A 54,829-nucleotide genomic window follows, 5' to 3' on the forward strand; every position below is an offset into this window, starting at 1 on the left:
CGCGCCGGGGCCTGCAGGCCCTCCTCGACGAGGCGGTCACCGAGGTGAAGCTGGCGCGCGCCCATGAGGTTTGGGACCGCCGGACCGGACAGCTGGCGCCCGAGTCCGAGGAGGCGAAGGCCACGGCGTGGGCCAACTGGTGCGAGGCTGCGCGGACCCTGGACCTCTTCAACGTGCTCCATCCGGAGCCCGTCGCCGTATGAGCGCCCCCGCCACCGCGCCGGCCCGGGCCCGCCAGGCCGTAGCCCGCTACCTGCCGGAGGCCTCCGAGGGGTCTCGTTTCGCCCGAGGGATGGCTGCCTACCAGGCCTGCCAGGACGCCTGCCAGGAGCGGGCGGTCGGCGAGCCGGAGTGCCGGGATTCCTGCGCGAGGGCGCAGGCTGCCTTGAGGAGGAAGGGATGATGATCCTCGAAGCGATGAAGGCCATGCGGGAGGGGGCGACGACGCGCTGCCCCGAGTGTTGCACGAAAAAGTTGTATCAGACCGCTGAGGGCAACCTCATCGAGATCGCGACCGTGTCCGACATCTGGCACCGCGCCGGCGACGTCATAGACAACCCGGTTCTCGGGCAGGCCTGGATCGAGAGCGACAGCTGGGAGATCGTGCGGTGACCCTGCCCGCCCCCTCGGCCGCCCTACTCGATCGGCTCGCCCGGCGCTTTGGGCAGTCCCCCGGGCACGCCGCATGGCGCGCCCGGATCGAGGGCGGCCAGAAGCGCCTTGCCGGCGTTCGTGAGGATGTGGCCGTCCCACACGAGATCGGTCAGCCCCGCGGCGCGGACCTCCTCCACCGCGGGGATCAGGCTGTGATCGGCGATCCTCCCGGCGGGCACGCACACGTCGTGGATCACGTGGAGCACTGCGTCGGGGCGGCCCTTCCACTGGGCGATCACGAGCCGGGCGTCGGCGGAGATCTCGGTCGTCATGTGCGCGATTCTGGGTCCGCCCAGGCGCGGAGGCAAGCCCGTCAGAGTGCGGGGCTGCCTGCGTGCGGGTCATCCTACAGCTGATGGGAGGACGCCGGTCAAAGGATGGCCTCGGGCACGTACGGGATGCCGAAGGCGTCGCAGAGATAGGGGATCGTGTGCGGCCGGCGCAGGTCGCCGCATCGTGTCCCGGCCGCCCACACATCCACAAGGGAGCCCCCGCATTCTCCTCCGCGTAGATGACGCCTGGCAGCGTTCGGAGGATCGCAACGATCCCCTCGAAGTCGCCGCACCGGTCGGCGGCGAGGAGCGCCTGGGCGACGTGCGCAGGCGCGATGTAGGGCTCGCGCATCCGTGGTGTCCCAAGGGAAAGGCAGCATCCTGCCGCGCGCGGTGAGGGCAGGTAATTCCCCTCGCGTCAGCTTCGGCGACTATGGCCTCCTCGGATCCCGTAAGCATCATGCACTGAGGTGAACGCGGCGATGCCTCGCACCTTGGCCGAGATGAGGCTCAGTGTGAGAGCTGCGGCGTCCAGCGAGTGTACGAAGTTCGGCGCGATCCCACGGAGCTGCGAGGCTGCGTCGAGGTCCGGCGTCTGCTCGTTGAGGCGCTCGGCGGCCGACGCCGCGATCCTCGCGTCGCCGGGATCGTCACGGTGGGGCGGCAGGTCCTCGCAGCCGCCGAAGCTGACGGCACGCGGTCGGGCCTTGCGGCCTCAGGCGTCGAGATGATCCCCGACCTCTGCTGGTGCTCGATCTCGCGGCCCGTGTTCCCGGCCCATGCCAGGACGGTGATCACGACCTCGGGCAAATATGCCCATTACGGTCCCGGCCTTTCGGGCTGCGCGGTGCGCCTCGGTACGCTGACCGACTGTGCCGATGCACTCGTCTCGGGCCGGGCACCGGTCACTGTGCCGGAGTGGCTGGCCTGATGCGTGCGGCCCGGCCGGATCGCTTGGGCGCATCGATGTTGTGAACTGCTGCCTATGACCCAATCCACGCTGCTGACCCAAAGCGACCCCTGCCGGCTGCTGTAGGGAGTGTCCGATCGTGAGGGTTTTCCGGACATTCGATTCTATGGCGCAGTTTCCTGGCATTCGTTGCGTGGCGGGCTCTCGCGTCAAGCACATCAGCGCCGGCGGTCCTTCTGGGTATCTGGAAAGGTTCGTTTCCCATACAGACAAGCCTGAAAGGCCGTATGAGAACTGAGTGCGGCGAGCCGCCGATTTGAACCCGACGCTGCTCTCACCGTTGGCCCTTCGCTGCCTCCTCATACCCATGTGCGCGCATGAAGCCCCAGATCCCGTTCGACAACAGCTACGCCCGCCTCCCTGACCGCTTCTTCGCACGCACCCGACCGACGCCCGTTGCCGGGCCGCAGCTGATCCACCTGAACCGCGCGCTCGCGATGAAACTCGGCCTCGATCCAGACTGGCTTGCGAGCCCGGAGGGCACCGAGATCCTGGCTGGAAACCGCATCGCCGAGGGATCCGAGCCGATCGCCACCGCCTATGCTGGCCACCAATTCGGGAATTTTGTGCCGCAGCTCGGCGACGGGCGTGCCCTCCTGCTTGGTGAGATCCTCGACCGTGACGGCCAGCGCCGTGACATCCAACTAAAGGGCTCTGGTCCGACGCCGTTCTCCCGCCGGGGAGACGGGCGAGCAGCCCTCGGGCCGGTGCTGCGCGAGTACTTGATCAGCGAGGCCATGGCGGCTCTCGGCATACCAACCACTCGCGCATTGGCTGCCGTTGCGACGGGCGAACGCGTCGTCCGCGAGACCCTGCTCCCGGGCGCGGTGCTCACCCGCGTCGCGGCCAGTCACATCCGTGTCGGTACCTTCCAGTTCTTCGCCGCGCGCGATGACATCGCGGGCCTACGCGCGCTGGCCGACTACGTACTGGAGCGGCACTACCCGGAGGCCAGCGCGGCCGAGAAGCCGTATCGTGCCCTCCTCGCCGAGGTCGCCGCGCGCCAAGCCGATCTCGTCGCCCGATGGCTGCTCGTTGGCTTCATCCACGGCGTGATGAACACCGACAACATGTCAGTCGCCGGTGAGACCATCGATTACGGCCCCTGCGCCTTCATGGACGCCTACCATCCTCGAACCGTCTTCAGCTCCATCGACCAGCATGCACGCTACGCCTACGGTGCGCAGCCGCAGATCGCGTTGTGGAACCTGAGCCGCCTGGCGGAGACCCTGCTGCCGCTCCTGGACACGGACGAATCCCGAGCCGTGACCGAGGCCGAAGAGGCCCTCGGCAGTTTCGGGCCGCGGTTCGAAGCCACCTTCCACCGCGGCCTCAATCGCAAGCTCGGTCTTGCGACCATGCAGGATGGAGATCCAGTTCTGGCCGGAGACCTCCTCAAGCTGATGGCCGAGAACCAAGCCGATTTCACACTCATGTTCCGAAACCTGAGCCGAGCCTGCGAGGCGGCCGAGGCTGATGAGGCGGTACGCAGCCTGTTCGTCGATCCGACCGCGTATGACCGCTGGGCCGTTCGTTGGCGACAGCGGCAGGCCGAGGAGCCGGGCGACGCGGCCTCCAAGGCGGCCGCCATGCGCGCGGTCAATCCGGCCTTCATCCCGCGCAATCACCGCGTGGAGGAGATGATCGAAGCTGCAATCGAGCGAGCGGATTTCGCCCCTTTCGAGGATCTTCTGGCAGTCATCTCAAGACCATACGACGATCAGCCGATACATGCACGCTACGCCGAGGCCCCGAAAGGTGGCGGCATTGGGTATCGGACGTTCTGCGGAACTTGATCGAGGCGACCATTAAGCAGACAGTAACCAAAATGATCGGATTAACGACTTTCGCGAGCACCTCATCTCAGATAGTGCCGAAGAAATATGGGGATATGCCCGAGAAACTGTTGTAAAATGAATGATTACGAGAAACATATTCATAATTACGACTTAGAAGTAGTCGCTGATAGTTTAATATATTTTGAGAAAAATCGTATTGCAAATTTCCAAACAAGTAGTCGTTTTGAGGCCCGTGAGCCCCGACCGCTACCCTGGATCCAAGTTGGGAAATTTGGCGCGCCATATTTCGCCACCGAGACAGGCGCTGCTTGGACGCCAGTCGGTCAGAACGACGCAATCAGCTGGGTCGAACTCGCCGGCCTCTTTCGCCGTCGCGACCTCCCTGCCGTTGAAGCTTACCTCTACTATTTGGCCGATCACGGTGTCACCTGTCTACGCTTGATGCTCGAATATGCTCAGGTCCGTCACCGCTACATCGAGCAACCTGTTGGCCGGTTTGTGCCAGCGATGGTTCGGCTATGGGACGACCTCTTCGCGCTGTGCGAGAAGGTGGGGCTCCGCATTTTGCTCACGCCCTTCGACACGTTCTGGATGTGGCTGCATTGGCGCCACCATCCCTACAATCGTCATAACGGCGGACCACTTGCTCATCCTTCCCGCTTTCTCCTCGACGAGGCGGTGCGTGCCGCGATCAAGAACAGGCTTGCCTTTGCGGTCGAGCGCTGGGGCGGGTCCGGCGTGCTGTTCGGGTGGGATCTCTGGAACGAGATTCACCCGGCGCATGCGGAGGACAGTGCCGATGGCTTCGCTCCCTTCATCGCCGATTTGAGCCAGCATGTCCGCGCGCTCGAGATGAGGCTATACGGACGTAGTCATCCGCAAACGGTGTCACTATTCGGGCCTGAACTTCTGTGGCGACCACATTTGCCGATGGCGGAGCCGATCTTCCGTCATCCCGATCTCGACTTTGCGACGATCCATATCTACGCCGAAGGGACCATCGACGACCCGCGAAACACCGTCGATCCCGCGATCGCCATGGGACGGATCGTTCGCGAGAGTTTGGCCCAAATTCATGACGGCCGGCCCTTTCTCGACACGGAGCACGGCCCGATCCACAGCTTCAAGGATCGGCACATCACGCTGCACGCCAGCTTCGATGACGAGTACTTTCGCCATCTGCAGTGGGTCCATCTCGCGAGTGGCGGGGTTGGCGGTGGGATGCGCTGGCCGAACCGACATCCACACCGCCTCACGGCAGGGATGCGGGCGGCTCAGCGTAGCCTCTCCGGTTTTCTGCGATTGATCGACTGGAACCGCTTCCGGCGGCGCAACCTGAGCCAGGAGGTCGACATTTCAGAGCAAGAGGTGGCGGTTTTCGCCTGTGGAGACACAGAACAGGCAATTGTCTGGTGCCTGCGGACGAACACAATCGCAGAAAATGGCCAGTTGTGTCGGGATGTGCGATCCGTCTCAGCTCGCCTCTCGCTCCCTGGCCTGCGATCCGGCCGCTACTCCGTTATAGCTTGGGACACAGAGGCTGGACTCCTGCGCAGAACATGCGAGGTGACTGCCAACGGCTCGATGCTGACCGAAGTGGAAACAGGACCATTCATCACGGACATCGCACTGGCGGTGAAGCGAGTTTAAGCCTCATTTCGACGTCTTGCCACTCGCCGGTCGACGGACTTATTCTTTACGGTTGAGTGACCCAGGGGATTTCTGTGTGCTCCGTCACGGCCTTCTGGTCGTAATTCTAGGAACTGATCTAGGTAGCGCTCGTTGGCTGGGCGTCTGTCCAGGATAGCTCATGACGAATACCTGTCGCGTGATCATCATCGGAGGCGGATTTGCAGGTTTGGAGGCCGCCAAGGCTCTGAGCCGCGCACCCGTCGAGATCACGCTCCTCGACCGGCAGAACCACCACTGCTTCCAGCCGCTTCTGTACCAAGTCGCGACGGCCGCTTTGACGCCGGCGGACGTCGCGTGGCCAATTCGTGGGATCCTCTCAGGGCAACAAAATGCCCGCGTGTTGATGGCGAACGTCGAGGGGATCGACACAAAGCGGCGTAGGGTGAGGACAGGCGGCGGCACGTTCCCCTACGATCAGCTGATCATCGCAACCGGGGCCACACACGCCTATTTTGGGCACGATGAGTGGGCTCCTCATGCTCCGGGATTGAAGCGGATTGAGGACGCGACGGAAATCAGGCGCCGCATCCTGCTCGCGTTCGAGCGCGCCGAGCTTGAGGACGACGCCGAGCGGAGGCAGGCGCTCACCACGTTCGTGGTGGTCGGTGGTGGTCCGACCGGGGTCGAGATGGCCGGTGCGATCGCCGACATGGCGCATGACGCGCTGCCCCGTGACTTCCGGAATGTCGACCCGACGCGAGCACGCGTGCTTCTCGTCGAAGCTGGTCCACGCCCCCTGGCCGCGTTCCCGGAGCCACTGAGCCAGTACGCCAGGCGTGCCTTGGAGCGGCGCGGCGTCGAGGTTCTGACCGGGGAGACGGTGACCTCCATCGGCCCTGAAACCGTCTCGATCGGAGATCGCTCGATCAGGGCCGGTGCGATCGTGTGGGCGGCCGGCGTCGCGGCATCCGCGGCCGCCGACTGGCTTGGAGCCGACCGCGACCGCGCCGGACGGGTCAAGGTGTCTCCCGACCTCACCGTTCCCGGCTTGCCTGAGATCCTCGTGGTCGGTGATACCGCCGCCGTGACGGATGAGAACGGGAAACCGGTGCCTGGGATCGCGCCAGCGGCCAAACAGATGGGCCGCTACGCGGCGTCCGTGATCGCGGCTCGCGTCATGGGTCAGCCTCTCCCGGGACCGTTCCGCTACCGCCATCAAGGGGATCTCGCGACCATCGGGCGGAAGGCAGCGGTGGTCCGGCTGCGCCGCTTGACGCTCAAAGGGTCCCTCGGATGGGCCTTCTGGGGCGTGGCGCACGTCTATTTCCTGATCGGGCTGCGCAATCGCATCGCAGTCGCATTCAGCTGGTTGTGGGACTACGTCACGTTCGGGCGCCGCTCCCGCTTGATCACGCAGCCTGCCAACGCGCACCCGGCCGAGGCCGAGGCCGAGCCAGCCGGCTCGTCTGGACAGCCATCGGCTGCCACGCCTGCCGAGAACGCCGGAATCACGCCCCAGGCAGGCCGGGTCTGGGGCTGACGATCACGCACATCCCGGCATCAGCCTGTATCGATGGCGGGTTGCCGCCATTTCGGGGCAAGACGATACGTCGCTCACGCGGACCGCATCATCGAAGCCTGGAACAAGGCCGACGTGCTGATGAAGCCGAGCGCACGCGCTTGATCAACCTCGGCATCAAGGACGGCGAGAGCGGCCGCCACGATCGCGACAGGGCAGCACCGGTCGTGGTCGAGCCGCGATCCCAGACGGTCTGTCGTGAGGCCCTGCGGGCTCATCTCGGCCTGCCCGAGTTCGGCGGCTACGTCGACGAGGCTCGGAAGCCGTCAGTGAGCGAACAGATTGCGGCTCCGCTGAAACCGCCGTACCCGCCGCTGATTGACCCATCGATCATCCGGAGGGTTGCCGATGAACGACCGAAAGCCCGAAAGCCCGAACAAAGGGTTCTCCTCCGCCGATCCACCGAAGGCCCCGAGCGGCCTCGCGACCCCGCTTCAGCCCGGCGGCACGCGTCCTGGTGGCTCACCGGCTGCGAGTGTCGGTTCGATCGGCACCGGCGGTGGCCAGACCAAGGGCGAGCCGAGCGGCTCTCTGAAGAACGACGGGCGCTGACGATGGCCGAGCAGAAAGGCGAAGATCGCGTGGAGGGGTTCGCGAAGCGGAGTGTCGGCGCGAGCCCCGGCACCCCGAGCCAGAGCGATCCCGACCACATTGAGCAGGGCGATCGCTCCTTGAGCAACCGGCGGCTCACCGAGGTGCAGGGTCCTGCGAGCGATCCGGATCGACCCTCGCCGGCAGACCGCTACAAACCGTAGCTCCGTCCGTCGACAAGTCGCCCATCATGTCCTGAGAAGGACAGGTGGGTGACTCCTTCACCGGCTCATGGGGCGATGACGTTCCCGTCCGCTATGTGATCGGTCACCGCGAAATGACCCATATACAAGCCGCTATCAGCCTCTTGTCGCAATCGTCGAGGATGATGTCGGACACGGCGTCTTGAAACCAGCAAGCGCGACGACTGATTAGATCGAGACGGGTGCCGACAGTGCAAACCGTCCCGACGCTCCTCAAGCCAGTTGAAGAGGCCAGTGCTGCCCATCGGATTGATGTAAACGGTGCTCTTCGCCCGAGAGGGCCACGGCGATGTCGCCCAGCGGCCCTGCCTCTTGGAAAACAAGACGCTCAAACCAAGCGAGGACATCACAGCCTCCGGCGGAACCGACCTCCTCCATCCGATGCCTCCCGGCCACACGAATTTCGTGCCCCGGGTCGGCGCGCGGTTCGCCGCAATCCCGCACGCTCTCCTCCGCAAAATCGACATCGCCCTCCCCGAGCAGACGGCCCGCGCCCCGCATGGGCGTGCGGAACCCTTCTCATGTTCTCCCTCGATATCTCGTCCCTCTGGCTCGCCGCCGGAGCCCATCTCGACGTGTTCGGCACGGCCGGCCTCGCGCTTGGCGCGACGGCCGGCCTGATGCCCCGGCGGGGGTTGATCCTCATGGTCTCGGCGGCGGCCGCGACCTGCTTCGGCATCCACTATCTCTTCCTCGGCTCGCCCACCGCGACCGCGATGAATGCGATCGCCGTCGGCCAGAATCTGCTCGCGGCGCGCTTCGTGCGCGAGGATGGCGTGCCGCGCTGTCTCGCCGGCCTCTTCGGCGCCGTGTTCCTCCTCGTCATCGGGATCATGCTGGCGACCTGGACGGGATGGCCCTCCGTCTTCGCCGGCATCGGCACGCTGCTCTCGACCGCGGGACGGCTGCGGCGTACCGCGCAGGGGCTGCGTGGCCTGTTCCTCGGGGCGAGCCTGTGCTGGCTGTGCCACAACATCGTGGTCGGGTCGGTCTGCGGCCTCGTCTGCGACCTGCTCTCGATCACGACCTTGACCGTCGCGCTCTGGCGCGGCGGAGTTGGCCGAGGGGTCCTGCAGGCGACGACAGGTGGAAGGGCGGTGCCGGCGTGAGGACGTCGGTCCCGAGCCGGCGCGATCCGCTCCTCACGTCGCCGTCGCGGCCTCGGGGCGGGCGGCGGGTTCGGCCGCGAAGTGGCGCGGGGTGAACCGTCTCTCCTGCAAGGCCGCCTCGACCTCCTCGAGGGTGCGCCCCTTCAACTCGGGCAGGAAGCTCAGCACGAACAGGAACGCGAGGGCGTTGAGGCCGGCATAGACCAGCATCGCCCCGCCCGCCCCGAGGGCATGGATCAGGGACAGGGCCGTGCCGGTCAGGAGGAGGTTCGAGCCCCAGACCGTGGCCGCCTGCGCGCTGGTCCCGGCGGCCCTGACGCCGAGGGGATAGATTTCCGCGCCGGTGAGCCAGCCGATCACCTGCAGGCCGCCGGCCTGGAACACCATGAACAGGAACAGGCAGCCGATGATGAAGGGCGCGTCGTCCGGCCCGGTCCGCCCGAGCGCGAACAGCCCGCCGAGGGCGGCGAGCGACAGGGCCGCGCCAGGCAGGGTGAGCAGCGAGAGCCGCCGCCGCCCGACCCGGTCGACGATGGCGAGGCCGAGACCCGTCATCACGAGGTAGATCGCCGCGATGCCAACATTGGTCAGGAGCGCGCCGCTCTCCCCGAAGCCGACGCCCTTCAGCAGCGTCGGCGTGTAGTAGATCATCATCTCGATCCCGACGAGCTGCGTGAAGGCGGCGGTGCCGCAACCCGCGATGAGGGCAGGCCGGACCCAGGACCGGGTGAGGCCGCGCCAGCCGCGGGTCCGCGCTTCCGCGCTCCGGGACACCGCCTCGGCCACCGCCGCGATCTCGGCATCGAGATCGGCGCCCTCGGGCCGGACCCGGGCGAGGGCCCGGCGCGCCTCGTCGCGGCGGTCGTGAGCGACGAGCCAGCGCGGGCTCTCCGGCAGGGCGAACATCGCGCAGAACAGCACGGCCGCAGGGACGGCGCCGACCGCGATCATGATGCGCCAGGAGAGGACGCCGTGCAGCCCGTAGCCGACGAGGCTGGCGCTCAGGATGCCGAGGCCGATCGCGACGCTGAACGCCACCACGAGCCGGCCCCGTTGCGCCGCGGGGGCGAGCTCCGCCACGTAGGCCGGGATCGATTGCGACGACGCCCCGATGGCGAGGCCGAGCACGACGCGGGCGAGCACCAGGAGCGAAGGATTCGGGGCTAGACTCGCTGCCGTCGCCCCCAGTGTGAAGACCGCCGCGATGGCGATGATGGTGCGCCGGCGCCCGAACCGGTCGGAGACCGCGCCGGTGCACAACCCCCCGATGGTCGCCCCGAGCAGGATCGCGGCGGCCACGACCTCCTGCATGGCGTGGGAAAGCTGGTACTCGGCGCTGATCGACAGAAGGGCGCCGGAGATGATGCCGGTGTCGTACCCGTAGAGGAAGCCGCCGATCGCCGCGGTGACCGCGACGAGCCACATGAAGCTGGTCATGCTGCGTCCCCTCAGGCCGCCAGGGTGGTCGCGAAGGCGCCGGGCACGAGGCGTTCGAGATCCGCCATGGCGCCGAACACCGCCTCGGCTCCGGCCGAGGTGAGCCGCGCGGCGAGGTCCGGCGGGCAGTGGCTGCCGCCCGTGAAGCCGAAGACGCGCAGGCCCGCGGCCCGCGCCGCAGTCACGCCCGGCACGCTGTCCTCGATGACGACGCAGTCGCGGATCGGAGCCCTCATCCAGCCCGCCGCGTACAGGAAGACGTCCGGTGCCGGCTTGCCGCGGGCGACCCGGGCCGCGCTGACGACGTTCTCGCCGAAATGCGCGAGGAGCCCGGTCGCCTCCAGGCCGCGCCGCAGCTTCGCCGGGGCGCTGCTCGACGCCACGCAGGCCGGCCCACGCAGGCGAGCCAGCGTGTCGGCGACGCCCGCCACCGCCCGAAGCTCGGTGCCGTAGGCCGCCTCGGTCCGGGCTCGGGTCCGCTCGAAGAAGGTTGGGGGGAGCGGGCGGCCGCGGTCGCTCTCGATCTCAGCCACCATCTCGCCCTCCGGGCGGCCGGCGAAACGGGCGATTACCTGCTCCGTCGAGATCGTGTAGTCGAGGGCGCTCAGCTCCTCGGCGACGAGGCGGCAGACGAGGATCTCGCTGTCGATGAGAACGCCGTCGCAATCGAAGATCAGCGTCGGTCCCGGGGCGGCCGTCGGGGGGATGGTCTGCAAACGAGTCACCTGGATCTGTGGGCGGTGGAGCGGGTCCGGCGGCTCATCCCGCCGGGGCATCGATGAAGGTCCCGGTCTCGACGAGGTGCAGCAGGCTCAGGAGGCTGCGGCTGGCTGCCGGCGGAAGGGTGCCGTTCTGCGCCTCGTAGGCGTCGAAGGGCTCGTTGATCCGGCCGGCGAAGCGGCGGCTGAAGGCTTCGAGCGTGCTCGGATCGCCCGGCTCCGGCGCCTGGAAGCGGGCGAGGATGCGGCTGATCGGGTCCTCGGTGGCGACGAAGCGCCCGAGGATGGCCGCGGCTGCGCCAGCGAGGTACCCGTCTACGTCGACGTCGCGCACGAAATCGGCATAGGCCGGGTCGCGGCGCAGCAGCAGCGCGACGCCCTCGCGCATTTCGTCCATCACCGCGGCGGCGTGGCGGCGCTGCTCGGCCGAGGTCGCGATGAACTCGTTGAGCTTCATGTCTCGGTCGCCGCCGCTCGCCTGGAACGCCCGCAGGGCGATCAGCCAGTGGGTGCCGTTGAGGAGCCAGCCCTTGATCTGCTTCTCGACCTCAAGGTGCCGGCTGAAGCCGACGGCGCTGCCCGCGCACAGATCGGGCAGGATCTCGGTCCCCGGTTCCTGCGCCAGCTTGAGGGAGGCGTAGGGCTCGACCTGCACTGCGACCGTCGGGTGCGGCCCGGACGCATCCTCCTCCAGGCCGACACAGATCCGGTCGACGAGGGCAGCGACCGGGATCACCTGCCGGAGTGCCGCCGCGCTCGCCTGGCCAGGCAGGGCCGGGCCATGCAGAACGTCTTGTGCCGAGACGGTGTTCTCACAGGCGACGAGGAAGAGCGGGCCGACCGGCTCGCCCGCCTCTCGCATCGTCGCGAGCGCGTTCAGGCAGGCGAGGACGGCCGCGTAGTTCTCGGGCTTCAGCACCGAGGCTGTGACGACGACGCCCCTGGCCTTCGCCGTCGAGGCCCCGGCGATCCGCCGGGTGAGCAGCTCGACGTCGCCGGACCCGTAAGTGTGGAAGCCCGCGTAGGCGACGATCTCATATCGCGCGCCGGAACCGTCCAGGATCCGTAGACGGTAGGTCCGGTCCGGGTTGTCCCGCAGCAGCGCGTTGCGCCGCTCCGGACCCAGGGCCGTGGTCCCGGTCGCGTTCGCGCTTGATACGGCGCGGTTGAGCACGACGCTCTCGGTCGTCGGGGATTGGAAGGCGGGAACGACCAGGCCCAGGCCGAGGCGGCCCGCGCCGAAATGGATGTGGAGCATGATGAGGAGGTCTTCGCCTTTGCGGCATCGCCGGTTGCCGGTGCCCGGCGTCACGGTCGACGCCCGGTACCGCGATCGTCAGGAGGCTTCTGGCAGCCGCTTGTCGCGCCGCATGCCGACACCGCTCGCCTCAGCAATGCGCCGGGCAGCTGGAATGTTACGCATGATCACTCCGAGGAGAGTGTCGGCATCTTTGTTGTCGTTGGACGCGTTTTTAACGTATGACATCGTTCGCCACAGGTTGTTTGATTGGATGCACGACCAACCTGCCGGGTCTGGATATGATCCGGTTCGATACCGAACAGAGCGCGGGCCGAGGGGGTGATGGGCCGCATCCGTGCCTTGATGCGGCTCTGGTGTGCGGCCATGTCAGGCTATCGCTGCCGACAGGGTGTTCGATCGAGCCACCCGGATCGGGGCCTGAGCATTGATCCACGTTGTTGTGCGGTGTTGCGACAGCGATCGAAGATCGGAACCCCTATATCTCCTTTTGCTGTCCACGGGTAGTATGCCGCGCTTCCATTTCAATACCTACGGCAACCGAAATCATCCGGATGACGAGGGCGTCGAGCTTCCGAGTTGGGCGGCCGCGCGCCACGAAGCTGTCCGCATGGCTGGCCTGCTCATCGCCGACGGGGCCGAGCGCGTGCCGCTGGAGCAGGGCTGGCACATGGAGGTGACCGATGAACGCGGCCGCGTCCTGTTTCGCGTCGACTTCACCGTCGTCTGAGAGGCCGCTCGTCAGCTGCAATCCCGGCAGCCAGGATTTCACCAAGGGCCCCAACCCGACGACAGCGACCCTGACGAGGCAGGTTTCACCGGGGGCTGGTCGGCGATCCCGCGACCGCGTAGCTCGGCCAGGGGAAGAATGGCTCCTGCTGCGCGACGATCCAGTGCAGGATCCGCGGATCGCGCTCAAACAGGTAGCGCCACCCCTCGACCAAATCCGTCAGCAGCGCGTAGGGACTCAGGACCAGGTCCCGGCCGTCCGGGTCGACACCCGCGAAGGTGACCATGCGCTGCCCGCACCCGTGATCCGCAAGGATGCGGTCGGATTCCGCCATGACGCGTCGCCCGAGCTCCGCGTCCCGGAACTGGCCGACGGGGCGGGTATGGAGGACCGGGACCCCGTCGATGATGCCGAGCCCTCGATCGTCGAGGAGCTTGGGCCAGAGGGAATCCAGGCCCCAGCCCCAGCCCGTCGTCGACAGGTCCAGGGTCGGCAGCAACCGGTCGAGCGCGGCCCGGCTGAAGCACGGGATCATGATCTCGACGAAGCCGACCCGCCGGGCGAAGAAGCGCCGGTTGCGCATGGCGATGTAGTGCGCGAAGTGCGAGGCCTCGTGCAGGCCCGGCGCAAAGAGCTGGAAGTCGAGCGCCCGTCCCGCTGCGAACATCGCCGTGATGGTGTCCTGGTCGGCGAGGATCTCGTCGTCCGGCAGCCAGATGTAGTCGTAGTCGCGCCAGCCGTCCCATCCGTTCAGCAGGGTGCGCAGGCCTGTCCATTTCGGGCCCGGCAGGACCTCCCCGACGGTACAGGGCAAGTCTTCCTGCGAGGCAATGTCCTGGAAAGGGCAGAGATAGAGGTCCCACTCCCGCGCCTTGCCCGGATCGATCCAGCATCGGTGCAACGAGTTCCGTCCAACCCGGGCGACGACGAGATTTCTGACCATCATACCTCCCGACAAGGATGCGATCCCGGCGATCCGCCCCTGGAACGAGAGCAGCGAACGCGGATCTGAGGCGGACGGTACCGCTGAGCGGCAGCGTCTCCGCGTGGAATGGCCCTTATCGGGCCGGAACGGCATCGACAATCTTGGGGCAAACGCAAAATTCCTTGGTCTTGATCTTTGATCATAGCGAGTGGCCAGATTTTAATCTGTGTTTACTGCTCGATGCACGGGAAGTGAGGTGAAAACCGTCGCTCTGTGGAGAGCGGCGGCTGAAATGTGCAGGGACGCGCCGGGAGCTGCGACGAGTCGGGCATCGTATGTGTGCCGGTTATCGCACGCAGTGGAAAAAGGCGGCTGTCAAATCTCGCAGGCTTTTAACTTGGATCAAACAACCCGCGACCTGAGACTGTGCGATTCCAAACCGTTCCCGCTCTCCGGCGACAATTCTCTCGTATTCGCCGGGCGATCCGGTATGCGGCAGGGCCATTCGCCGAACACGTCCAGATAGACTGCTTGTGCCTGCGTCCCCCACCTACCAGAACCGGTTGCTCGCCAGCCTCTCCGAGACCGATCTTGCGCAGGTCCGGCCATACCTGGAGCCCGTCGACCTGCCCCTCAACACGGTCCTCATCGAGGCCGGGCAGCCAGTGGCCCACGCAACCTTCATTGAGGCGGGCTTGGGCTCGGTGATCGTGAGCGCCGGGGAGGGCGACCGTGTCGAGATCGGCCTGTTCGGCCGAGACGGCTTCGCGTGCCCGGCCCTGGTGCTGGGGTCCGATCGGGTCCCGCAGCAGACCTTCATGCAGGTAGGGGGCCACGGCTATCGCATCGGCGCTGAGGAATTCCGCGCCATCATCGACGCTTCTCCGTCGTTTCGCGGCCTCCTGCTGCGCTACACCCACACCTTCCTGATCCAGACGGCTCAAACGGCGCACGCCAACGCCACCGCCCCCGTTCAGGAGCGGCTCGCCCGCTGGCTCCTGATGTATCACGACCGTCAGGACGGCGACGAGCTGATGATCACCCACGAGTTCCTGTCGATGATGCTGGGCACGCGCCGGAGCACCGTCACGCTGGCGCTGCAGCTTCTGGAGGGCGCGCGTCTCATTCAGGCGCGGCGCGGCCGCATTCGGGTGCTCGACCGTGCCGGCCTGGAGGGCACAGCCGGAGACGCGTATGGACCGGCCGAGGCCGAGTACGAGCGCCTGATCGCGCCCCTGTGCCGGAGGGCGGATCGTCCCTTACCCCATCATCACAGCGATTGAGGCTGGCGGCGCCCGGCACGCCGTGCATGCGGATGCTCGATCATGCGACGTCGGAAACGCCGCCTGGCCGTCGTCTCCCGGACGCCCCCGATGGGCAGAGCAACATCTCGCGTAAGCGCGGTCGAGGGATGCTGCCGGGCCGCAGGACGTTTGCTATACGAACTTGATGCGAGAAGGTGAAACCGAACTCGACATGATCAGGCGGCACGTTCAGGACGGCGCGTGCCACATCGCGAATCAACGTGCCCTCATCCATCGTCTGCGGCGCCATGGTTTGCCGACTGCCGACGCCGAGGCGCTCCTGGTGAACTTCAAGCTCATCCAGCGGCAACATCAGGAGCATCTTTCCCGAATCGAGGCACGCGATGAAACGTCCCTTTGATGGGACCGGCATCGCGCTGGGCATCTCCGTGTTTTTTTTAGATCAGCTCCAGGCGGAGGGCGACGGTGTGGTCTTGGCTCATGCTTTCCTGAATGGGCCGATCAGGCGCTCGTATTCCCGTTCGGCCACACCGTAGGTGTCGCCCGCGGCCGTCTCGAGCTTGGCGCGATCCAAAATCATGATCCGGGCTCGCCTTGCCCGGATCATGCCTTTCCCTTCCAGGACGTGGGTGGCCAAGGTCACCGTGGCGCGCTGCACCCCCAGCATCAGCGACAGGAACTCGTGCGTGAGGGGAAGCTCGTCGCCGTCGAGCCGGTCATGCGCGAGCAGGAGCCAGCGCGCGAGGCGCTCCTCCACCGTGTAGCTGCCGTTCGAGAGCGCGGTCTGCGACAGGACAAGCAGGAAGGCCTGCACGTAGCGCATCAGCACGCTGGTCAGGGCAGGGCTCTGCCGCATCGCCCCGCGAAGGCGGTCGGCCTCGATGCGCAGCCACGTCCCGGGCGCCTGGACCGAGGTTTCGTGGGGCGTACGGTCGACGCCGAGAACGAGGGCCGTGCTCACCATGCCGTCCCGCCCGAAAATGCCGACCTCCAGATTACGCTGGTCATGGGTCTTGGAGATGATCGAGGCCAGGCCGCCCTCGGGGAAGTAGGCGTGCGTGAACGGCTCGTTCACGCCGACGACGACCGCCCCGATCTCAAGCGGCACGGGCACGAGGTGGGGCGTGAGCAGCGCGAGATCGGCCTCCGGCAACACGCGGAGAAGGCAGTTCTGAAACGGGTGGGCCATGGTCATCCCGATCGCCGCATCGGGCCAGAGCCTGACCGTGAGCAGTTGGACGACGTGCCTTGCACCTCACGGCCCGCGCGTCATTCGCTTATGAGAATGGTCCCCGGGGGGTGGGAAACAAGGTTTCGATGCTCAACAGGCGCCATCTCGGAAAGCAACAGGACGCCTTACCTCCCAGCATTCAACTATTATAGCCATTGTTCGCTAACGCACCGAAAAGAATGATATGACATATGATGGTTGTCGGCGACGATCTATGACGTATTTTACGGTCATCATCGGTTAGGTCGAGCCAGGTGCCGATGGCAGGGAGAGACGGGCGCTTCCACCTGCAAAGCCAGGGGAGGCCCCGTGGCCCCGATACCGAACCACTCCACGGACATGCTCATTCGCAAGCTGGACGGGATCGCGCAGCTCTCCGATGAGGAGAGGCGTGCCATCGCGCAGCTGCCCGTCACGGTCAGGCCCTTGGGCCCGCATCAGGACATCGTGCGCGAGAAGGACAAGCCGTCACAATGCTGCCTGCTGCTGGACGGCTGGGCCTGCCGCTACCAGATCCTCAGCGAGGGCAAGCGCCAGATCTTCTCGTTCCACATCCCGGGCGACATCCCCGACCTGCACAGCCTGCACATGAGGGTCATGGACCACGGCGTGTGTACCCTGAGTTCCGCCATTGTGGCGTTCGTCCCGCACGAACCACTGCGCGATCTGACGGCCGCCTTCCCGGGGATCGCGGCGATCCTCTGGCGCGACACGCTGGTGGATGCAGCGATCTTTCGTGCCTGGATGACAGGGCTGGGGCGCCGCACGGCGAGCGAGGCCGTCGCACACCTGTTTTGCGAGCTGTACCTCAAGCTGCAGGCGATGGGGCTCGCGCGGGACCACGCCTACCGGCTGCCGCTCACGCAATCGGAAATCGGCGATGCGCTCGGGCTGTCGAACGTCCACGTCAATCGCACGCTCAGGGAATTGCGCGGTAAGGATTGGATCACCCTCCAGGGCGGAAGGCTGGAAATTAACAAATGGCAGGAACTTGCCAACTCATGCGACTTTGATCCTGCGTACCTGTATCTGGAACGAAGAATCGCATGACCTTCCACCTCAAGCCGGTCCGCGTGAAAACGGGCAGCCATGACACGGAAGGGCAGTTGGTCTTTGCAGCTGGCTTCCTTGTCGCCGTGCTGGTCCGCCTCTCCGACGATCACGAGGAGGATGCGGGCAAATGGTTTCTCGAAGCCGGGTTCGACGGCGCCGACGACCCTGTGAAACCCAAATTTGCCGACCTGAGAGAGGCGCAGGATTGGATCCGCCATCGGCTGGACCGACATTGATATCCTGGATCATGCCATCTGAATCGCCTGTCTCCGGACCCGAAACTCATCGCGACGGCCGGATGACCTGCCTGCGCTGCAAGCCTCATGGAGCTCCATGTTTCCGTCGCGAGGCCCTTCGTTCACCGATGTGGGAGTGCCTGCGCGCGTGCATGTCAGAGAATAACATTTCGCAGCGTTCTATGCATAGGTTAATGATTGTATACTTGCGTACCGTACATGATAAGGCTCAGAAGCAACCCGGCACATAGGGATCGACGACAGTGGAACGAGCGCATGTCGAACTCGACGGCGAACTCAGCGATCTCGTCCTGGTACTAGCGCATGATCATGACGCATCCTACGACGCGTTGACCGTACGAACGATCGAAGAACTCCGTCGCCTGGAGGATCTTGCGCGGCACAGCGGTGACAACCGGCAGACTCTCCAGAAGATCATGTCGGCGCGCCGGATCCTGGGGGACCGAGTCGACTTCGGACCGATCGATGCGCCAGGCTCTCCGCAGGATGGCATACAATCGGTCAGACCGTTCCCCGGAGCTCTGCTCAACGACCAGTGACGGGAGATTTCGCCGAACCGCCCTGCGAATTCACGACGGCCGCCCTGCGAGCGTGTGCCGCGCGAACCCCACCAGGCCGGCCAGGATCGTGAGTCCGGCGAGGGCCGATAAGGTGGCGCGACCGGCCCGGCGGCGGGTGGGCTGGCCCCAGCCGCCCCGCGCACCAGTCCCCTCGCGCATCGGACCGTACAGGATCCCGTCTGACGGCTTTGCGTTCGGGCCGGACTCCAGAAGGAACCGGCGGGCGAGGCTCGCGACGGCGCGCCCGGTCGTGTCAGGTGCCAGCGCGTAGGGACCCGCAAGGGCGTGGTGCAGTCCGAGACGGACCGACCGCCGGGGCCGGTGCGCGAGGGACACCAGCGCCTCGGCCACCCGCTCGGGAGCAAGGACGGGCGGGACGGGACGCAGGGCGCGCCCGGTGTAGTTCGCCGAGTGGATGTCGGTCGGCGTGTCGACGAAGCCCGGGTAGACGCCGCACACCGCGATGGCGCTCGTCGCCGCCAACTCGTCGCGGAGCGCCTCGGTGAACCCGGTCACGCCGTACTTGCTGGCGCTGTAGGCGGCCGCGAACGGCATCGGCAGGCGACCGCCGAAGGACGAGACGTTGATGAACACGCCGCGCCCGCGGGGGTGCATGGCCCGGAGCGCGGCGTGGCTGCCGTTCATCACGCCGAGCAGGTTCACGGCGATCAAGCGGTTCTGGTGCGCGATCGGGATGGTGGCGAACGCCCCCAGAGGCTCAGGCCGGCGCCGTTGATCCAGACGTCGATACCACCGAAGGCGGCCTGCGCCGCCTCCGCGACGGCAAGCATCCGCTCGGGATCGGTCACGTCGGCCTCTATGGCGAGCGCCCTCGCGCCGAGGTCCTCGCAACGGCGCGCCAGCCGTTCGAGCGGCGCGCGCCGACGCGCGACCAGAACCAGGGCGGCGCCGCGGCGCGCGAAGGCCAGGGCGGCCGCCCATCCGATCCCGCTGGACGCGCCGGTGATCACGACCGTCCGTCCCGCCAGATCCCTCGCTCCGTGATCGCTCAGCCTATCGTTGCTCGTCATGCCACATCCCCGCTGTCTGTCGCACGCGCGCCCTGTCTCACAGCCTCACGATCGAGCAAGCCGACGCCGCTGCTGGAACACGGCCAGCAAGTCTTGCCCGACGATTAACATTCGTAAAATCACCGACTCACGAAAAGAAGTCGATTTAACGAAAATCAATGAACACACGCCGACTTTCGTGCTGCTGTGCATGCAGCCAACCCACCAGGCGCGGAGGCGTTCCGGGAAACCGTCCATCGTCCATTCTCGGCTAGCTGTGCACCCGCACCGGTGATCGTCTCCGCGCATGAAGCGGATCTTCCCCGGGCCGGACCTTGCTCGGAGGTTCCGCCCCCTCTCGCGAGCGATCCATGCGGTTCATTCCCTCACGCGTCCACGCCATGCTCGATTACGGAGCCGGGCTCGTGCTCATCGCGCTGCCCTACCTGCTCGGCTTTGCCGACGGTACGGCGGCGCAGTACGTCATGCAGGCTGTCGGTGCCGCGCTTCTGCTGATGAGCCTGTGCACCGACTACGAGCTCTCCGCCGTCAAGCTCGTTCCCTTGCCAGTCCATCTCAGCCTCGACATCGCGGCCGGACTACTGCTCGTCGTCTCGCCGTGGCTGTTCGGGTTCGCCGACCGGGTGGCGTGGCCGCACGTGGTCATGGGCGTCCTCGAGATCGGCGCGGGATTGACGACGCGCACCGCGCGCGACGACCGCATCGCCACCTCCACGGGAGCCCCCGCGTGATCAGCAGACGCCTCCACGCCGCCAGCGACTACGCCATCCCGGCCTTCATCGCTGCGCTCGGCCGGACCAAGGGGCGCGGCCCCGGAACCCGCCGGATCATGAGCGTCGGACCGGTCTGGCACCTCGCCTACACGCTCCTCACGCGGCACGAAGGCGGTCTCCTGCCCGTCCTCTCGATGCGGGCGCATCTCGCCCTCGACGCGGCGAGCGCCCTTTCCGTCGTCGGCGCCGGACTGCTGATGCGCGAGGAGCGGCGCGAGGACCGCGCCCTCCTGGTGGCGCTCGGCCTCGCCGAGCTCGCCCTGGTGGCGATGAGCGACCGCGGGCCGGAGCGGACCGGAACGGAACCGGACCGCAGGGTTGCCCGGCCTCGCCGAAACTTACGCGACTTCGACCCCTACACCGACCGCAACGGCCAGGATTTCGGGCAGGACGATCCCCTCGACGTCGCCCGGCCCGACGACCTGCGGCGCCGGATGGACCGCGAGCCCGACTGGCAGGCGGAGGTCGTCCGGATCGCCTCCGACCGGGCCCGGCTCGACGCGGTGGCGGGCGGCAACACCGACACCGTCGCGGCGACCGAAGCCGAGACGCCGCCGGAGACCCTCCGGCGCCTGGGCGACGCCTCGTCGCGGATAACCGCAGCGGGCCCGCACGCCGATCCGCGCCACATGAATCCGGGCGTGACGCCGGGTACTGGTGCCCTGCCGCCGATCGGACCGAGCGACGATCCCAACATCCAGTCGACGAGCTGAGTGGTCACGCCGCGATCCCTGCGGCGCGATTCCCCGGGCCTCGTCGAGGGCCCCGGCCTCCCTCGCGGTCACGAGGCCGACGTCACGCGACGACGGGCTCCCCGCCGGACGGACCGCTGGGCCAATGAGCCGCCAGGGCCCTCAGCGAGGCGCGGGCGGAGCGATGCAGGATGAAGATGCCGCCCGCCGCCTCCCAGAGGGCGCGGTGGGTCGGCGTGTCGTCGATGAGCACGTCGCCCGGACGGCAGTGGCGACGCTTCTCGACTGCCAGGCAGGTGATGAGGCGCGTGCCCGGAAAGTGCTCCGCGGCCCAGCGGTGCTTCTGCGGCTGCGCCCAGGTCCCGCGCGGGCACCCGGTGAGGATCACCGGCTCCAGGGGCCGAACGGCATCGAACAGCGCCATCGCGTCCGGCATCAGCGGGAGCTGCCCGTAGAAGTCCGGAGCGCGTGCGAGTGCAGCCCAGAACCGCGCAGGGCCGTGGCGCTGCTGGTACTCGCACAGCGGGCAGCCGAGCACGCGAGTCGCGCCTGCGTCGAAATCCGCCAGTACGCCGTCACAGTCGAGATAGAGCTGCATCACCTCGCCAACGCACCCGCCTCGCGGTGGGATCCGCCGCAGCGGGGGGACGTTGCCCATGCCCGCCGCGCAGGCCCGAGGCGTCCTTGCCACGTACCATCTTCCTGGTTCCGTCATGGCATCCTGGCCCGACCCCGAACTCTCCATGGTTCCTCTGCCGGGCGTGACCCTGCACGTCGCCGCCTCCGGCCCGGCGGACGGGCCGCTGACGATCCTGCTCCACGGTTTTCCCGAAGCGTGGTTCGCCTGGCGGCACCAGATCGGCCCGCTCGCCGCCGCGGGCCTGCGGGTGCTGGCGCCCGACCTGCGCGGCTACAACCGCAGCGCCAAGCCGCGGGAGATCGCCGCCTACCACCTCGACCGCGTCGCCGACGACGTGCTGGCCCTGGCCGACCGGCACGGCGCCGAGCGGGTGCGGCTCGTCGGGCATGACTGGGGCGGCATCGTCGGCTGGTGGCTCGCGGCGCGCTCCCCCGAGCGGATCGACCGGCTCGCGATCCTGAACGCGCCACATCCCGACGTGCTCGCGGCCTATGCGCGCCGCCACCCGGTCCAGGCCCTGCGCGTCGTCTACTTCGCCCTGTTCCAGGTGCCGGCCCTGCCCGAGGCGGCCCTGCGTGCGGCGGATTTCCTCGCCCTGCGCCAGGCCCTGCACCTGACGAGCCGGCCGGGCACCTTCACGGACGAGGACATCGCCCGCTACCGCGAGGCCTGGGTGCAGCCCGGCGCGCTCGAAGGCATGCTCAACTGGTACCGGGCGATGCGGCTGAAGGACCGCCGCGAGCTCGCGCCGATCCCGGCTCCGACCCTAATCCTGTGGGGCCGCAAGGATCCGGCGCTCAGCCCCCACCTCGCCACCGCCTGCCTGGAGCTGTGCGAGCAGGGCCGGATCGCGTGGCTGCCCGAGGCGACGCACTGGCTCCACCACGAGGAGCCGGAGAGGGTGGCGGCCGAGCTGACAGCCTTCCTGACCGGATGAGGCCGGGACGGCGGGAGGTTCTGGCAGCGTCCGTGCTCTTCCTCGCGCGAGGGGTGTCGGCGCGCACAGGCGACGGAAATCCTGGGACGGAGAGGTTCATGACGCACGCGGTCCTGCTCGGCGATTCCGTGTTCGACAACGCCACTTACGTGCGCGGCGGCCCCGACGTGGTGCGCCAGCTGCGCGCCCTCCTGCCCGGCAAGCGAGCGACACTGCTCGCGGTCGACGGGGCGGTGCTGGCGGACGTGCCGGGCCAGATCGCCGGCCTGCCGAATGACGCGACCCACCTCGTCGTCAGCGCGGGCGGCAACGACGCCCTGCGCGCGTCCGGCGTGCTCGACGGGCCGGTGCGCTCGGTGGCGGAGGCGATCGACCGGCTCGCGAGCACGCAGGATCGCTTCCGGGCGGAGTACCGCGTGATGCTGGACGCCGTGCTGGCGCGCGGGCGCCCGACGGCCCTCTGCACCATCTACGACCCGCGCTATCCCGATCCGGTCCACCGACGCCTGACCGCGACGGCCCTGGCGATCCTCAACGACGTCGTGACGCGCGAGGCGGCCGCGCGGAGCCTCACGCTCCTCGACCTGCGGGTGCTGTGCGGTGAGGATGCGGACTTCGCCAACCCGATCGAGCCGTCGGTTCAGGGTGGGGAGAAGATCGCGGCGGCGATCGCGGCGTTCCTGCGCCGGGACACCGGGTTGCCCGGGGGCCTGATCATCGCGCGGCCCTGAGGACCGACCGCCCCGGCGCGAGGGCGCCGCCAACGTGTCCTCTCAGTATTCCTCGGGGCGCTGGACCAGTGCTCGCCATGATCCGGCCCTCGCCATGGCCCTGCTGCGGCAATCGTGAGCGGCTTGCCGGGCTCACAACCCACTCGGGAAGGTCTCGCTCTCGCCGGATCGGATCTCTCCGGCCTGTAGCGGCGTGACGGCGCGCGTCTCCTCAAGCCAGACATAGGCGTCGAACTGCTCGGGCAGCACGGCCTCGAAGTAGTGGCTCTGCAGCTCGGTGCGTGGGCGGTAGACGACGCCGATCGCCCGCTCGCGGCGCGGCGCCGTCCAGGCCTCCCGCAGCGCGCCTGCCCCCGGCTCCCGCAGGTCCAGGAAGGCGCGTGGCAGGCCCGCCTCACGGAACAGCGCCTCGTGGCTGTCCTCACGGACCGGCCGCACCTTCATCACCTGCATCGGCTCGTCCCAGTCGTCGGCCGCCGCCACCGTGCCGCGGTCGGTCCCGAAACCCACGAGGACCGCCTCGTCGCCGTAGGCGGTCTTGGCGAGTTCGCCGATGTTGAACTCGCCCTCCCACCCCATCGCGGTCGCGCCCGCGTGGCCGATATGAGAGTTGTGGGCCCAGACGACCGCCTTGCGACCGCCCGCGACGAGGTGCTGGAGCGTGTCGAACATGTGCCGGTCGCGGATATTCCAGGACTCGACGGAGCCGCGATACATGATGCGGTAGTACTGCTCGGCGGCGCGAACGATGCGGGCGTTCTGTGCCGCGTCCAGATAGGCATCCGGATCCTGGGCCGCGTAGGCGAGCTGCTTTTCCTGAAGATCGTGCAGGATGCTGGTGACCGCGTCCTCGCAAGGGTGCTTGGCGCCGAACATCACCTCGCGGCCGTAGCGTTCGGGCTTGGCGTGCCAGGGCGAGAGGCAGCCGTAGCGGTCGCGGGCCTGGCGTGCCGCGGCAGGATCGACCCGGTCGAGGTAGTCGAGCACGGCCGCCATCGAGGCGCCGAGGCTGTAGACGTCGAGACCGCGGAAACGGACCTGGTCCGCCGCCTCCCGCCCTGCATTGAAGGTGCGCAGGCCGCGCGCGAGGTCCAGGATCTCGCGGTTGCGCCACATCCAGGCCGGGAAGCGGGCGAAGGTCTCGTTCGGGAAGGGCGTGTCGGCCCGGTGGCGGAGATAGCGGTCGATCCTCGCCGCGTCCGGCCAGTCGGCCTCGACCGCGACGACGCAAAAGCCGTGGTGCGCGACGAGGCGCTGCGTGATGGCGGCTCTCGCCCGGTAGAACTCGGAGGTGCCGTGCGTGGCCTCCCCCAGGAGCACGACCCGGGCCGGCGCGAACCGGTCGGCGAAGGCAGCGAAGTCGGGATCCTCCACCTCCGGCAACGGCACGAGCCGCTCCCGCAGGAGTGGCGTGATCCGGGTCCGGGCCACTGAGACGACCATGCCGGCTGTCCTTTTTTCATTAGTGGGCTGCCCTCGTGGGCCTCCGCCGCCTCAGGCCAGGAAGCGGCGGAACGCGGCTTCGACGATCTGCGTCGGGACCACGTGGCCGCCGCTGAACGGGTGGTAGGCGACGTCGTAGCCCGCCTGCGCCAGCACCGCCGCCAGGCGGTCGCCGCAGCGTTCGAACGGCAAGACCGGATCCTGTCGCCCATGCGAGATGAAGAGGCGGGGCGTACCCTCCCGGCGCGCCGGCGCGGCGAAGCCGGGCGAGAAGGCCAGGATGTCGCGAACGAGGTCGCCGTTGGCGAGGCCGAGCGACAGCGCGTAGGAGGCGCCGTCCGAGAATCCCCCGACGGCGATGCGCCGAGGATCGACCGGCACCTGCGCGAAGACCCGGGCTAGGGCGGCGTCGAGAAATTCGGTGTCCGGCCCATAGGCGTGCTGAAGGACGTCCCAGGTCGCCCCGCGCGAATCGGGCGCCAGCACTGCGACGGCGTGTTCCTCCGCGGCAGCGGACACCAGGGGCAGGACGTCCTGGGCCGAGGCCCCGGCGCCGTGCAGCATGATCAGGAGGGGGACCGGCCGCGTGGCGCCGGCCGGAACCTGGAGGAGACCATCCCGCCCCCGGCCGAGGCCGATCCGATGCGTCCCCGCCGCCGCGGGCTCCGTCGGCCCGTCGCCGGGCCGGGACGTGAGGATCCCCGAGGAATGGGGGGCTGCCTGCTCCATCCGTCTCACCTCCGGATCGGCTGCGGTCACGGCCCGGCCGGCGTCACCCGCCAGACCGTGTTGCCGAGGTCGTCCGCCACGAGGAGCGCGCCGCGCGGATCGACCGCGACGCCGACCGGGCGGCCGCGGGCCCGGTTCTCGCGATCGAGCAAGCCCGTCACCACGTCCCGGGCCTTGCCGCTCGGCCGCCCATCGGCGAACGGCACGTAGGCCACCTTGTAGCCGTTGAGCTCCTGGCGATCCCAGCTGCCGTGCTCGCCCACGAACGCCCCGCCGCGGAAGTCGGCGCCGAGGCGGTCGGTGCGCGAGAAGGCGAGGCCCAGCGGCGCGACGTGGGAGCTCAAGCCGTAATCCGGCTTGACCGCGCTCGCCACGAGGTCCGGCCGCGGCGGCTGCACCCGCGGGTCGACGTGCTGGCCCCAGTAGCTGTAGGGCCAGCCGTAGAAGGCGCCCTGGCGCACGGCGGTGAGGTAGTCCGGCACGAGGTTCGGCCCGATCTCGTCGCGCTCGTTGACGATCGCCCAGAGCCGGCCGGATTGCGGCTCGACGTCGAGGCCGGTCGGATTGCGCAGGCCGCTGGCGAAGGTGCGGTGCGCGCCCGTGGCCCGGTCGATCTCCCAGATCTCGGCCCGGCCTCGCTCGGCCTCAAGCCCGTGCTCGGTGATGTTGCTGTTCGAGCCGACGCCGACATAGAGCTTGGTCCCGTCGGGGCTGGCGGCGAGCGCCTTGGTCCAGTGGTGGTCGATCGGCCCGCCCGGCAGGTCGGCGACCTTGGTGCCCGGATCGGTGATCCTCGTGTCGCCCTCGCGGTAGGGGAAGCGCAGCAGCGCGTCGGTGGCCGCGACGTAGAGGTCCTGCCCGACGAGCGCGACGCCGAACGGCGAGTTGATGTGTTCGAGGAGCACGCTGCGCACCTCCGGCGTGCCGTCGCCGTCCGCGTCGCGCAAGAGCGTGATGCGGTTGCCGCCCTTGGCACCTGCCCCGGCGAAGGCCATGACCCAGCCCATGACCAGATCCTTCGGCCGCCGCACCGGCTCGACGTTCGGGCTGTTGGCCTCCACCACCAGAACGTCGCCGTTCGGCAGGACGGACACCTGGCGCGGATGCGCGAGGCCGGTGGCGAAGGCCTTGACCCGGAATCCCTGGGGCACGCTCGGCGTCGCGTCCCCGGACCAGCCGACGGCACGCGCGATGCGCATCGGCGGCAGCAGGTATTGCTGCGGCTCGGGCAGGACCGGATCGGGGCCGACCTGGCTCTGCGCGTCGAAGGCCTCGTCCTGAGAACCAATGAATTGGCAGCCGGCAAGCAGCAGGGCGCAGACGGCGAGGACGGCGTGGAGGCGTGGGCTCATGAGGCCACTCCGACGCGGTGGCGATAGACCATCGCCCAACCGAGCCATCCGGTGACGCACAGGATCAGCACCACGGCGCCTGAGAGGATCAGCCCGGTCGGCACCACCGAGGTCCAGGCATCGCGGCTATGCACGAAGGCGTTGACCAGCGACAGGCCGAGAACCAGGACGTTGCCGAGCATGTGCGCCCAGGCCGGCTTCTGCGCCCGCACGCGGCGGTGGCTGACGAAGTCGGTGAGGCCGGCCAGTGCCGCCAACACCCCGAAGACCAGCCCGGCGGCGAGCAGCCAGGCCGAGAAGTTGGCCCATTGCATATCGGCGGTGCGCCAATAGGCGAGGTCGGTGGCGAAGGCCCCGACGAAGCAGACGATCGGGAACGGGACCAGCATCGGGTGCAGCGGATGCCCGGCGATCTTCGCCGTCGAGGGCGGGTTGCCGGGCCCCCGGATACGATCGGTCGCGGCACGACGGGTCACGGCGCTGTCGGTCATGGATCCTCCGGGGGACGGCCGGCGTGTCGGACAACGTCAGGTTGGACGGACGTTCCAGCGCGACCACGCCTCGTGTCGGGGTGTTTCGGTGTCGTGACCGTTACGGGGAGCCGGCGGCGAGCGACGGGCCGGTAGCGGCGGGCGATGCGGCCGGACGCGCCGGGGCTGGCCGCCCGAGCTGCGCATCGATCCGCCGGAAGGCGGCGAGCGCCTGACCGACGATCTGGTCCATGTTGTAGTAGCGGTAGGTCGCGAGCCGGCCGACGAACCAGACATTGGCTTCCGCCCGCGCCAGGCGCTCGTAGCGCTTGAACAGGGCCTGGTTCTCCGGCCGCGGTACGGGGTAGTAGGGGTCGCCCTCGGCGCTCGGATACTCGTAGGTGAGCGAGGTCTTCGGGTGTTCTTGGCCCGTCAGGTGCTTGTACTCGGTGATGCGGGTATAGGCCTCGGTCTGGGGATAGTTCACCACGGCCACCGGCTGGTGCTGGGCCACATCTCGCGTCACGTGCACGAAACGCAGCGAGCGATAGGGCAGCCGGCCGAAGCGGAAGTCGAAATACTCGTCGATCGGCCCCGTATAGATCACCCGGCGGTGCGGGATCACCTCGCGCACGTCGCGAAAGTCGGCGTTCGTCATCACGTGGATGTTGGGGTGGTCGAGCATGTGCTCGAACATCCGCGTGTAGCCCTGGGCCGGCATGGCCTGGAACGTGTCGGTGAAGTAGCGGTCGTCGCGATCGGTGCGGGTCGGCACCCGGGCGGTGACCTGGCGGTCGAGCTCGGAGGGATCGAGCCCCCATTGCTTGCGCGTGTAGCCGCGGAAGAATTTTTCGTAGAGTTCGCGGCCGATCGCCGACACTACCACGTCCTCGGAGGTCCGGATGTCGGCCACCGGCTCGGCCCGCGCGGCGAACCAGGCCTCCAGTTCCTCGGAGGTCAGCGACAGGCCGTAGAGGCAGTTGATCGTGTCGAGGTTGATCGGGATCGGCACCTGCATCCCGTCGACCATCGCCAGCACCCGGTGCTCGTAGGGGCGCCAGGTGGTGAACTGCGACAGGTAGTCGACGATCGCGTCGGAATTGGTGTGGAAGATGTGCGGCCCGTACTGGTGGATCAGCACGCCCGCCTCGTCGAGACGGTCGTAGGCGTTGCCGCCGACATGCGGCCGGCGGTCGACGAGGATGACGCGCTCGCCGCGCCGGCGCGCCAGGCGCTCGGCCAGCACGCTGCCGGCGAAACCTGCGCCCACGATCAGCCAATCGTACATGTCTTGGGACCTCTCGGGTGCAGAATGAAGGGGATCAGGCCGGGGTGGGCGTGTGCGCCAGGAGAAGCGGGGCCTCATCCTGCCGCAGCCTCTCGCGCAGGAGCGCGTGCATCGCGTCCCAGGTCCGGTCCCAGGAGTTGTGCGCAAGGTGGCGGTCGACCCGCTCGCGCCAGGCCGCCAGTGGCTCGGCGTGCAGGGCATCGATCGACAGGGCGACGCTCGCCGGCGTCTCGGCGATGGCGACGAGACCGGCCTCGCCATAGTCCCGCAGCACGTCGACGATCGGGGTCGAGATCACCCGCAGACCCGCCGCCAGGAACTCCGGCGTCTTCGTCGGGCTGATGAAGCGGGTCGCCTCGTTGAGGGCGAAGGGCATCAGCCCGAGGTCCCAGTGGCGCAGGTAGTCGGGCAGCTGTCCGTAGGGCTTCGGCCCGAGCCAGTGGATGTTGGGGAGGCGCGGCAGGCTCTCGGGCTCGATCTTCACCACCGGGCCAATCATCACGAACTGCCAGTCCGGCCTCGAGGAGGCCGTGGCGGCCAGGAGCTCGCGGTCGAGCCGCTCGTCGATGACGCCGAAGAAGCCGATGCGCGGGTGCGGGATCGCGGCCTGATCGTCCGGGTCCGGCCCCGCCTCCCGCGCCCTGGCGAAATGCGCCGCATCCACGGAGGACGGGAAGCAGTGGATGGACGGATGCGCCCCGCGCTTGGCCTCGTACAGGCTGCGCCCGCCGGTGAAGACGAGATCGGCCTGCGCGAGAAGCTCCGTCTCCTGGGCGACCAGGTCCGGGGACGCCCCGCGGAAGGCCGACAGCTCGTCCATGTTGTCGTAGACGGTGAGGTCGCGGGCGAGATCTGCCGACACGCCGAGCGCGGCCGGCGTGTAGTACCAGAACACCCGCGTCTCGCTGTTCCATCTCTGCAGGTAGTCGCGGATCAACCGCGCCTGGATCCAGTCCGCCGCGTAAATGCGGCTCTGCGGCAGCACCGGCACCGCGACGGCGATACCGGGTGCCACCGCCTCGACTCGCAGCCGGGGGGACTCCGCCGGTTCGAAGATCGGCTCCTCGATGAAGAGGACGTCGAAATGTCGGGCGGCACGGCTGAGCAGGTGCTGCGGGCGCTGCCAGACGAAGCTCCAGCGCAGGTGCGAGAAGCAGACCAGGAGCGGGCGGGGCAGCGCGTCGACGACGATCATTGAGGAAGGACCGTCGTGGTCCTTGGCGTGAGTGTCCTTGGCATGGGTCTGGCCGCTTCCATGAGGCATGTTGCGGCTTTGACTGGCCTGGCGTGCTCCGTCGATGGCGTGCGAGTCTTTCACACTCTACCCTTCATGCGAGTGGGCAATCGAACCGAATAACGTCGGATATCTTCTGGCGTTCTCGCATTGCTGATTATATTTCACGCCCATAATAGGCGTATGTTAATGTCATGATTTGGGTTTTCGGCAGGGGTCCTGGCCCCGGGCTGGTTTTAACTTGTGATAGTCGCAGCACAACAGACATGCGACGGCCTGGAACGATGCCAACGAAAGAGGCTTGTGCCGGTTGCAGAGCGGTCGAGGCGGCGGGACGCGACGGGATGCTAGAACTCTGGGGTGGCATCGAGTGCAGCATCGTACGGGTGGGCGATGCCTGGCGCGACCAGGTCGCCGAGACCGGCCACCGCGACCGCCCGGACGACCTCGACCGCGTCGCGTCCCTCGGCCTCACCACCCTGCGCTACCCGGTCCTGTGGGAGTCGGTTGCGCCGGAGGATCCCGATATCTGCGACTGGACCTGGCACGACGACCGCCTGGCTCGGCTGCGCCGCCTCGGCCTCGCGCCGGTCATCGGCCTCGTCCATCACGGCAGCGGGCCGCTCTACACGAACCTCCTTGATCCCAGCTTCCCGCACGGGCTTGCCCGGCATGCCGGGCGCGTTGCTGCGCGCTACCCTTGGATCACCGCCTTCACGCCGGTCAACGAGCCGCTCACCACCGCCCGCTTCGCCGGCCTCTACGGCCACTGGTACCCGCACGCCCGCAGCAAGGACGCATTCCTGCGCATGGTGGTCAACCAGTGCCGGGCGACGCTGCTCGCCATGCGGGCGATCCGCGCCGTCACACCTGCGGCACGTCTGATCCAGACCGAGGATATCGGCAAGACCTTCAGCACGCCGGCGCTCGCGGGCCAAGCGGCCTACGAGAACGAGCGGCGCTGGCTCAGCCTCGATCTCCTCTGCGGCCGGGTCGATCCGGCGCATTCCTGGCACGCGCGCCTGCACGCCGCCGGGGTCTCGCCATCGGACCTCGACGACTTCCTCGGCGGCGAGGCCTGCCCGGACGTGATCGGGGTCAACCACTACCTGACGAGCGAGCGCTACCTCGACGAGGCGCGCGGGACCTACCCGTCGCATCTGCACGGCGGCAACGGGCGGTTCCTCTACGCCGATGCCGAGGCGGTGCGGATCCGCCACCTCGCCGGGCTCACCGGGCCGAGGGCGCGCCTGACCGAGGTCTGGGAGCGCTACCGCCGGCCCCTCGCGGTCACGGAGGTGCACCACGGCTGCACGCGCGACGACCAGCTGCGCTGGCTGGCCGCGGTCTGGGACGCGGCTCGCGACACGCACGAGGCGGGGGTGCCGGTCCAGGCCGTGACGCTCTGGTCGCTGTTCGGGGCGATGGACTGGAACTCGCTCCTCCTGCGCCGGAACGGCCATTACGAGCCCGGCGCCTTCGATATCCGGAGCCCCGAACCACGGCTCACGGCGCTCGGCCGCGCCGCGCAAGACCTCGCGCGGACCGGACGGATGCACCACCCGGTCCTCGCCGCGCCGGGCTGGTGGGGCCGGGCCGACCGCTTCTATACCCAGGAGCGGGACGCGACGGAGAACAGCCTGCCGCCGGCTCCGCCCCCCACCGATGCTAGTCCGGGGCCCTGCATCGCTATCCTGGCAGGGGTCGGTCCCTACGGCGCGGTGATCGGGCGGATCTGCACGGCGCGCGGCCTCGCGTCCCGCCTCGTCGACGAGAAGGCGCTCGCTGCGCTTCTCGGCGAGGAGCGGGCCTGGGCGGTGATCGATGCCACATCCCTGGCCACGGCCGCTTCGGCCAAGCGCTATCCTGGCGGGACCTTCCGGGCCGACGTCCGGGCGGGCGGGCGCATCGCCGGGCTCTGCGCCCGGGCCGGCCTGCCGCTCCTCGCCTTCTCGTCCGACCTCGTCTTCGACGGCCGGCTCGGGCGCTCCGCCGTGGAGAGCGACCCCCTGCAGCCGAGCTGTTCCTACGGAATGAGCGAGGCCGAGCGCGAGGCGGGCATCCTGTCGGCACATCCGCGGGCGCTCATCGCACGGACCAGCCTGGTCTTCGGCCTTGAGGATGGGAGCGACGAGGCCGAACGCATCCTGGCAGATCTCGCCGAGGGATTCAGCCGGAGCTTTCCGCGGGGGGAAATCGTCTCGCCGACCTACCTGCCCGACCTCGTCCACGCCGCCCTCGATCTCCTCATCGACGGCGAGAGCGGTTCCTGGCACCTGGTGAATGAAGGCGAGACGAGTCGTGCCAGCTTCGCCGCGCGCCTTGCCCGCGTGGCCGGCCTGCCCCCGCCGGCACCGCCAGGACCACGGGATGGGCGCAACACCGCGCTCGCCAGCGCCAGGGGCAAGTTGATGCCGCCCCTCGACGACGCGGTCGTCCGCTTCGTCGCGGCCTGCCGCCCGCGCGTCCCCGGGAGGCTCGCCGCCGAATGAGCGTCGCGTCCCCGTTCCGGAGCGTCTTCCTCGCCGGCTTCGAATGCTCCACCCAGCGCCGCGCCGACGGCCGTCGGCTCGACCTCCTCGCCGCCACCGGCCACGACGTCCACGCGCTCGCCGATTACCGCGCGCTCGCAGCCCACGGCATTCGGGCCGTCCGGGACGGCCTGCGCTGGCACCGGATCGAGACGGCGCCCGGCTGCTACGACTGGTCGAGCGCCCTGCCGATGATCGAGGCCGCCGCCGAGGCCGGAATCCAGGTGGTGTGGGACCTGTGCCATTACGGGTGGCCCGACGATCTCGACATCTGGTCGGACACCTTCGTGACCCGCTTCGCCGCCTTCGCGGCGGCGGCGGCGCGCCAGGTGCGGGCGGCGTCCGGCGAAAGCCCGTTCTTCTGTCCCGTCAACGAGATCTCCTACTTCGCCTGGGCCGGGGCCGAGGTCGGCCGCATCGGCCCCCTCGTCACCGGGCAGGGGACTGCGCTCAAGCGCCAGCTCGTGCGGGCGTCCCTCGCGGGCATGCGGGCGGTACGGGCAGTCGAGCCGACTGCTCGCTTCCTCCACGCCGAGCCGGCGATCCACGTCGTCGGAGACCGGGAGAGCGAGGCCGCGGCGGCAGCGTACCGGGAGGTGCAGTACGAGGCCCTCGACATGATCGGCGGGCGCCACGCCCCCGAGCTCGGCGGCGGCCCCGATTTCCTCGACGTCGTCGGCGTCAACTTCTACCCCGACAACCAGTGGGTCCATGGCGGCTCAACCGTCCCGCTCGGCCACTACGCCTATAGGCCGTTCCGGGAGATGCTCGCCGAGGCCCATGCCCGCTACGGCCGGCCGCTCCTCGTCGCCGAGACCGGGGCGGAGGGCACCGCGAAGGCGGCCTGGCTGCACTACGTCTGCGGCGAGGTCCGGGCGGCGCGGGCCGCTGGGGTGCCGGTTCTCGGGATCTGCCTCTACCCGATCCTAGACTATCCAGGCTGGGACAACGACCGCCCCTGCGCGGTCGGGCTGTTCCACACGCATGATCCGACCGGGCGCCGCGGCCTCGACCGGCCCCTGGCGGAGGAACTTGGGGCTCAGCGAGCCCGCTTCGCGGCGGAAGGTGACGGCGATGCGGCCTGAGACGACGCTGGAGACCGGACCGGCGCATCTGGCGAGCGGCGGCGGCTTCATCCTGCACCATATGCGCGTGTGGCGCTGGCATTTCGCCGGCCTGTTCGCGCTCGTCGTCGCCTCGGCGGCCTGCGGGGTCGGCCAGCAGGTCGGCCTCAAATTCCTCGTCGACGCCATGGCGGGGCCGCCGGGCTTCCAGGGTGCGGCGCTCTCCGCGCTCGCGCTGTTCCTGGTCCTCATCGCCGCCGAGGCTTTTCTCGCGCGCCTCACCGGGTGGCTCGCCTGCCGCGCCACGGTCGGGGTCGGGGTCGACCTGCGGACCGAGCTGTTCGATTTCCTGAGCGCCCAGTCGATGCGCTACTTCGCCGAGAACCTTGCCGGGTCGCTTGGCCAGCGCGTCACCGCGACGGCGGGCAACTTCGGTGCTTTGGTCAACACCTTCGTCTGGCGCATCATTCCGCCTGTCGTCGACGTCGTCGGCGCGGTGATCATCTTCGCAAGCCTCGACCGCGGACTCACCGCGGCGCTGGTCGCCCTGATCCTCGTCGTTACCGCCGGGCTGATCCGGTTCGGCGCGCGGGGGCGGCCGATACATCGCGCCTATTCGGGCGAGGCCGCCAGCATCGCGGGCGATCTCGTCGACACCATCGCCAACATGTGGACGGTGAAGGCCTTCTCGGCGCGAGCCCGCGAGCGGACGCGGCTCGAGGCGGGGTTTCGCCGCGAGGCCGCGTCGCAAGCCCGGAGCTGGCTCTACCTCGAGAAGGCCCGCCTCATCCACGATGTCGCACTCTGGCTGCTCGCCGCCGGTATTCTGACCTGGACGCTGCACCTGTGGAGCCGGGGCGACGTGAGCGCCGGCAGCGTCGTGGTGGTGGCGAGCCTGACCCTGCGCATCGTCCACTCGTCGAAGGACATGGCGCTCTCCCTCGTCGACGTCGCGCAATACTTCGGCTTCATCGAGGAGACGCTGGCGGTGATCGCCAAGCCGGTCACCGTGTGCGACGCACCTGGCGCCCCGGCGTTGGTGCCCCGCGGCGGCGCCGTCGCGCTCGACCGGGTCACGTTCTCGTACGGCGTGGGCCGGTCGGTGCTCGACGGCGTGACGCTGACGATTCCGGCGGGGCAGAAGGTCGGCATCGTCGGGCCGTCGGGAGCCGGCAAGTCGACCCTCGTGCACCTGCTCCAGCGCCTCTACGATGTCGAGAGCGGCGAGATCCGCATCGACGGCCAGCCGATCGCGGGCGTGCGCCAGGACTCGTTGCGCGACGCGCTCGCGGTGGTGCCGCAGGAGATCGGCCTGCTGCACCGCTCGGTGATGGACAACATCCGCTTCGCCAGGCCGGAGGCAAGCGACGAGGAGGTCTTCGCCGCCGCCCGCGCCGCATCCTGCGACGGCTTCGTGCGCGCCCTGCCGGATGGCTACGCCACGGTCGTCGGGGAACGCGGCACCCGGCTCTCCGGCGGCCAGCGCCAGCGCATCGGCATCGCCCGCGCGCTCCTCAAGGCCGCGCCGATCCTGCTTCTCGACGAGGCGACCTCGGCGCTCGATACCGAGACGGAGATGGCGATCCAGGCCGCGATCGTCCGGCTGATGCGCGATCACACGGTGATCGCGGTGGCCCACCGCCTCTCGACCCTCACCGCCTTCGATCGCATCCTCGTCGTCAGCGAGGGACAGGTCGTCGAGGACGGTACGGTACGCGACTTACGCGAGGCGGGCGGGTTGTTCGCGCAGATGTGGGAGCTCCAGGCCGAGGGCCTCTCCGCCGACGTCGTGGTGGACGTAGCTTGATATCAGGTTGGCCCATAGCCGGCCGTGTTCCGATCTCCACAGCAGCAGAAAGCTCGGCATCTCGATGTCGATCCCCGAGAGTGTCCGAGACTGGCTACTAACCGCAAGACGTGGTGCCTCGATGTCCGATTGTCCGCTCTCTCACGATCGGGCTCATCCCCCATGATGCGCTACGCGAACTCACGGCGGCATTCCCTAACATCGCGGCGATCCTCTGGCGTGATACCCTGGTGGATGCCACGATCTTCCGCGCCTGGATGAACGGCATGGGCCGGCGTTCAGCGACAGAAGCGGTCGCGCACCTCTTCTGTAAAATGTAACATCAAGCTTGAGGCTGTTGGGCTCGCACTGAGCCACTCATGCCAACTCCCTCGCGCACAAGCTGAGCTTGGGGATGCACTTGGGCTATCGAATGTGCATGTCAATCGCACATTTAGGAAATTGCGCGAGAATGGATTGATCACGGTGCACGGCGGAAAGCTAGAAATTAACAATTGGCATGGACTGGCCGATCTATGTGAGGCTGAAGATACATATCTGCATCTGGAGCGCTGTCCTGCAGGAGCCTCCACCTTCAACCGGCGACTATTGCAACAGGCAGCAGTGACACGGAGAGCCGGCGGTGTTCGCCGACAGCTTCCTCGTTGCCGTGCTGGTGCACCTCCCCAACGATCACGAGGAAGATGCGGGCAAGCGGTCTCTGGAGGCAGGGTTCGGGCGGGTCGATGAGCCTGACCCACCCACGTTCGCCGATCTGGAAGTGGCGCAGGCATGGACCCAGCACCGGCTGGACGGCGGCTGATCCTTATCTCTATTCGCGGCCCGGAACGATAATCGGGGTTCCGATTATGGAGGAAATCGTGCAGCCAGATGAACCCGCTCGCGGCAAGGGGGAGGTGAGCATCGCACAGGTTATTGAGTTGCTAGGCTCTTTGATCGAGGGGGCCTGCAATGCCATGTCGGGGTCCGTCGAGGAACAACAACGACCGTGACGGTGATGGTGCGAGATGCCACACCTGCTCTTATCGCCCATATCCATGCCCGACTTTGCACTTTGGACGCGAAGATCATCGTTATTGAAGACGCGACGCCCTCACGCTCCACGGGCTGAGATCAGTTGCGCTCGACCGAACGGTGACCATCACCGCGAGCACGCGACCACAGTGATCTGCACCAACTGAAATCGCCATGCCTGAACGGCAGATTTGCGACGTTTCCGTTGGCCTACAGGTTACGGACCCACACCGCGGCGCAGCCTCTTATCGCAGCCTCAAGCGGTGAGCCTCCGCGCTGCTGGCACATAATCACACGGCTTCCAGATCGTGTCCCAGGGTGTGGTGGACCACCCGCAGCTACACCACGTCCTGGGACACAATCGTCAATTCAATAACCGAAGATCGGGCGTTCGAGAGCATCGATGCCGCCGCGAGCTGGGCCGCGCAGAAGGGCGGCGGAACTCCCCGCGTGCAGGTCGATCCCCTGCTCATCCTGTGAGGCCGAGCCGCCTAGCCCACGATCGGGGGCGGTTTCACCCGCCGTCCGCCTCGACGATCACCCCCTCGTGCGGGGCGAGCGGCACGCGGCCGTCGACCCGCTCGCCCTCGCGCCCCGGCGCCGTCCCAAGCACGATCTCGCCGCGACAGGCGAGCGCCGGCGTCACCGCCGAGGCGCTCAGGTTCAGCACCACCAGGAGCCCCGCCCCGTCGCGCCAGCGCGCGTAGGCCAGCACGCCGCCCTCACTGAGCAGCCGCCGGTAGCCGCCAACCTGCAACTCGGGCCGAAGCCGGCGCAATGCGGTCAGCCGCCGGTAAAGGGCGAGCAGCGATTCCGGGTCCTCCTCCTGGCGCGCGACGCAGCAGGCCTCCGGCACACCATCCGCCGGCAGCCACGGCTCGCCCTGGGTGAAGCCGCCGCCCACCCCGGGCGCCCAGCGCAGGGGTACGCGGTAGGGATCGCGGCTCAGCCCGTAGCCCGGCAGCCGGCGCTCGAACGGGTCGCGGCTGCGCTCCGGGGGCACCGGGACATTCGGCATCCCGAGCTCGTCGCCCGCGTAGAGGATCGGCGTGCCCGGGAGCGTCAGCAACAGTACCGCGGCGACCCGGGCCTGGTCGGCGCCGAGCCGGCCCGCGACCCGGGGCTTGTCGTGGCTGCCCAGCACCCAGTCGGGCCAGGCCCCCTCAGGCAGAGCGTCTAGGAACGCCTGCACGGCGCGGCCGACCGCGTGCGGCTTCCAGGGCACGTCGAGGAGGCGGTAGTTCAGCGGCAGGTGGAGGCGCGGCTCCCCGTCGCCGTAGAAGCCGGGCAGCTTGTCGAGGGCGGCGTCGACCTCGCCAAGCAGCACGCGATCCGGGAACTCGTCCGCCACACGGCGCAGCTCCGAGAGGTAGCCGAGGGTGACCGGCTGGCTGTCCGTGCGGGTGCGCCGGAAGCGCTCGGGCGGCGGCGTGTCTCCGTCGAAGTCGGGGTTCGGCGGCTCGTCCCGCAGGGCGCCGTCTTCGGCGAGAACCCCGGCCGCGTCGACCCGGAAGCCGTCGACGCCGCGTCGGAGCCAGAAGCGCATCGCCTCGTGCAGGGCGGCCCGGACCTCGGGGTTGCGCCAGTTCAGGTCGGGCTGCTCGGGCAGAAAGGCGTGGTAGTAGCACTGGCCCGTCGCGGGCTCGCGGGCCCAGGCGCTACCGCCGAAGCGGCTCAGCCAATTGTTGGGGGGCAGGTCGCCGGGCGCCAGATCCGCCCAGACGTACCAGTCGCGCTTCGGGTTGTGCCGCGAGGACCGGCTCTCTTGGAACCAGGGGTGCCGGTCCGAGGTGTGGTTGGGCACGAGATCGAGGACGAGACGGATGCCGCGGGCGTGCAAAGCCGCCAGCAGCAGGTCGAAGGCCGCGAGGCCGCCGAAGCGGGGATCGACGTCGGTGAAGTCGGCAACGTCGTAGCCGGCGTCGAGGAGGGGCGACGGGTAGATCGGCGTGAGCCAGACGGCGTCGACGCCGAGGCGAGCGAGATAGTCCACGCGGGACCGGATCCCGTCGAGGTCGCCGAAGCCGTCGCCGTCGGAATCTTGGAACGAGGGTGTGAGGATCTGGTAGAACACCGCACACCGCCACCAGGGCTCGTCGGGCCGCGCACGCGTCCCGCCTGGGCAGACCTCAGCGTGTCCGGGAGTGAGCTGCTCCATCGTGTCCGTCCGGGCCCCTTGGTACCAGACGAGGCCGTGCCCACTCGCCTGGCGCGCGGAGAGAGGGGGCTCGGCCTTGAACCGGCGTCACACCTTGCTGTTGGTGACCGGCGGCGCGGCCATCTGCTCCTTCTGAGCGGCCGAGTCGGGCCGGGCCGGGCCAAGGACCGGCTCCTCGCCGAGCGGTTCGAATGCCTTGAACTGGAACTGCCCCTTGCCGTCGACTGAGGGACCCTCGGCATAGCGGCCGGGCTGGACCGGGGTGCCGCTGCGCTCCGTCCCCACGAACATGTAGCTGAACTCCCGGGCCTCCTTCGACTGGTCAAAGCTGTTGGGCACCGGCAGGTTCTCCTTGAGACCGCCCAGGTCCTCGATCACCGCGAGCCATTGCTGCTGGTGCATGGTGTCCCGGGCGATGAGGAAGCTCAGCATGTCCTGCATGCCCTTGTCGTGCGTCGCGTTGTAGAGCCGCACCGCGAGCGTGCGCCCGGTGGCCTCGGCGGCGACGTTGCAGAACATGTCGCCCGCGAGATTGCCGCTGGCATAGACGTGCGAGCAGTCGAAGGGCACGCCGTCGCAATTCACCGGCAGGGCCGCCAGGCCGGTGGAGAGCAGGTGGCGCTGGAGCATCCCCTCGACGACGTGGCGGGGCCGCTCGCCCCCCATCACCGCCCCGACGATCGGGTTGGCCTGGGCGCTGGTCTCCTGCAGCGTCGCCGGCGCATCCTCGAGGTTGAGCGCGACCGCGGTCGACAGCATCTCGATGTGCCCGATCTCCTCGGTGGCGGTATTGAGGAGCACGTCGCGGTACTTCGTGCTGGGACCGCGAGCGCCCCAGGCCTGGAAGAAGTATTGTAGGCAGACGCGGATCTCGCCCTCGATGCCGCCGATTGCCTGCTGCAGCTGGCGAGCAAAAAGGGGATCGGGCTTCTCGACCCTGACTGGGTACTGGAGGCGCTTGTCGTAGTAGTACATCGGCTGCTCCTGCTTCGTTTGTCCGAGCTGAGCTCGCCAGCCGCACCCCGATGTAATACTCCAACAGGGTATGCTGCTGACCGCCGTTTAACGTCCAAGCGGCTAGCTGGTTCGCATTCAGGTGGTTCTAACTTGGAGGCATCCCGCCGCCGTCACGCGCATCTGGCGGCGGGACACGTAGAGCATGATGACGTCATAATGCTGACCGTTGAGCGCATGCCTGTTGGAAAGCAGTTGCCACTCTTTCGCACATGTTAATAACTATGCTGTATCATGCTATCCTATGTTTATTTTGCGCGAATGCGAATTCAACAAGTGGAACGATGCGTAAATATCAGGATTTTTTGCATAGGTCCGCCGCTTGCGGGCCTGGCCCACTCAATGACGGAGACACCAATGGAAAATGAACGTCAGCAAGCTGAGCGGAATCGGCAGTCCGGGCAGCAGAACCAGCAAGCCTCGGAGCGCGAGCGCCAGGGCGGCCAGCGCAACGAGCAATCAGGCCAGGCGAACCAGCAGACAGGGCAACGCAACCAGCAATCCGGACAGGAGAACCACCAGACGGGCCAGCGGAACCAGCAGGCGTCCGAACGTGATCGGCAGGGCGGCCAGCAGAACGAACAGGCGTCCGAGAAGAACCGGCAGGCAGGCTTGGACGAGCGCCAATAGTGCCAGTGCGGACGACCAACATCGAACCGGCAACCCGGGCGGAGCGGGAGACGGTCTCGCTCCGCCGCGCGACAGGCGAGCCCGCTCATGGAACCGCAGCACGATATCGACAGGCTCTTGCATCCCCACGTCCGTCTCTACGGGCCTGTCGACGAGGCGATGCTGGGCGATTTCCTCAAGCGCCTCGACGAGGTCATGGATGAGGATGGCCCCCTTGTCGTGGAGCTGATGACTTCGGGCGGCGATGCGGACATCGGCCGGCGGATCGCGCAGCAGGTCCGCCTGTGCCGCGAGCACCTGCACAAGGAGATGCACTTCGTCGGCATGACGACGGTCTACTCGGCCGGCATCACCATCATGGCGGCCTTCCCGCGCTGCTGTCGTTATCTCGCCAGGGATACCGCCCTCCTGATCCACGGCCGTCGCACGAGCGGCGACACCTCCGTCGACGGCCCGTTGCCGGCCGCCCTGCAGGTTGCCCGCTCGAAGGTCGCTGAACTGGAGAAGGGCTTGCAGCTGGAGATGCAAGGATTCGCGGAGTTGGTGAAGGATACGGACGTTTCCGAGGACGAGATCCGCGAGCGAGCCGAAACGAACTGGTACCTGACGGCTGACGAGGCGCTGGAGCGCAGGCTCGTGGCGAGCCTCCTGTAGTCACGAGCGAGGCGGCACGCCATGACGAAGCCAATGGAACCCTACCCCGCCCTGGAGTGGATCTTCGCACGGGCGGCGACCTTCACGGACGTTAGCGGCCTGTTGGAATGGGATGCCGACACGATGATGCCGGCCGGGGCCGCGGGCGACCGGTCCGAGCAACTCGCGACGCTGAAGCGGGTGGCGCGCGACCTGCTGGTGACCTCACGCACGCAAGACCTCCTCGACCGGGCCGAGGAAGCTTCCAGTGACCTCGGGGAGTGGCAGAAGGCCAACTTACGGGAGATGCGCCGCGCCTTCACCGAAGCCTCGGCTGTGCCTGCTGATCTTACGGAAGCGAGCGCGCGGGCCACGTCGAAGGCGCAGCAGGCTTGGCAGGAAGCGCGCAAGAACAACGACTTCGCCTCGTTCGCGCCCAAACTGACGGAGGTCCTGACCTTGCAGCGTGAGACCGGCAAAGCGAAAGGGGCCGCACTCGGGATGTCCCCCTACGACGCGCTCCTCGACGGCTTCGATCCGGGGCTCACCGAGGCAAAGCTGGAGGCGACCTTCGCAGGGCTTCGGAAAGCACTCCCTGGTCTGATTCAGGAGGCCTGCGAGCATCAGCGGCGCCGGCCCGCCCCATCGCACCTTTCAGGTTCATATCGGGTCTGCGACCAGAAACGGCTCGCGCATCAGCTCCTCGACGCGGTCGGCTTCGACTTCGACCATGGGCGCCTGGACGTCAGTCCGCATCCGTTCAGCGGCGGCGCGAACCACGACGTGCGCGTCGCGGTGCGCTACGACGAGCGCGATCCGCTCAGTTCGGTGTCCGCCGTCATGCATGAGAGCGGGCACGCGCTCTATGAGCAGGGACGTCCGGAGGAATGGCTGTACCAGCCGGTCGGGGCCCCACGGGCCATGAGCATCCACGAGAGCCAGGCGCTGCTGATCGAGATGCAGGCTTGCCGAAACCGGGCATTCGCATCCTACCTCGGCCCACGCGCCTCCGAGACCTTCGGCGTCGACGACCCGGCCTGGAAGGAGGACAACCTCCACCGCCTGATGACCCGGGTCGAGCCGGGGCTGATCCGGGTCGATGCCGACGAGGTCACCTACCCGGCGCACATCCTTCTGCGGTTCGACTTGGAGCGGGCGATGGTCGCCGGGGACCTCGCCGTCGAGGACCTGCCGGGCGCCTTCAACGAAGGCATGAGGCACTGGCTCGGCCTCGACGTGCCCGACGACGCGCGGGGCTGCCTTCAGGACGTTCACTGGGCCGGCGGAAGCTGGGGTTACTTCCCGACCTACACGCTGGGGGCGATGGCGGCGGCCCAGCTGTTTCAGGCGGCCGTGCAGGCGGACTCGGACACCATTCCGGCCATCCGGCAGGGTGACTTCACACGGCTGCGGCACTGGCTGCGCGCCAACGTGCATGGCCGAGCGTCCCTCCTGGAGACCGAGGATCTGATCGTGGCGGCAACCGGGCGTCCGCTGAAGCCGGAGGTTTTCATCGACCATCTGCGCGCACGCTACCTCGGCGAGGCGGCGGACTGAGGCTTGGGGATGCGGCGGCTCGCCGTGAACTGGTCCATCGACGACGCCGAGGGTGAGCCGTGGCTGCAGCTCGCTTGGACCGAACGCGGCGGGTCCCCGGTGGCACCGCCGAGCCGCAAGGGCTTCGGCTCGCGCCTGATCCAGCGCGGCCGGTCGGGGCTCGCCGCGTTCGGTCCGGCTCGACTACCCGGCCGAAGGCGTACGCTGCATGGTCGAGGCGCTGCTGCGAGGGTTCCAGCAGGACGCATGAACCGACGCAGTGCGCCCGCCGCGTTCAGGAGGGCGGACGGACGTGGCGCCGGCGCCGGAGGACCTCGCGCAGCACACGCGAGACCTGCTCTGCCGAGTAGGGCTTCTGCAGCAGCTCGAAGCCGTGCGTGCCTTCCTGGGCCAGGACGTGGCTGTAGCCCGACGCCAGCACCACCGGCAGATCCGGCAACCGCCGCCTCAGGAGCCGGGCGAGCTCGATTCCGCCCATGCCCGGCATGACCACGTCCGAGAACACCGCGTCGAAGCCTGCCCCGTCGGAACCGAGCCGCTCCAGCGCCTCCTCGGCGTTGGTCGCCCAGGTCGTCCCGTAGCCCAGGTCCTCCAGAATTTGCGTGGCGAAGCGCCCGACCTCGAGGTTGTCCTCAACCACCAGCACGCGCTGGCCCGCGCCACCGGGCTCGACCGGCCCCGGGTCGGCCGATGCCTCCCGCGAGGCGAACTCGGCCTCGACCTCGGGAAGGTAGAGCGTGAAGGTCGTGCCCCGGCCCGGTTCGCTCGCCACGTCCACGTCGCCGCCCGACTGCTTGGCGAAGCCGAAGACCTGGGACAGACCCAAGCCCGTGCCCCTGCCGATTTCCTTCGTCGTGAAGAACGGCTCGAAGACGCGGGTCAGCAGGTCGGGCGGGATGCCGCATCCCGTGTCGTGGAGGGACACCGCCGCGAAGGGCCCTGGGGCGCTCGCGTGACCCCTGATCGGCGGCAGCGGCCGGCCGCAGCGCAGGGTCAGCGTGAGCGTGCCCGCGCCGTCCATGGCGTCGCGCGCGTTCACCGCCATGTTGACCAGCGCCGTCTCGAACTGGCTGGTGTCCACCCGCACGAAGCAGGGGTGCTCGGGCACGTCGGTCGCGACCGTGATGCGGGCGCCGGTGACGGTGTCGAGCAAGTCGCCGACGAGTCGCAGGCGCGCGCCCACGTCGAGGGTCTCGGGTTTCAGCGTCTGCCGCCGCGCGAAGGCGAGAAGCTGGCCTGTCAGCTTGGAGGCGCGGTCCACCGTCTCCGAGACGGCGTTGAGGTACCGGGTCCTGCGCTCTTCGGCCAAGTCGGGCCGTCGCAGGAAATCGACCGAGGAGCGGATGATGGTGAGCAGGTTGTTGAAATCGTGCGCGACCCCGCCCGTGAGCTGGCCCACTGCCTCCAGCTTCTGAGACTGCCGCAGGACCGCCTCCGTCTCGACGAGCTTGGATGTCCGCTCCTCGACCCGCTCCTCAAGCGTCGCGTTCAGCGCTTCGAGCTTGTCGACGGCCTCGCGCAAAGCCGCGACGGCCCGGACCCGTTCGATGTGCGCCCAGGAGCGCTCCGTCACCTCGGTGATCAGCGCGAGCTCGTAGTCCGACCAAGCATGGGGTACCCGGTCATGGATGGCCATGAGGGCGGTCAGGCGGCCGTCCTTCACGAGCGGCATGCAGATCGTGGCCCCGATGCCGATGGCCTGGAACGTCGCCGCCTCCGCGGGTGGCAATTCCGCTAGGTTGTCGTTGATGATCAGCGGCCGCCCGGCGCCGAGGTCGTCGACCGCCCGTCTGCCGAAGTCGGCGAGGCTGTAGTGCCCGACGATGCTGGGGGAGCCTTCGGCCGCCCAGTCGCCCCGGATGGTGAATCCGTCCTCGTCGGGGTCCATGTCGGCGTAGGCGCAGTTGGAGAGACCGAGATGCTCGGCGACCATGCGGGTCGTCGTCGCGAGGATCTCGTCCGCCTCGGTGCTCATGGTCGTCGCCTTCCCGAGCCGGTCGAGAAACGCGAGGCGCGCCTCGTCGGCGCGCAGGGCCGTCTCGGCCTGGACGCGTGCCGTCGTCTCGGTGCAGGCGCAGAACATGCCGGCGACCCGACCCTCCTCGTCGCGCACGGGCGAGTACGAGAAGGTGAACCAGGTCAGCTCGTCGTGGCCGCGCCGGTTCATGGTCAGCGGCATGTCCTCCGACCAGGTCGGCTCGCCGGCGAGCGCCCTCTCGATGAGCGGCGAGATGTCGGGCCAGATCTCGGCCCAGATGTCCTGGAAGCGGCGTCCGAGCGCGGCTGGATGCTTGTCGCCGAGGATCTCCGCGTAGGCGTCGTTGTAGAGGAAGCCGAGTTCGGACCCGAAGGCCACGAACATCGGGAAGCGCGAACCCAGCAAAAGGCTCACCGTCGAGCGCAGGCAGGGCGGCCAGGCGTCGGGATGGCCGAGAGGCGAGCCGGACCAGTCGTGGGAGCGCATCATCGCGCCCATCCGCCCGCCGCCGGCGAGGAAGGGCTGAACCGTGAAGGTGACCTGTTCGTTCATGGGACCCGGACAGCTCCGACCGATGCCGGTAGGCTTCCTGCCGCTCGACCCGGCCCAGGTTCCGCTTCCCGGCATCACACCTGGGGCCGGAAACTAGGGCACAGTATGGCAGTTGGCATTCCGCGCACGCCCGGGATGAGGCGAGCATGAGGTCGACGATGGCTTTTAGGCCCCGCGACCAGCGCTCGGTCGATCACAGTGGCGTCGCGGCCCGATTGTGAGTGCGAATGAGCGTCGCCATCCCACCACTTTCATCAGGTCAATTCATCACCGCGTCATACTCCTGCCGTGCTCGACCAAAGCCGCAAGTATGATGGGCAGCGGCGGGTCACCAACGAAGTTCCACTTCGTTTTCTGAAGTGGCGGTTCGGCGCCTACCCGCCCTATGTCGGCTCATGGTGCATCGCCGAACTTACCTCGTAAGGCAGCTGGTCGGCTGACCCGGCCGCTGATCTCAGCGCACGTCCCAGAGTTAGGGTCACCAACGACGGAGCTCCTCGCCTCAAGTGCCTCTCCCAACACCCTCCAGAAGGCTGATCTTCAGCTCACGGAAGGCTCGTTGAAATCGGGAGGTCCTCTCTGCCTCAAGCATCGTCTCCAGCGCGTGACCAAGCTCCCGCAAGCGCCGCTCGCCCAGACGTTGTGCCTCCCGGAACATCGAGTGCTCCTCAGATGAGGCATGGTGGTCAACGGCTTGGTGCAGAACCCGCAGATGCTCCTCGAACTCTGCGCTCGACGTCGGGAGCTTGAGTGTCGCTGCGAGCAGGTCGGCCAGTTGCTGATGCTCGGCGTAGGCCACCGGAACGTCCTCGCTGACTGCACGCACGGCCGGGTAGAAGATCGCGTCCTCGATGTCCTCGTGGATCTCGAGTTCGGACGCCAGGGTCCGCAAGAGATCACGACGCTGAGGCTCCTCGGGCGGCAGGTCCTCGATGCGGCGAAACATGCCGCGCAGCAGTTCGTGATGCTCGAAGAGCACCTCGTCCGCCTTGCGGCCCAGCGAGGCCGCCGCAGCCGAGCCCGCCTCCCCCGATGACCTTCCAGCAGCTGTATCAGCAGGGACTACCGCGGCACCCGGTTCCTGCTCTCGCCTGATCTCGATCAGGCCCCCGCGGACGCGCGTCCGGTAGCGGGGCTGCGGGCATGTGGACGGACCATCCAGAGGCTCACCGCTCTCCAAATCGTAGCGCGAGCCGTGCCACGGGCACACCAGCCCGCCGCCCAGTACCCAGCCCTCGTCGAGAGGTCCGCCCATGTGCGAGCAGCGCGCACCGAGCGCGAAGATGCGCCCGCGGTGTCGCACGAGAACGACGGGAACGTCCGCGTGCTCGACCTCGTCGCGGACGAGGATGCGCCGAGGTCGATCCTCTGGAAGGTCGCCGGCCAGCAGCACCGGCACGAAGTCGCGCGGCTCGACGCTGCGATCCGCCTGGTCCACGCCTTGTCGGTGGCGATAGACCAAGTGCCCTCCGAGATAGCCTCCCACGAACATCGCACCCCACGCTGCCGCTGATGTGAGGCGCCCGTCTGAGCGGCGTCCACTCCGACGCAGGGCGACGGAGATGAGCTGAAGGCCGAGTGCCGTGCTGTTGACCGCCGCGTGGACAAGGCCGACTCGACGAGCCCGCCCATGGGACTGCAGCCAATCAGCCAGACCTGCTGCGGCTGCCACGACGGCACCGGCGGCTCCGACCTGAATGGCCAAGTCGGCGGCTCGTCCGTATTCCTGTCCTTTGTCACCGCGCTCCGCCTCGAGCGTGTCGAGCCCGAGTGCAAGCGTCCACGTTCCAATTGGAATTGTGACGAGCATGGGGTGCAGAGGGTGACCGAACCAGGTGCCGTGGAGGACGTTGCGCGTTTGCTGTCCCGTTCTGCCGGCGAGGCGGTGAGGCAAGGCAGCGGCGTTTGCAAGGGTGTAGGCCGGGCCGTCGAGCCACTCGGCAGCTTCGATCCGGCCGATCGCGTTGGTGCTCATGCTGAAGGTACGGGAATTCATGCAGCCTCCTCGCGCCGCCGAGCGACGCCCACGCGGTGAGTCGGCCATGGCAGCCGAGATGTGGCGCGTCTTGACCCTGAAGGGGCGAGCCGGATCCAGCACCACCGGGACAATCGGCTGAGCCTGGTTCAGTTCATGGTGCCGAGCAGATGGTCCATCTCTTGCTGCTAAAATTCGGCTACCTGCGAGAGCTTAGCTGGCAGGAGCCCATATTGCCTAACATAAGAATGCCGAGCGGCAAAGAATGACCCCTGGCAGATCTTCAAGCACCACAGCTCATATGTCGGCTTAGTAGGAAGAAGCGGCCATTTGAGCGGCGGCCACGACATCAGCAGGTACGGGCACATTAGCGACCCCGTGGACGACGGTGCACGCCGACGACCTCGCCGACCTCTACGCGCTCGCGCTCGAACGGGCACCGGCAGGTTCGGTCTTCAACGGCGTCCACTGAGCGGCGACCCCCCTCATCGAAATCGCGCGAGCGGCAAGCGAGGCGGCTGGTGCCGGGGGGCGGGTGGAAGCATGGGCGCTCCAAGACGCGCGTTCGGTGCTTTGGGCGTTCGCCGACGCCATAGCGTGCGATCAGGTCATCTCAGGGGAGAAGGCGGAGCGCGAACTCGGTTGGCGTCCGTCTCGCCGCTCCATCATCGACGAACTGCGGTCCTACCGGTCTGCAAACGACTGAGGCTGGCCGGTATCCGCCCCAAGCACTTGGCAGCCCCGCCTCGGCGACCTTAAAGCGCGCCCTCGGCGAGCAGCTCGCGGGTGCGCTTCAGCGTCGACAGCAGCGCGGCCTTGTAGCCCTTGCTGCCGTCGAACTGCGCCTGCTCGGCCTGCTCCTCGGGACCGCCCGGTTCCTTCCCGCGCAGGCCGAGGTAGCAGTAGAACCGAAGCTGCAGCGCGCCCTCCTCGTCCTCGAACAGCTCGTTGACGATGGCCCCTTCCCGTGGGCCAGTGGCCTGGAAGAAGGTCACCTTGGCCCCGGGCTCGAAGGCGATGATCTCGCGCAGGTCGACACCCCCGATGGTGGCCTCGCGCACGAGGTGGGTGGCGCTTTCCTCCACGACGTCGCACCGACTGCAGAGCCCCGGCGGCAGGAACTGGCGGGCGTCGCGGGCCTTGAGGACGAGGCCCGCCCAGGCTTGCGTGCGGGTCAGGGGAGCCTCCCCGTCCGGGTTCACCAGGACGGTTGCGGTCGAGTAGATCATGACGATGGTCCTTCCGATGGAGGTTGAGTGACGCTTGGGCGTCAGGCGGTCGCGATCTCGGCGGCGAGCGCGCGGTAGGTGCGCAGCGGGCGGCCCAGGAGCGAGGTCAGGCGCTCGACGTCGCCGGCCTCCGGGACCATGCCGTCGGTCAGGAAGCGCTCGGCCATCAGGCGCATGTCGTAGGCCATCCAGCCCGGCATGAACTGCCGGAGGTTCCGCTCGAACCCGGCGGTGTCGTCGCCGCCATAGGCGACGGGGCGGCCCAGCACCTCCGACCAGATCGCGGCCACGCCCTCGCCCGTCAGCGTCTCGGGCCCGACGACGTTGATCCGGTCCAGGGGAAGCGGCCGGTCGGCCCGCTCCCGGCGGATGAGTTCGAGGGCGGCGACCTCGCCGAGGTCGCGCGCGTCGACCATGGCCAAACCCCTGGCGCCGATGGGCATGGGGTAGACGCCGTGCTGCAGGACGACGTCCTTGACCGTCATCTCGTTGCTCATGAAGTAGGCGGGGCGCAGGATCGTGGCCTCGAAGCCCATCGCCTCGATCATGCGCTCGACGCCGAACTTGCCCCCGAAATGGGGCACGTTCACGTAGACGTCGCTGTGGATCACCGACAGGTAGACGACCCGCTTGACCCCGGCCTCCCGGGCGACGTTGAGAGCAATCAGCGCCTGGGTGAATTCGTCGGGCACCACGGCGTTGAGCAGGAAGAGCGTGGAGACGCCCTGGAAGGCGCCGCGAAGGGCGTCGACGTCGAGCAGGTCGCCCTGCGCCAGGGTCACGCCGGCCGGAAGTCCCGGCTTGGCCGGATCGCGGACGAGGGCACGCACGTCGGCGCCGCGCTTCGCGAGATTGTCGGCGACATGGCGGCCGATGGTGCCGGTGGCGCCGGTGACGAGGATGGTCATGGGGTTTCTCCGGGTTGCTGCTGTTGACAGGCCGGAAATTAGCGATCCACATTCTTACCGATAGACGCTATATCTGGACGGTCCGTCTCGCTGGTGGAACGCATGGACCTTCTCGCCCTCGCCGACTTCAACCTCGTTGCCCGCCATGGTGGGTTCGGGCGCGCTGCTCGGGCGGCCGGACGCCCGAAGGCGACGCTGTCGCGCCGGGTCTCGGAACTGGAGGGCGCGCTTGCACTCCGCCTGTTCGAACGCGGCGCCCGCACGCTGACGCTCACCGAGGAGGGGCGGGCCCTCCACGAACGGACGGGCATGCTGCTGGCCGAGCTCGACGAGACCGCGGCGGCCATCGCCTCGGGCGGCGCGAATCCGCGCGGCCGGCTGCGGGTGAGCGCGCCGCTCCTGTTCTCACAGGTGGCTATGGGAAAGCTCGCGGCCGAGTTCGCCGTGAAGCACCCGGAGGTCCGGCTGGAGGTCACAACGGATGACCGGGCCGTCGACATGGTCGAGGAGGGCTACGACCTGGTCATCCGGGTCAACCCGGAGACCGACGAAAGCCTGGTCGGCCGCGTCTTCCTGCGCGACAGGCTGGTCGTCGTGGCCAGTCCAGCCCTCGGGCAGCCTCAGGGCAACCGGCCGGTTCCGGCGGTGGTGCGCGGTCCGGGCGGTGGAGATGCCTGGAAGGTGAAGGTGTTGGACGGGAGAGTGCGCATCCCGTTCGAGCCCGTCCTTAGGCTGTCGTCGATGATCATGGTGCGCGACGCGGTCCGGGCCGGCGTCGGGGCGGCCTGCCTGCCCGTCTCGCTCGTGAGCCACGACATCGCCGCGGGCAGGCTGGTCCAATGGGGCGACGTCGAGGGGCCCGAGATCGCACTTTGGACGCTCTACCCGTCCCGCCGGCTCCTCAGCGCCCGCGTCTCGGCCTTCCTCGACCACCTGAAGCAGGCGTTCCCGCAGGGCACGCCGGACGAGTTGGCGTCCTACATCGGCACGTGAGTACGGACCGGCGCCCCGAAGCTTGCGGGTCATCGAAGGTGCGGCGGGCGTCCTCGATCAGCGGCTCGTACTCCCTTACCAGCGCGCGAAGCTTTGCGAGGTTGGCAGCCAAGGTGCGCCAGCCGTCTCGCCTGTGGAACTGTACGTCTATATCGTACGACTATTCGCCCATTCGCGGATCGCTAGCTTTAGCCACGTGAGAAGCAGCCAGCTTCCCGGAGGCAGCCATGCAAACCGTATCGAGCGAACCCCGACCGAAGATCCTGGTCCTCGGCGCCACCGGCGGGACAGGCAGGCTCATCGTCGCCCAAAGCCTGGCGCGCGGCTACGACGTGACGGCGCTGGTGCGCTCGCCCGGGAAGGCGAAAAGCCTTCCAGGAGCCAAGCTGGTGGTGGGCGACGCGCGCGACCCGAAGGTGCTGCGCGAGGCGCTGAGGGGGCGGGACGCGGTGGTGAGTGCGCTCGGCACGCCGGCAAGCCCGTTGAGGGAGGTGACGCTCCTGTCCGAGGTCACCCGGACCCTGGTCGGCGCCATGAGGGACGACGGCGTCGCGCGCCTGGTCGCGGTCACCGGGATCGGCGCCGGCGACAGCCGGGGGCATGGCGGCTTCGCCTTCGACAGGCTGATCCTCCCGCTGCTCCTGCGCCATGTCTACGCCGACAAGGACCGCCAGGAGGACATCGTGAGGCAGAGCGGCCTCGACTGGGTCCTCGTCCGTCCCACCGTCCTGAGCAACAAGCCCGGCCGCGGCGCGGTCCGCGCGCTCGTCGACCTCGCCGGCTTCCATGGCGGGTCCGTCGCCCGGGAGGACGTTGCACGCTTCGTTCTCGACCAAGTCGAGACCGACGCCTGGATCGGCCGGACGCCCCTGATCACGTGGTGAGCGCCGGCCCATCCCGGTGGGTCGGGGAGTGCCGGTCAGGCGCCCTGGCCGGCCAGCGCCACGGCGTCGGCTCCGGCGGGCAGGCGCATCGGGCAGGCCGGGTCGGTCGCGGCGCGCCAGACCGCCTCCGCCACGTCGACGGAACGCGTCACCTCGTCCGGGGGCTGCTGCTGCCAAGCCGCGAACACCTCCTGCACCAGGCCGGCGTAGGGTTCGGGGAAGCCCGCCGTCATGCGAGCCCGTGCGGTTTGGCCAAACGCGGTTTCAGGCGCCCGCCCGGGGATGACCAGGCGCACCCGCACGTCGAACGGCTCCAACTCCAGGGCAAGGGACTCCGTGAAGGCGTTCACCGCGGCCTTGCTCGCCGTGTAGACGGAGAGCAGGTGCAGCGGCTTCTGCGTGACGCTCGAAGAGACGTTCACGACGACGCCGGCCCGGCGCTCCCGGAACTGTGGCAGCACCGCCTGGGTCATGGCCATCGTACCGAACGTGTTCGTCTCGAAGACCTCGCGTACGACGTCCATGGGCGTGCCTTCGAGGGCGTTAAGCCAGCCGATGCCGGCGTTGTTGACCAGGACGTCGATGGGTCCGGCGCTGTCGACCGCCCGCTGGATGCTCGTTGCATCGGTGACGTCGAGGGCGAGGACGCGCAGGCGGTCGGAGGCGGGCAGGTCTACCGCGCGCGGCGTACGCATGGTGGCTACCACGTTCCAGCCCCGGTCGAGGAAAAGGCGGGCGATCTCAAGACCGAACCCGGACGAGCATCCAGTGATCAGGACGGTTTGCATGTCGGCTCCATCAGGTTGTGACCAGCGATGGATAGATCCAGACAGCGGGACGAGCTACAATCGCGCGTCCTGATCTCATTAGCGACAGTCCGGAAATGTCCGATCCGCTCGCCGACGTCGTCACCCTGCTCCGTCCCAGAGCCGCGTTCTCCAAGTCCGTGAGCGCCTCGGGTCCATGGCGCGTCCGCCGGGCGGAGCACGGTCGTCCGTTCTACTGCGCCGCGCTGGAGGGCTCATGCCGCCTGACGATCCGGGACCGCGATCCGGTAGTCCTGGAGCAGGGGGACTTCCTCCTTGTCCCGGCCGCGGACGCGTTCGAGATGTCGAGCCTCACGCCCCCGACCGAAGGCTCCGAGACGATGCCGGTCGAGGTGGGGCCCGGCGAGTTCCGGGTCGGGCGGCAGGACGGCCCGGCGGACGTCCGCATGCTCGTGGGCTACTGCACCTTCGGCTCGCCCGACGCAGGCCTGCTGGTGTCGCTCCTGCCGAGCCTCGTCCACGTCCGAGGCGAGACTAGGCTGGCCTCCCTCATGCACCTCGTCGGCGAAGAGGCGCGTCGGCGCAGGCCCGCGCGGGACCTCATCTTGGAGCGGCTTCTGGAGGTCATGCTGATCGAGGCGCTGCGCTCCATGGGCGGCCCCGCGCTGTCACCGGGCCTCCTGCGGGGACTCGGCGACGAACGCTTGGGCGTGGCCTTGCGCAGGATGCACGAGATGCCGACCGCCGCCTGGACCGTCGCAGGGCTGGCGCAGGAGGCGGGACTCTCGCGCTCCGTGTTCTTCGAGCGCTTCAGGCGCGCAGTCGGTGTCGCGCCGATGGAGTATCTCCTTGCTTGGCGAATGGCCCTGGCGAAGGATCTCCTCCGGCGCGAGAGCGGCGGCATCGCCGAGGTGGCCGTGCGAGTGGGTTACGGCTCCGCGAGCACGTTCAGCGTGGCGTTTTCCCGCCATGTGGGCTCGCCGCCGGCGGCGTATGCGCGGGAGCACAGTCGATCGGCTTGACCAGCGCACAACGGCAGGTGCTGGGGCCATCAACGAGGCCTACAGCGCCTTTCCAGTGTCTGGCTGCGAGCGCAACACGATTTCAGCAGACCTCGCCGGTGACTCGATACGAGGTATCTCCGAACAGACGCAGGCGCTCCTCAAAGTATGCCTCTACGTCATCGTGGAGTTCGAAGCGTTGCCCGACACGGCGCGCTTCCTCACGGCTTCGTTTTGATGCAGTCATGCTCGTGGTTGGCCGCCTCAATCGCCGCTCCGTTGGTCAGTGCCCATGCGCAGAGCGCCTCGAAGGGTTGGCGCAGCGAATGGCCAAGCGGGGTGATCGCGTACTCGACGCCGATTGGTGCGGTCGGCAGCACCGTCCGGGTCACCAGACCGTTGCGCTCCAACCGCTTCAGCGCGTCCGCCAGCGCCTTATGCGTGATGCCATCGAGCCGCCGCTTGATCGCATTGAAACGTGACGGCCGCGGGCAGAGCACCGTGAGGATCAGGATCGTCCACTTGTCTGCGATCTTGTCCAGCACAGGGCGCACCCGCGCCATGTTGGCGAGCGCGCACTCGGACGCAGCATCGAGGTCGGTATCGTCGGCCATATCTAGGCTACCCTAAGTACGTTCTTGATAGCAGATATACGATCTGTATCTCATGCGCCATCGCAGATGAACGAATGCCGCGATGGCTCGCATGGTGGACAAGGTTGCTCTCGTGGTCGGCGGGGCGAAGGGTATCGGCCTTGCGGTCGCCGAGCGGCTGGCGGTCGAGGGCGCGTCGGTCGTGCTCACCGGGCGGCGCGCCGACGATGTCGAGGCCGCCGCCGCTAGGATCGGGCGTGGTGCGCGGGGTCTCATTGCGGACGCGGCCCTGCAGGAGGACTTGCACCGCGTCGTGGAGACGGTGCGGGAGGCATATGGCCGGATCGACGCGCTGGTCCTCAACGCGGGCATCTCGGAACCGGCAACCCTGCGCGACTGGACGCCTGAGCATTTCGACCGGCACTTCGCGGTCAACGTCCGTGGTGCCGTCTTCGGGTTGCAGGCGGCGCTGAGCGCGATGGGGCAGGGTGGGTCGGTTGTGTTGATGGGATCAATCGCCGATGCCGCAGGCATCACGCCCTACGGGACTTACTGTGCGACGAAGGCGGCACTGCGCTCCTACGCGCGCACGTGGACAGCGGAACTGGCCCCGCAGGGTATCCGTGTGAACGTGGTGGCCCCCGGCCCAACCGACACCGCCATGATGGCGAGCATACCTGAGGAGGGGCGGGCCGCACTGATCGCGCCGATCCCACTGGGCCGCATGGCGCGTCCCGAGGAGGTGGCGGCGGCCACGCTGTTCCTCCTAAGCGACGAGGCGAGCTTCGTCGCAGGTGCCGAACTGTGCGTCGATGGCGGGATGCGACAGGTATAGTTTAGGAACAGCAGTTTCAGCGTGTCCGCTTCAGCCGGTTTGCCCGAAGCGGAGGACGTTGTGGCCGCCGGGACCTGCTATTCCATGCCAATGGCAGCTTTCGGAGGCTAAGCGGCTATTCCCGCAGCTCCATTCGAAGGGCCACTTTTGGCGCATGGCCGAATAAGGCCGGCACGAACTCCTGACCCAAAGGGGCCCTTCGTGGCGAAGGTCAGGAATGTCCGCTTGCGGGGGTTTTCCTGAAATTTGATTTTTGCATTATTTTCATGTTAATAGTTGACTCGCGTCAAGGGTGTCAGCCGATACAGATACGGTGTCTGTGAGGAATGGATATTTTTTCCTTTTATACCGAAACACTCGGTGGAATGACGTTCGGGTGCGGGCAAGATAGTCGATCCTTTCGTCGGGATCGCGCCAGGAGCGTGCGCGGCCGAGGAGCAATGAGTCCTGTCTCGCCTGGGATATAACGCACGTTAGGAACAGGCCGGGCTCAAACTGGTAGGGCTGCCTGTGCAGCGCGGATCCAGCATCATGAACCCTCTCATCAAGAAGCTGGAACGCTTTACCCGTCTTTCCGACGAGGACAAGCGCATCCTCCAGCACGCCGCCGCCTCTCGGCTTCGCAACTTCGAGCCGCGTTGCGACATCATTTCGGAGGGCGAGACGCCGCGCGACGTCAACCTTATCCTTTCGGGATGGGCTTGCCGCTACAAGCAGTTCGAGGATGGCCGCCGACAGATCGTTGCATTTTTCCTCCCGGGCGACCTATGCGACCTCAACGTCTTCCTCCTGCGTGAGATGGATCATTCCATCGGCACCCTCGCACCGGTCACGCTGGCTCAGATTTCGCGCGACCTGCTGCAACGGATGCTCGACGCCAACTCGCGCCTTACCCAGGCGCTCTGGTGGGAGACCCTGATTACGGCCGCTAATCATCGCGAGTGGGTCGTCAACGTCGGCCAGCGCACCGCGATCGAGCGTGTCGCCCATCTGCTGTGCGAGCTGTTCCACCGCCTGCGCGCCGTCGGCCTAGTGAGAGAGGGCGGCTACGAGATGCCGATCACCCAGTCCGAGATGGCTGATGCCCTCGGCATATCGGCGGTGCACGTCAACCGTACCCTTAGGGAGCTGCGCATCGCAGA

55 protein-coding genes and 1 pseudogene (1 of these 56 cut by a window edge) are annotated in these 54,829 nt (G+C 68.0%); 31 read left to right on the forward strand and 25 right to left on the reverse strand.

Annotation, left to right across the window (positions count from 1 at the left end; translation table 11 throughout):
* The 3 genes from VQ03_RS33630 to VQ03_RS04125 form a co-directional block, all read left to right on the forward strand.
* The coding region (locus tag VQ03_RS33630) for a hypothetical protein (protein WP_048449597.1) at nt 1–203 on the forward strand (203 nt) is incomplete at its 5' end.
* A complete protein-coding gene (locus VQ03_RS04120) occupies nt 200–403 on the forward strand; it encodes a hypothetical protein (protein ID WP_048449598.1) in 204 nt (67 codons plus the stop codon). The genes VQ03_RS33630 and VQ03_RS04120, both read left to right, overlap by 4 nt.
* Nucleotides 400–612, forward strand: a complete 213-nt coding sequence (locus VQ03_RS04125) for a hypothetical protein (RefSeq protein WP_048449599.1) — start codon at nt 400–402, stop codon at nt 610–612. Before VQ03_RS04120 ends, VQ03_RS04125 begins: the two co-directional genes overlap by 4 nt.
* Nucleotides 613–635: 23 nt before the next feature.
* Here the strand turns inward: VQ03_RS04125 and VQ03_RS04130 are convergent, their stop codons facing one another.
* Both VQ03_RS04130 and VQ03_RS35220 read right to left on the reverse strand, forming a co-directional pair.
* Nucleotides 636–926, reverse strand: a complete 291-nt coding sequence (locus VQ03_RS04130; protein WP_048449600.1) for a hypothetical protein — start codon at nt 924–926, stop codon at nt 636–638.
* A 418-nt stretch (nt 927–1,344) separates the two neighbouring features.
* On the reverse strand, nt 1,345–1,557 hold the full coding sequence (locus tag VQ03_RS35220) for a DNA-directed RNA polymerase (protein ID WP_083467775.1): 213 nt from the start codon (nt 1,555–1,557) through the stop codon (nt 1,345–1,347).
* On the opposite strand from VQ03_RS35220, the gene VQ03_RS04135 reads away from it, so the two are divergent.
* The 6 genes from VQ03_RS04135 (at nt 1,465) to VQ03_RS04165 (ending at nt 8,809) form a co-directional block, all read left to right on the forward strand.
* Entirely contained in the window at nt 1,465–1,857 is a 393-nt protein-coding gene (locus VQ03_RS04135) for an aconitase X (protein ID WP_048449601.1), read from the forward strand. The two genes, VQ03_RS35220 and VQ03_RS04135, sit on opposite strands and share 93 nt — an antisense overlap.
* 356 nt (nt 1,858–2,213) lie before the next feature.
* Complete coding sequence (locus VQ03_RS04140; protein WP_048449602.1) at nt 2,214–3,692, forward strand: protein adenylyltransferase SelO; 1,479 nt, start codon at nt 2,214–2,216, stop codon at nt 3,690–3,692.
* A 117-nt stretch (nt 3,693–3,809) separates the two neighbouring features.
* On the forward strand, nt 3,810–5,345 hold the full coding sequence (locus VQ03_RS04145) for a glycoside hydrolase 5 family protein (protein WP_245291954.1): 1,536 nt from the start codon (nt 3,810–3,812) through the stop codon (nt 5,343–5,345).
* Between the two features lie 160 nt (nt 5,346–5,505).
* Nucleotides 5,506–6,867, forward strand: a complete 1,362-nt coding sequence (locus VQ03_RS04150; protein ID WP_048449603.1) for an NAD(P)/FAD-dependent oxidoreductase — start codon at nt 5,506–5,508, stop codon at nt 6,865–6,867.
* Nucleotides 6,868–7,007: 140 nt separating this feature from the next.
* Nucleotides 7,008–7,661: a hypothetical protein gene (locus VQ03_RS32690; protein WP_157063947.1), complete on the forward strand. Its 654-nt coding sequence runs from the start codon at nt 7,008–7,010 to the stop codon at nt 7,659–7,661.
* 560 nt (nt 7,662–8,221) lie between these two features.
* Nucleotides 8,222–8,809 (forward strand): YgjV family protein, encoded by a 588-nt coding sequence (locus tag VQ03_RS04165; protein ID WP_048449606.1) that lies wholly within the window; start codon nt 8,222–8,224, stop codon nt 8,807–8,809.
* 33 nt (nt 8,810–8,842) lie between these two features.
* Here VQ03_RS04165 and VQ03_RS04170 read toward each other — a convergent pair whose 3' ends face one another.
* The 3 genes from VQ03_RS04170 to VQ03_RS04180 are packed head-to-tail and all read right to left on the reverse strand — an operon-like array spanning nt 8,843 to nt 12,223.
* Nucleotides 8,843–10,246, reverse strand: coding sequence for a sugar porter family MFS transporter (locus VQ03_RS04170; RefSeq protein WP_048449607.1), 1,404 nt, complete (start codon nt 10,244–10,246; stop codon nt 8,843–8,845).
* An 11-nt stretch (nt 10,247–10,257) separates the two neighbouring features.
* A complete protein-coding gene (locus VQ03_RS04175) occupies nt 10,258–10,971 on the reverse strand; it encodes an HAD family hydrolase (RefSeq protein WP_425350029.1) in 714 nt (237 codons plus the stop codon).
* Between the two features lie 34 nt (nt 10,972–11,005).
* Nucleotides 11,006–12,223, reverse strand: a complete 1,218-nt coding sequence (locus VQ03_RS04180) for a hypothetical protein (protein WP_157063948.1) — start codon at nt 12,221–12,223, stop codon at nt 11,006–11,008.
* A gap of 508 nt (nt 12,224–12,731) precedes the next feature.
* Between VQ03_RS04180 and VQ03_RS35225 the strand changes: the two genes are divergently transcribed.
* Nucleotides 12,732–12,953 carry a DUF6894 family protein gene (locus tag VQ03_RS35225; protein WP_048449609.1) on the forward strand — a complete coding sequence of 74 codons (222 nt, stop codon included), beginning with the start codon at nt 12,732–12,734 and terminating at the stop codon, nt 12,951–12,953.
* 85 nt (nt 12,954–13,038) lie between these two features.
* On the opposite strand, the gene VQ03_RS04190 is transcribed toward VQ03_RS35225, so the two are convergent.
* Complete coding sequence (locus VQ03_RS04190; protein WP_157063949.1) at nt 13,039–13,896, reverse strand: hypothetical protein; 858 nt, start codon at nt 13,894–13,896, stop codon at nt 13,039–13,041.
* Between the two features lie 545 nt (nt 13,897–14,441).
* Between VQ03_RS04190 and VQ03_RS04195 the strand changes: the two genes are divergently transcribed.
* Nucleotides 14,442–15,161 carry a Crp/Fnr family transcriptional regulator gene (locus VQ03_RS04195; RefSeq protein ID WP_245291955.1) on the forward strand — a complete coding sequence of 240 codons (720 nt, stop codon included), beginning with the start codon at nt 14,442–14,444 and terminating at the stop codon, nt 15,159–15,161.
* Between the two features lie 40 nt (nt 15,162–15,201).
* On the opposite strand, the gene VQ03_RS32695 is transcribed toward VQ03_RS04195, so the two are convergent.
* Entirely contained in the window at nt 15,202–15,504 is a 303-nt protein-coding gene (locus VQ03_RS32695) for a hypothetical protein (protein WP_157063950.1), read from the reverse strand.
* Between the two features lie 117 nt (nt 15,505–15,621).
* Entirely contained in the window at nt 15,622–16,338 is a 717-nt protein-coding gene (locus VQ03_RS04205; protein ID WP_048449612.1) for a Crp/Fnr family transcriptional regulator, read from the reverse strand.
* Between the two features lie 375 nt (nt 16,339–16,713).
* Between VQ03_RS04205 and VQ03_RS04210 the strand changes: the two genes are divergently transcribed.
* Together VQ03_RS04210 and VQ03_RS04215 are read left to right on the forward strand one after the other, a co-directional pair.
* A complete protein-coding gene (locus tag VQ03_RS04210; RefSeq protein WP_048449613.1) occupies nt 16,714–17,424 on the forward strand; it encodes a Crp/Fnr family transcriptional regulator in 711 nt (236 codons plus the stop codon).
* Complete coding sequence (locus VQ03_RS04215; RefSeq protein WP_048449614.1) at nt 17,421–17,663, forward strand: hypothetical protein; 243 nt, start codon at nt 17,421–17,423, stop codon at nt 17,661–17,663. The genes VQ03_RS04210 and VQ03_RS04215 overlap by 4 nt, the downstream gene beginning before the upstream one ends.
* 590 nt (nt 17,664–18,253) lie before the next feature.
* Here the strand turns inward: VQ03_RS04215 and VQ03_RS34960 are convergent.
* Both VQ03_RS34960 and VQ03_RS34965 read right to left on the reverse strand, forming a co-directional pair.
* Nucleotides 18,254–18,907 carry an SDR family NAD(P)-dependent oxidoreductase gene (locus VQ03_RS34960; RefSeq protein WP_280948437.1) on the reverse strand — a complete coding sequence of 218 codons (654 nt, stop codon included), beginning with the start codon at nt 18,905–18,907 and terminating at the stop codon, nt 18,254–18,256.
* Nucleotides 18,908–18,912: 5 nt separating this feature from the next.
* On the reverse strand, nt 18,913–19,275 hold the full coding sequence (locus VQ03_RS34965; protein WP_053078400.1) for an SDR family NAD(P)-dependent oxidoreductase: 363 nt from the start codon (nt 19,273–19,275) through the stop codon (nt 18,913–18,915).
* Nucleotides 19,276–19,625: 350 nt separating this feature from the next.
* On the opposite strand from VQ03_RS34965, the gene VQ03_RS04230 reads away from it, so the two are divergent.
* Together VQ03_RS04230 and VQ03_RS34455 are read left to right on the forward strand one after the other, a co-directional pair.
* A complete protein-coding gene (locus tag VQ03_RS04230) occupies nt 19,626–20,006 on the forward strand; it encodes an SPW repeat domain-containing protein (RefSeq protein ID WP_048449616.1) in 381 nt (126 codons plus the stop codon).
* Entirely contained in the window at nt 20,003–20,761 is a 759-nt protein-coding gene (locus tag VQ03_RS34455; protein WP_245291956.1) for a hypothetical protein, read from the forward strand. Before VQ03_RS04230 ends, VQ03_RS34455 begins: the two co-directional genes overlap by 4 nt.
* 82 nt (nt 20,762–20,843) lie before the next feature.
* On the opposite strand, the gene VQ03_RS04245 is transcribed toward VQ03_RS34455, so the two are convergent.
* Entirely contained in the window at nt 20,844–21,338 is a 495-nt protein-coding gene (locus VQ03_RS04245; protein WP_048449617.1) for a 5' nucleotidase, NT5C type, read from the reverse strand.
* Nucleotides 21,339–21,483: 145 nt separating this feature from the next.
* Here VQ03_RS04245 and VQ03_RS04250 point away from each other — a divergent pair, with 145 nt between their 5' ends.
* Both VQ03_RS04250 and VQ03_RS04255 read left to right on the forward strand, forming a co-directional pair.
* Nucleotides 21,484–22,317 carry an alpha/beta fold hydrolase gene (locus VQ03_RS04250; RefSeq protein WP_245291957.1) on the forward strand — a complete coding sequence of 278 codons (834 nt, stop codon included), beginning with the start codon at nt 21,484–21,486 and terminating at the stop codon, nt 22,315–22,317.
* Nucleotides 22,318–22,415: 98 nt separating this feature from the next.
* Nucleotides 22,416–23,048 carry an SGNH/GDSL hydrolase family protein gene (locus VQ03_RS04255; RefSeq protein WP_048449619.1) on the forward strand — a complete coding sequence of 211 codons (633 nt, stop codon included), beginning with the start codon at nt 22,416–22,418 and terminating at the stop codon, nt 23,046–23,048.
* Nucleotides 23,049–23,180: 132 nt separating this feature from the next.
* On the opposite strand, the gene VQ03_RS04260 is transcribed toward VQ03_RS04255, so the two are convergent.
* The 6 genes from VQ03_RS04260 to VQ03_RS04285 form a co-directional block, all read right to left on the reverse strand.
* Nucleotides 23,181–24,491, reverse strand: a complete 1,311-nt coding sequence (locus VQ03_RS04260) for an erythromycin esterase family protein (protein WP_048449620.1) — start codon at nt 24,489–24,491, stop codon at nt 23,181–23,183.
* A 51-nt stretch (nt 24,492–24,542) separates the two neighbouring features.
* On the reverse strand, nt 24,543–25,220 hold the full coding sequence (locus VQ03_RS04265; protein WP_048449621.1) for an alpha/beta hydrolase: 678 nt from the start codon (nt 25,218–25,220) through the stop codon (nt 24,543–24,545).
* A 26-nt stretch (nt 25,221–25,246) separates the two neighbouring features.
* Entirely contained in the window at nt 25,247–26,572 is a 1,326-nt protein-coding gene (locus tag VQ03_RS04270; RefSeq protein WP_048449622.1) for a PQQ-dependent sugar dehydrogenase, read from the reverse strand.
* Nucleotides 26,569–26,961, reverse strand: a complete 393-nt coding sequence (locus VQ03_RS04275) for a DUF2231 domain-containing protein (protein WP_245291968.1) — start codon at nt 26,959–26,961, stop codon at nt 26,569–26,571. Before VQ03_RS04275 ends, VQ03_RS04270 begins: the two co-directional genes overlap by 4 nt.
* Before the next feature lie 202 nt (nt 26,962–27,163).
* Nucleotides 27,164–28,330, reverse strand: coding sequence for a UDP-galactopyranose mutase (gene glf / locus VQ03_RS04280; protein WP_048449623.1), 1,167 nt, complete (start codon nt 28,328–28,330; stop codon nt 27,164–27,166).
* Nucleotides 28,331–28,364: 34 nt separating this feature from the next.
* On the reverse strand, nt 28,365–29,525 hold the full coding sequence (locus tag VQ03_RS04285) for a glycosyltransferase (RefSeq protein ID WP_048449624.1): 1,161 nt from the start codon (nt 29,523–29,525) through the stop codon (nt 28,365–28,367).
* 383 nt (nt 29,526–29,908) lie between these two features.
* Between VQ03_RS04285 and VQ03_RS34460 the strand changes: the two genes are divergently transcribed.
* The 6 genes and pseudogenes from VQ03_RS34460 (at nt 29,909) to VQ03_RS32700 (ending at nt 36,460) form a co-directional block, all read left to right on the forward strand.
* Complete coding sequence (locus tag VQ03_RS34460; RefSeq protein ID WP_048449625.1) at nt 29,909–32,056, forward strand: sugar nucleotide-binding protein; 2,148 nt, start codon at nt 29,909–29,911, stop codon at nt 32,054–32,056.
* Nucleotides 32,053–33,180 carry a beta-glucosidase gene (locus tag VQ03_RS04295; RefSeq protein WP_048449626.1) on the forward strand — a complete coding sequence of 376 codons (1,128 nt, stop codon included), beginning with the start codon at nt 32,053–32,055 and terminating at the stop codon, nt 33,178–33,180. The genes VQ03_RS34460 and VQ03_RS04295 overlap by 4 nt, the downstream gene beginning before the upstream one ends.
* Complete coding sequence (locus VQ03_RS04300) at nt 33,170–34,966, forward strand: ABC transporter ATP-binding protein (RefSeq protein ID WP_048449714.1); 1,797 nt, start codon at nt 33,170–33,172, stop codon at nt 34,964–34,966. The genes VQ03_RS04295 and VQ03_RS04300 overlap by 11 nt, the downstream gene beginning before the upstream one ends.
* A 348-nt stretch (nt 34,967–35,314) precedes the next feature.
* Nucleotides 35,315–35,470, forward strand: a pseudogene (locus tag VQ03_RS35230) (helix-turn-helix domain-containing protein); the annotation flags it as partial.
* Between the two features lie 118 nt (nt 35,471–35,588).
* Entirely contained in the window at nt 35,589–35,768 is a 180-nt protein-coding gene (locus VQ03_RS04305) for a hypothetical protein (RefSeq protein WP_245291958.1), read from the forward strand.
* Nucleotides 35,769–36,298: 530 nt separating this feature from the next.
* Nucleotides 36,299–36,460 (forward strand): hypothetical protein, encoded by a 162-nt coding sequence (locus VQ03_RS32700; RefSeq protein WP_157063952.1) that lies wholly within the window; start codon nt 36,299–36,301, stop codon nt 36,458–36,460.
* Between the two features lie 34 nt (nt 36,461–36,494).
* Here the strand turns inward: VQ03_RS32700 and VQ03_RS04310 are convergent, their stop codons facing one another.
* Together VQ03_RS04310 and VQ03_RS04315 are read right to left on the reverse strand one after the other, a co-directional pair.
* The gene (locus VQ03_RS04310; protein ID WP_048449627.1) at nt 36,495–38,138 is read right to left on the reverse strand and encodes an alpha-amylase family glycosyl hydrolase; all 1,644 of its coding nucleotides are present in this window, start codon (nt 38,136–38,138) and stop codon (nt 36,495–36,497) included.
* A gap of 87 nt (nt 38,139–38,225) precedes the next feature.
* On the reverse strand, nt 38,226–39,113 hold the full coding sequence (locus VQ03_RS04315) for a manganese catalase family protein (RefSeq protein ID WP_048449628.1): 888 nt from the start codon (nt 39,111–39,113) through the stop codon (nt 38,226–38,228).
* Nucleotides 39,114–39,509: 396 nt separating this feature from the next.
* Here VQ03_RS04315 and VQ03_RS04320 point away from each other — a divergent pair, with 396 nt between their 5' ends.
* From VQ03_RS04320 to VQ03_RS04330, 3 genes are all read left to right on the forward strand, one after another.
* On the forward strand, nt 39,510–39,782 hold the full coding sequence (locus tag VQ03_RS04320; protein WP_048449629.1) for a hypothetical protein: 273 nt from the start codon (nt 39,510–39,512) through the stop codon (nt 39,780–39,782).
* An 87-nt stretch (nt 39,783–39,869) separates the two neighbouring features.
* Nucleotides 39,870–40,436, forward strand: coding sequence for an ATP-dependent Clp protease proteolytic subunit (locus tag VQ03_RS04325; RefSeq protein ID WP_048449630.1), 567 nt, complete (start codon nt 39,870–39,872; stop codon nt 40,434–40,436).
* Between the two features lie 33 nt (nt 40,437–40,469).
* Nucleotides 40,470–41,972, forward strand: a complete 1,503-nt coding sequence (locus VQ03_RS04330; protein WP_048449631.1) for a carboxypeptidase M32 — start codon at nt 40,470–40,472, stop codon at nt 41,970–41,972.
* A gap of 274 nt (nt 41,973–42,246) precedes the next feature.
* On the opposite strand, the gene VQ03_RS04335 is transcribed toward VQ03_RS04330, so the two are convergent.
* The 4 genes from VQ03_RS04335 to VQ03_RS04355 all read right to left on the reverse strand — a co-directional run bounded on the left by VQ03_RS04335 (nt 42,247) and on the right by VQ03_RS04355 (nt 48,614).
* Nucleotides 42,247–44,502, reverse strand: coding sequence for an ATP-binding protein (locus VQ03_RS04335; protein WP_245291959.1), 2,256 nt, complete (start codon nt 44,500–44,502; stop codon nt 42,247–42,249).
* 502 nt (nt 44,503–45,004) lie between these two features.
* Complete coding sequence (locus VQ03_RS31560; RefSeq protein WP_167376055.1) at nt 45,005–46,498, reverse strand: DUF2231 domain-containing protein; 1,494 nt, start codon at nt 46,496–46,498, stop codon at nt 45,005–45,007.
* Between the two features lie 734 nt (nt 46,499–47,232).
* Nucleotides 47,233–47,706, reverse strand: a complete 474-nt coding sequence (locus tag VQ03_RS04350; protein WP_048449632.1) for an AtaL-like protein — start codon at nt 47,704–47,706, stop codon at nt 47,233–47,235.
* Between the two features lie 41 nt (nt 47,707–47,747).
* Nucleotides 47,748–48,614: an NmrA/HSCARG family protein gene (locus VQ03_RS04355; protein ID WP_048449633.1), complete on the reverse strand. Its 867-nt coding sequence runs from the start codon at nt 48,612–48,614 to the stop codon at nt 47,748–47,750.
* Between the two features lie 102 nt (nt 48,615–48,716).
* Here VQ03_RS04355 and VQ03_RS04360 point away from each other — a divergent pair, with 102 nt between their 5' ends.
* Nucleotides 48,717–49,607, forward strand: coding sequence for a LysR family transcriptional regulator (locus VQ03_RS04360; protein ID WP_048449634.1), 891 nt, complete (start codon nt 48,717–48,719; stop codon nt 49,605–49,607).
* 227 nt (nt 49,608–49,834) lie between these two features.
* Nucleotides 49,835–50,491 carry an NAD(P)-dependent oxidoreductase gene (locus VQ03_RS04365; RefSeq protein WP_048449635.1) on the forward strand — a complete coding sequence of 219 codons (657 nt, stop codon included), beginning with the start codon at nt 49,835–49,837 and terminating at the stop codon, nt 50,489–50,491.
* 35 nt (nt 50,492–50,526) lie between these two features.
* On the opposite strand, the gene VQ03_RS04370 is transcribed toward VQ03_RS04365, so the two are convergent.
* Nucleotides 50,527–51,279 (reverse strand): SDR family oxidoreductase, encoded by a 753-nt coding sequence (locus VQ03_RS04370; RefSeq protein WP_048449636.1) that lies wholly within the window; start codon nt 51,277–51,279, stop codon nt 50,527–50,529.
* Nucleotides 51,280–51,374: 95 nt separating this feature from the next.
* On the opposite strand from VQ03_RS04370, the gene VQ03_RS04375 reads away from it, so the two are divergent.
* Nucleotides 51,375–52,280: a helix-turn-helix transcriptional regulator gene (locus tag VQ03_RS04375; protein WP_048449637.1), complete on the forward strand. Its 906-nt coding sequence runs from the start codon at nt 51,375–51,377 to the stop codon at nt 52,278–52,280.
* A 200-nt stretch (nt 52,281–52,480) separates the two neighbouring features.
* Here VQ03_RS04375 and VQ03_RS04380 read toward each other — a convergent pair whose 3' ends face one another.
* Complete coding sequence (locus VQ03_RS04380) at nt 52,481–52,873, reverse strand: winged helix-turn-helix transcriptional regulator (RefSeq protein ID WP_048449638.1); 393 nt, start codon at nt 52,871–52,873, stop codon at nt 52,481–52,483.
* 82 nt (nt 52,874–52,955) lie between these two features.
* Here VQ03_RS04380 and VQ03_RS04385 point away from each other — a divergent pair, with 82 nt between their 5' ends.
* Both VQ03_RS04385 and VQ03_RS04390 read left to right on the forward strand, forming a co-directional pair.
* Nucleotides 52,956–53,687, forward strand: coding sequence for an SDR family NAD(P)-dependent oxidoreductase (locus VQ03_RS04385; protein ID WP_048449639.1), 732 nt, complete (start codon nt 52,956–52,958; stop codon nt 53,685–53,687).
* Nucleotides 53,688–54,218: 531 nt separating this feature from the next.
* Nucleotides 54,219–54,829 carry the 5' portion of a Crp/Fnr family transcriptional regulator gene (locus VQ03_RS04390; protein WP_048449640.1) on the forward strand. It continues 130 nt past the right edge of the window, so only the first 611 of its 741 coding nucleotides appear in the window; it begins with the start codon at nt 54,219–54,221; the stop codon falls past the right edge of the window.

Source organism: Methylobacterium tarhaniae, from assembly GCF_001043955.1.
GTDB classification, from domain to species: Bacteria; Pseudomonadota; Alphaproteobacteria; order Rhizobiales; family Beijerinckiaceae; genus Methylobacterium; species Methylobacterium tarhaniae.

Coding starts and splice junctions, on each gene's coding strand:
- VQ03_RS04325 (WP_048449630.1), top strand. CDS start 39,870: ATGGAACCGCAGCACGATATCGACAGGCTCTTGCATCCCCACGTCCGT.
- VQ03_RS04355 (WP_048449633.1), bottom strand. CDS start 48,614: ATGACCATCCTCGTCACCGGCGCCACCGGCACCATCGGCCGCCATGTC.
- VQ03_RS04230 (WP_048449616.1), top strand. CDS start 19,626: ATGCGGTTCATTCCCTCACGCGTCCACGCCATGCTCGATTACGGAGCC.
- VQ03_RS04260 (WP_048449620.1), bottom strand. CDS start 24,491: ATGGTCGTCTCAGTGGCCCGGACCCGGATCACGCCACTCCTGCGGGAG.
- VQ03_RS04140 (WP_048449602.1), top strand. CDS start 2,214: ATGAAGCCCCAGATCCCGTTCGACAACAGCTACGCCCGCCTCCCTGAC.
- VQ03_RS04170 (WP_048449607.1), bottom strand. CDS start 10,246: ATGACCAGCTTCATGTGGCTCGTCGCGGTCACCGCGGCGATCGGCGGC.
- VQ03_RS04330 (WP_048449631.1), top strand. CDS start 40,470: ATGGAACCCTACCCCGCCCTGGAGTGGATCTTCGCACGGGCGGCGACC.
- VQ03_RS04210 (WP_048449613.1), top strand. CDS start 16,714: ATGCTCATTCGCAAGCTGGACGGGATCGCGCAGCTCTCCGATGAGGAG.
- VQ03_RS04385 (WP_048449639.1), top strand. CDS start 52,956: ATGGCTCGCATGGTGGACAAGGTTGCTCTCGTGGTCGGCGGGGCGAAG.
- VQ03_RS04250 (WP_245291957.1), top strand. CDS start 21,484: ATGGTTCCTCTGCCGGGCGTGACCCTGCACGTCGCCGCCTCCGGCCCG.
- VQ03_RS34460 (WP_048449625.1), top strand. CDS start 29,909: ATGCTAGAACTCTGGGGTGGCATCGAGTGCAGCATCGTACGGGTGGGC.
- VQ03_RS04375 (WP_048449637.1), top strand. CDS start 51,375: ATGTCCGATCCGCTCGCCGACGTCGTCACCCTGCTCCGTCCCAGAGCC.
- VQ03_RS04150 (WP_048449603.1), top strand. CDS start 5,506: ATGACGAATACCTGTCGCGTGATCATCATCGGAGGCGGATTTGCAGGT.
- VQ03_RS04130 (WP_048449600.1), bottom strand. CDS start 926: ATGACGACCGAGATCTCCGCCGACGCCCGGCTCGTGATCGCCCAGTGG.
- VQ03_RS04190 (WP_157063949.1), bottom strand. CDS start 13,896: ATGGTCAGAAATCTCGTCGTCGCCCGGGTTGGACGGAACTCGTTGCAC.
- VQ03_RS04320 (WP_048449629.1), top strand. CDS start 39,510: ATGGAAAATGAACGTCAGCAAGCTGAGCGGAATCGGCAGTCCGGGCAG.
- VQ03_RS04335 (WP_245291959.1), bottom strand. CDS start 44,502: ATGAACGAACAGGTCACCTTCACGGTTCAGCCCTTCCTCGCCGGCGGC.
- VQ03_RS04180 (WP_157063948.1), bottom strand. CDS start 12,223: ATGCTCCACATCCATTTCGGCGCGGGCCGCCTCGGCCTGGGCCTGGTC.
- VQ03_RS04380 (WP_048449638.1), bottom strand. CDS start 52,873: ATGGCCGACGATACCGACCTCGATGCTGCGTCCGAGTGCGCGCTCGCC.
- VQ03_RS04265 (WP_048449621.1), bottom strand. CDS start 25,220: ATGGAGCAGGCAGCCCCCCATTCCTCGGGGATCCTCACGTCCCGGCCC.
- VQ03_RS04205 (WP_048449612.1), bottom strand. CDS start 16,338: ATGACCATGGCCCACCCGTTTCAGAACTGCCTTCTCCGCGTGTTGCCG.
- VQ03_RS04350 (WP_048449632.1), bottom strand. CDS start 47,706: ATGATCTACTCGACCGCAACCGTCCTGGTGAACCCGGACGGGGAGGCT.
- VQ03_RS04120 (WP_048449598.1), top strand. CDS start 200: ATGAGCGCCCCCGCCACCGCGCCGGCCCGGGCCCGCCAGGCCGTAGCC.
- VQ03_RS04125 (WP_048449599.1), top strand. CDS start 400: ATGATGATCCTCGAAGCGATGAAGGCCATGCGGGAGGGGGCGACGACG.
- glf (WP_048449623.1), bottom strand. CDS start 28,330: ATGTACGATTGGCTGATCGTGGGCGCAGGTTTCGCCGGCAGCGTGCTG.
- VQ03_RS04145 (WP_245291954.1), top strand. CDS start 3,810: ATGAATGATTACGAGAAACATATTCATAATTACGACTTAGAAGTAGTC.
- VQ03_RS04285 (WP_048449624.1), bottom strand. CDS start 29,525: ATGATCGTCGTCGACGCGCTGCCCCGCCCGCTCCTGGTCTGCTTCTCG.
- VQ03_RS04365 (WP_048449635.1), top strand. CDS start 49,835: ATGCAAACCGTATCGAGCGAACCCCGACCGAAGATCCTGGTCCTCGGC.
- VQ03_RS34965 (WP_053078400.1), bottom strand. CDS start 19,275: ATGACGAGCAACGATAGGCTGAGCGATCACGGAGCGAGGGATCTGGCG.
- VQ03_RS04275 (WP_245291968.1), bottom strand. CDS start 26,961: ATGCTGGTCCCGTTCCCGATCGTCTGCTTCGTCGGGGCCTTCGCCACC.
- VQ03_RS04245 (WP_048449617.1), bottom strand. CDS start 21,338: ATGCAGCTCTATCTCGACTGTGACGGCGTACTGGCGGATTTCGACGCA.
- VQ03_RS31560 (WP_167376055.1), bottom strand. CDS start 46,498: ATGAATTCCCGTACCTTCAGCATGAGCACCAACGCGATCGGCCGGATC.
- VQ03_RS04270 (WP_048449622.1), bottom strand. CDS start 26,572: ATGAGCCCACGCCTCCACGCCGTCCTCGCCGTCTGCGCCCTGCTGCTT.
- VQ03_RS35225 (WP_048449609.1), top strand. CDS start 12,732: ATGCCGCGCTTCCATTTCAATACCTACGGCAACCGAAATCATCCGGAT.
- VQ03_RS04215 (WP_048449614.1), top strand. CDS start 17,421: ATGACCTTCCACCTCAAGCCGGTCCGCGTGAAAACGGGCAGCCATGAC.
- VQ03_RS04315 (WP_048449628.1), bottom strand. CDS start 39,113: ATGTACTACTACGACAAGCGCCTCCAGTACCCAGTCAGGGTCGAGAAG.
- VQ03_RS04310 (WP_048449627.1), bottom strand. CDS start 38,138: ATGGAGCAGCTCACTCCCGGACACGCTGAGGTCTGCCCAGGCGGGACG.
- VQ03_RS04255 (WP_048449619.1), top strand. CDS start 22,416: ATGACGCACGCGGTCCTGCTCGGCGATTCCGTGTTCGACAACGCCACT.
- VQ03_RS04360 (WP_048449634.1), top strand. CDS start 48,717: ATGGACCTTCTCGCCCTCGCCGACTTCAACCTCGTTGCCCGCCATGGT.
- VQ03_RS04295 (WP_048449626.1), top strand. CDS start 32,053: ATGAGCGTCGCGTCCCCGTTCCGGAGCGTCTTCCTCGCCGGCTTCGAA.
- VQ03_RS04370 (WP_048449636.1), bottom strand. CDS start 51,279: ATGCAAACCGTCCTGATCACTGGATGCTCGTCCGGGTTCGGTCTTGAG.
- VQ03_RS04165 (WP_048449606.1), top strand. CDS start 8,222: ATGTTCTCCCTCGATATCTCGTCCCTCTGGCTCGCCGCCGGAGCCCAT.
- VQ03_RS04300 (WP_048449714.1), top strand. CDS start 33,170: ATGCGGCCTGAGACGACGCTGGAGACCGGACCGGCGCATCTGGCGAGC.
- VQ03_RS32695 (WP_157063950.1), bottom strand. CDS start 15,504: ATGCTCCTGATGTTGCCGCTGGATGAGCTTGAAGTTCACCAGGAGCGC.